This is a genomic window from Citrobacter sp. Cm046 (genome assembly GCF_030333065.1).
Classification (GTDB): Bacteria; Pseudomonadota; Gammaproteobacteria; order Enterobacterales; family Enterobacteriaceae; genus Citrobacter; species Citrobacter murliniae.
The window spans coordinates 114,252-171,006 of record NZ_JAOWGP010000039.1 but is presented as its reverse complement, the minus strand read 5'-3'; the positions used below and the strand labels follow the sequence as shown (position 1 = coordinate 171,006).

Annotated in this window: 55 protein-coding genes and 2 tRNA genes (2 of these 57 only partly in view); 35 read left to right on the top strand and 22 right to left on the bottom strand. The window is 51.6% G+C overall.

Annotated elements, in window-relative coordinates:
• From nanR to nanQ, 6 genes are all read left to right on the top strand, one after another.
• A protein-coding gene (nanR, locus tag OGX98_RS12000) for a transcriptional regulator NanR (protein ID WP_045448125.1) crosses the window boundary here: on the top strand, positions 1 to 418 show its 3' portion. It extends 374 nt beyond the left edge of the window; the window shows 418 of its 792 coding nt (coding positions 375-792); its start codon lies off the left edge, out of view; it ends in the stop codon at positions 416 to 418.
• A gap of 134 nt (positions 419 to 552) precedes the next feature.
• Entirely contained in the window at positions 553 to 1,446 is an 894-nt protein-coding gene (nanA, locus tag OGX98_RS11995; RefSeq protein ID WP_048220474.1) for an N-acetylneuraminate lyase, read from the top strand.
• 110 nt (positions 1,447 to 1,556) lie between these two features.
• Positions 1,557 to 3,047 (top strand): sialic acid transporter NanT, encoded by a 1,491-nt coding sequence (gene nanT, locus OGX98_RS11990; RefSeq protein WP_045448119.1) that lies wholly within the window; start codon positions 1,557 to 1,559, stop codon positions 3,045 to 3,047.
• 47 nt (positions 3,048 to 3,094) lie between these two features.
• Positions 3,095 to 3,784, top strand: coding sequence for an N-acetylmannosamine-6-phosphate 2-epimerase (locus OGX98_RS11985; protein ID WP_286595330.1), 690 nt, complete (start codon positions 3,095 to 3,097; stop codon positions 3,782 to 3,784).
• Positions 3,781 to 4,650, top strand: a complete 870-nt coding sequence (nanK, locus tag OGX98_RS11980; protein WP_284097012.1) for an N-acetylmannosamine kinase — start codon at positions 3,781 to 3,783, stop codon at positions 4,648 to 4,650. Before OGX98_RS11985 ends, nanK begins: the two co-directional genes overlap by 4 nt.
• Before the next feature lie 2 nt (positions 4,651 to 4,652).
• Complete coding sequence (nanQ, locus tag OGX98_RS11975) at positions 4,653 to 5,120, top strand: N-acetylneuraminate anomerase (RefSeq protein WP_286595329.1); 468 nt, start codon at positions 4,653 to 4,655, stop codon at positions 5,118 to 5,120.
• 64 nt (positions 5,121 to 5,184) lie between these two features.
• Here nanQ and OGX98_RS11970 read toward each other — a convergent pair whose 3' ends face one another.
• The 4 genes from OGX98_RS11970 to gltB all read right to left on the bottom strand — a co-directional run bounded on the left by OGX98_RS11970 (position 5,185) and on the right by gltB (position 13,847).
• Positions 5,185 to 6,465, bottom strand: coding sequence for a cytosine deaminase (locus OGX98_RS11970; RefSeq protein WP_200041789.1), 1,281 nt, complete (start codon positions 6,463 to 6,465; stop codon positions 5,185 to 5,187).
• Positions 6,455 to 7,705 carry a cytosine permease gene (codB, locus tag OGX98_RS11965; protein WP_045448109.1) on the bottom strand — a complete coding sequence of 417 codons (1,251 nt, stop codon included), beginning with the start codon at positions 7,703 to 7,705 and terminating at the stop codon, positions 6,455 to 6,457. Before codB ends, OGX98_RS11970 begins: the two co-directional genes overlap by 11 nt.
• A 250-nt stretch (positions 7,706 to 7,955) precedes the next feature.
• Entirely contained in the window at positions 7,956 to 9,374 is a 1,419-nt protein-coding gene (gene gltD, locus OGX98_RS11960; protein ID WP_048220478.1) for a glutamate synthase subunit GltD, read from the bottom strand.
• Positions 9,375 to 9,386: 12 nt separating this feature from the next.
• On the bottom strand, positions 9,387 to 13,847 hold the full coding sequence (gene gltB / locus OGX98_RS11955; protein WP_144243087.1) for a glutamate synthase large subunit: 4,461 nt from the start codon (positions 13,845 to 13,847) through the stop codon (positions 9,387 to 9,389).
• Positions 13,848 to 14,531: 684 nt separating this feature from the next.
• Between gltB and mnmL the strand changes: the two genes are divergently transcribed.
• The 4 genes from mnmL (at position 14,532) to mtgA (ending at position 19,491) form a co-directional block, all read left to right on the top strand.
• Complete coding sequence (gene mnmL, locus OGX98_RS11950) at positions 14,532 to 15,461, top strand: tRNA modification radical SAM protein MnmL/YtqA (protein WP_144243086.1); 930 nt, start codon at positions 14,532 to 14,534, stop codon at positions 15,459 to 15,461.
• Between the two features lie 94 nt (positions 15,462 to 15,555).
• Positions 15,556 to 17,892 carry an aerobic respiration two-component sensor histidine kinase ArcB gene (gene arcB / locus OGX98_RS11945; protein ID WP_045448104.1) on the top strand — a complete coding sequence of 779 codons (2,337 nt, stop codon included), beginning with the start codon at positions 15,556 to 15,558 and terminating at the stop codon, positions 17,890 to 17,892.
• Between the two features lie 229 nt (positions 17,893 to 18,121).
• On the top strand, positions 18,122 to 18,775 hold the full coding sequence (gene elbB / locus OGX98_RS11940; RefSeq protein ID WP_045448101.1) for an isoprenoid biosynthesis glyoxalase ElbB: 654 nt from the start codon (positions 18,122 to 18,124) through the stop codon (positions 18,773 to 18,775).
• Positions 18,772 to 19,491, top strand: a complete 720-nt coding sequence (mtgA, locus tag OGX98_RS11935; protein WP_200010084.1) for a monofunctional biosynthetic peptidoglycan transglycosylase — start codon at positions 18,772 to 18,774, stop codon at positions 19,489 to 19,491. Before elbB ends, mtgA begins: the two co-directional genes overlap by 4 nt.
• A 47-nt stretch (positions 19,492 to 19,538) precedes the next feature.
• On the opposite strand, the gene npr is transcribed toward mtgA, so the two are convergent.
• The 11 genes from npr to OGX98_RS11880 form a co-directional block, all read right to left on the bottom strand.
• Positions 19,539 to 19,811: a PTS phosphocarrier protein NPr gene (npr, locus tag OGX98_RS11930; protein ID WP_045448095.1), complete on the bottom strand. Its 273-nt coding sequence runs from the start codon at positions 19,809 to 19,811 to the stop codon at positions 19,539 to 19,541.
• The gene (gene rapZ, locus OGX98_RS11925) at positions 19,808 to 20,662 is read right to left on the bottom strand and encodes an RNase adapter RapZ (protein ID WP_003025085.1); all 855 of its coding nucleotides are present in this window, start codon (positions 20,660 to 20,662) and stop codon (positions 19,808 to 19,810) included. Before rapZ ends, npr begins: the two co-directional genes overlap by 4 nt.
• A gap of 45 nt (positions 20,663 to 20,707) precedes the next feature.
• Positions 20,708 to 21,199, bottom strand: coding sequence for a PTS IIA-like nitrogen regulatory protein PtsN (gene ptsN / locus OGX98_RS11920; protein WP_045448092.1), 492 nt, complete (start codon positions 21,197 to 21,199; stop codon positions 20,708 to 20,710).
• Positions 21,200 to 21,282: 83 nt separating this feature from the next.
• Entirely contained in the window at positions 21,283 to 21,570 is a 288-nt protein-coding gene (gene hpf, locus OGX98_RS11915) for a ribosome hibernation promoting factor (RefSeq protein WP_005121327.1), read from the bottom strand.
• A 22-nt stretch (positions 21,571 to 21,592) separates the two neighbouring features.
• Positions 21,593 to 23,026 carry an RNA polymerase factor sigma-54 gene (rpoN, locus tag OGX98_RS11910; RefSeq protein ID WP_045448089.1) on the bottom strand — a complete coding sequence of 478 codons (1,434 nt, stop codon included), beginning with the start codon at positions 23,024 to 23,026 and terminating at the stop codon, positions 21,593 to 21,595.
• 46 nt (positions 23,027 to 23,072) lie between these two features.
• Entirely contained in the window at positions 23,073 to 23,798 is a 726-nt protein-coding gene (lptB, locus tag OGX98_RS11905) for an LPS export ABC transporter ATP-binding protein (RefSeq protein ID WP_040234138.1), read from the bottom strand.
• A 6-nt stretch (positions 23,799 to 23,804) separates the two neighbouring features.
• Entirely contained in the window at positions 23,805 to 24,359 is a 555-nt protein-coding gene (gene lptA / locus OGX98_RS11900) for a lipopolysaccharide ABC transporter substrate-binding protein LptA (protein ID WP_045448086.1), read from the bottom strand.
• On the bottom strand, positions 24,328 to 24,903 hold the full coding sequence (gene lptC / locus OGX98_RS11895) for an LPS export ABC transporter periplasmic protein LptC (RefSeq protein WP_045448083.1): 576 nt from the start codon (positions 24,901 to 24,903) through the stop codon (positions 24,328 to 24,330). The genes lptA and lptC overlap by 32 nt, the downstream gene beginning before the upstream one ends.
• The gene (gene kdsC, locus OGX98_RS11890; protein WP_045448081.1) at positions 24,900 to 25,466 is read right to left on the bottom strand and encodes a 3-deoxy-manno-octulosonate-8-phosphatase KdsC; all 567 of its coding nucleotides are present in this window, start codon (positions 25,464 to 25,466) and stop codon (positions 24,900 to 24,902) included. Before kdsC ends, lptC begins: the two co-directional genes overlap by 4 nt.
• A 19-nt stretch (positions 25,467 to 25,485) precedes the next feature.
• Positions 25,486 to 26,472: an arabinose-5-phosphate isomerase KdsD gene (kdsD, locus tag OGX98_RS11885; RefSeq protein WP_045448079.1), complete on the bottom strand. Its 987-nt coding sequence runs from the start codon at positions 26,470 to 26,472 to the stop codon at positions 25,486 to 25,488.
• Positions 26,473 to 26,485: 13 nt separating this feature from the next.
• Positions 26,486 to 27,463: a calcium/sodium antiporter gene (locus OGX98_RS11880; protein WP_045448076.1), complete on the bottom strand. Its 978-nt coding sequence runs from the start codon at positions 27,461 to 27,463 to the stop codon at positions 26,486 to 26,488.
• A gap of 214 nt (positions 27,464 to 27,677) precedes the next feature.
• Between OGX98_RS11880 and mlaF the strand changes: the two genes are divergently transcribed.
• From mlaF to murA, 7 genes are all read left to right on the top strand, one after another.
• A complete protein-coding gene (gene mlaF, locus OGX98_RS11875; protein WP_045448073.1) occupies positions 27,678 to 28,490 on the top strand; it encodes a phospholipid ABC transporter ATP-binding protein MlaF in 813 nt (270 codons plus the stop codon).
• Between the two features lie 7 nt (positions 28,491 to 28,497).
• Positions 28,498 to 29,280: a lipid asymmetry maintenance ABC transporter permease subunit MlaE gene (mlaE, locus tag OGX98_RS11870; RefSeq protein WP_045448070.1), complete on the top strand. Its 783-nt coding sequence runs from the start codon at positions 28,498 to 28,500 to the stop codon at positions 29,278 to 29,280.
• A gap of 4 nt (positions 29,281 to 29,284) precedes the next feature.
• The gene (gene mlaD / locus OGX98_RS11865) at positions 29,285 to 29,842 is read left to right on the top strand and encodes an outer membrane lipid asymmetry maintenance protein MlaD (protein WP_045449803.1); all 558 of its coding nucleotides are present in this window, start codon (positions 29,285 to 29,287) and stop codon (positions 29,840 to 29,842) included.
• An 18-nt stretch (positions 29,843 to 29,860) separates the two neighbouring features.
• Positions 29,861 to 30,496: a phospholipid-binding protein MlaC gene (gene mlaC, locus OGX98_RS11860; protein ID WP_045448067.1), complete on the top strand. Its 636-nt coding sequence runs from the start codon at positions 29,861 to 29,863 to the stop codon at positions 30,494 to 30,496.
• Positions 30,496 to 30,792 carry a lipid asymmetry maintenance protein MlaB gene (mlaB, locus tag OGX98_RS11855; protein WP_048220482.1) on the top strand — a complete coding sequence of 99 codons (297 nt, stop codon included), beginning with the start codon at positions 30,496 to 30,498 and terminating at the stop codon, positions 30,790 to 30,792. Before mlaC ends, mlaB begins: the two co-directional genes overlap by 1 nt.
• Before the next feature lie 199 nt (positions 30,793 to 30,991).
• Positions 30,992 to 31,246, top strand: a complete 255-nt coding sequence (gene ibaG, locus OGX98_RS11850) for a BolA family iron metabolism protein IbaG (RefSeq protein ID WP_003025040.1) — start codon at positions 30,992 to 30,994, stop codon at positions 31,244 to 31,246.
• Positions 31,247 to 31,299: 53 nt separating this feature from the next.
• On the top strand, positions 31,300 to 32,559 hold the full coding sequence (gene murA / locus OGX98_RS11845; protein ID WP_286595328.1) for a UDP-N-acetylglucosamine 1-carboxyvinyltransferase: 1,260 nt from the start codon (positions 31,300 to 31,302) through the stop codon (positions 32,557 to 32,559).
• A gap of 53 nt (positions 32,560 to 32,612) precedes the next feature.
• Here murA and sfsB read toward each other — a convergent pair whose 3' ends face one another.
• Entirely contained in the window at positions 32,613 to 32,897 is a 285-nt protein-coding gene (sfsB, locus tag OGX98_RS11840) for a DNA-binding transcriptional regulator SfsB (RefSeq protein WP_045448058.1), read from the bottom strand.
• Between the two features lie 231 nt (positions 32,898 to 33,128).
• A complete protein-coding gene (gene ispB, locus OGX98_RS11835; RefSeq protein WP_045448055.1) occupies positions 33,129 to 34,100 on the bottom strand; it encodes an octaprenyl diphosphate synthase in 972 nt (323 codons plus the stop codon).
• A gap of 258 nt (positions 34,101 to 34,358) precedes the next feature.
• Between ispB and rplU the strand changes: the two genes are divergently transcribed.
• The 4 genes from rplU (at position 34,359) to cgtA (ending at position 37,227) form a co-directional block, all read left to right on the top strand.
• Positions 34,359 to 34,670, top strand: coding sequence for a 50S ribosomal protein L21 (gene rplU / locus OGX98_RS11830; protein WP_003025032.1), 312 nt, complete (start codon positions 34,359 to 34,361; stop codon positions 34,668 to 34,670).
• A gap of 19 nt (positions 34,671 to 34,689) precedes the next feature.
• A complete protein-coding gene (gene rpmA, locus OGX98_RS11825) occupies positions 34,690 to 34,947 on the top strand; it encodes a 50S ribosomal protein L27 (protein WP_003025030.1) in 258 nt (85 codons plus the stop codon).
• A 126-nt stretch (positions 34,948 to 35,073) separates the two neighbouring features.
• A complete protein-coding gene (locus OGX98_RS11820; RefSeq protein WP_286595326.1) occupies positions 35,074 to 36,039 on the top strand; it encodes a DMT family transporter in 966 nt (321 codons plus the stop codon).
• Positions 36,040 to 36,054: 15 nt separating this feature from the next.
• A complete protein-coding gene (cgtA, locus tag OGX98_RS11815; RefSeq protein WP_045448051.1) occupies positions 36,055 to 37,227 on the top strand; it encodes an Obg family GTPase CgtA in 1,173 nt (390 codons plus the stop codon).
• A gap of 98 nt (positions 37,228 to 37,325) precedes the next feature.
• Here the strand turns inward: cgtA and dacB are convergent, their stop codons facing one another.
• Complete coding sequence (gene dacB / locus OGX98_RS11810) at positions 37,326 to 38,762, bottom strand: serine-type D-Ala-D-Ala carboxypeptidase (protein ID WP_225761415.1); 1,437 nt, start codon at positions 38,760 to 38,762, stop codon at positions 37,326 to 37,328.
• 248 nt (positions 38,763 to 39,010) lie between these two features.
• On the opposite strand from dacB, the gene greA reads away from it, so the two are divergent.
• Positions 39,011 to 39,487: a transcription elongation factor GreA gene (greA, locus tag OGX98_RS11805; RefSeq protein ID WP_045448047.1), complete on the top strand. Its 477-nt coding sequence runs from the start codon at positions 39,011 to 39,013 to the stop codon at positions 39,485 to 39,487.
• A 155-nt stretch (positions 39,488 to 39,642) separates the two neighbouring features.
• Here the strand turns inward: greA and yhbY are convergent, their stop codons facing one another.
• On the bottom strand, positions 39,643 to 39,936 hold the full coding sequence (yhbY, locus tag OGX98_RS11800; protein WP_003025016.1) for a ribosome assembly RNA-binding protein YhbY: 294 nt from the start codon (positions 39,934 to 39,936) through the stop codon (positions 39,643 to 39,645).
• A 125-nt stretch (positions 39,937 to 40,061) separates the two neighbouring features.
• Here yhbY and rlmE point away from each other — a divergent pair, with 125 nt between their 5' ends.
• From rlmE to glmM, 4 genes are all read left to right on the top strand, one after another.
• A complete protein-coding gene (gene rlmE / locus OGX98_RS11795; protein ID WP_004106110.1) occupies positions 40,062 to 40,691 on the top strand; it encodes a 23S rRNA (uridine(2552)-2'-O)-methyltransferase RlmE in 630 nt (209 codons plus the stop codon).
• A gap of 99 nt (positions 40,692 to 40,790) precedes the next feature.
• On the top strand, positions 40,791 to 42,722 hold the full coding sequence (gene ftsH, locus OGX98_RS11790; RefSeq protein WP_045448044.1) for an ATP-dependent zinc metalloprotease FtsH: 1,932 nt from the start codon (positions 40,791 to 40,793) through the stop codon (positions 42,720 to 42,722).
• A 98-nt stretch (positions 42,723 to 42,820) separates the two neighbouring features.
• The gene (folP, locus tag OGX98_RS11785; RefSeq protein WP_045448041.1) at positions 42,821 to 43,669 is read left to right on the top strand and encodes a dihydropteroate synthase; all 849 of its coding nucleotides are present in this window, start codon (positions 42,821 to 42,823) and stop codon (positions 43,667 to 43,669) included.
• On the top strand, positions 43,662 to 44,999 hold the full coding sequence (gene glmM / locus OGX98_RS11780; protein ID WP_048220486.1) for a phosphoglucosamine mutase: 1,338 nt from the start codon (positions 43,662 to 43,664) through the stop codon (positions 44,997 to 44,999). The genes folP and glmM overlap by 8 nt, the downstream gene beginning before the upstream one ends.
• Before the next feature lie 51 nt (positions 45,000 to 45,050).
• Here the strand turns inward: glmM and dcuC are convergent, their stop codons facing one another.
• Positions 45,051 to 46,517, bottom strand: coding sequence for a C4-dicarboxylate transporter DcuC (dcuC, locus tag OGX98_RS11775; RefSeq protein WP_286595324.1), 1,467 nt, complete (start codon positions 46,515 to 46,517; stop codon positions 45,051 to 45,053).
• Between the two features lie 10 nt (positions 46,518 to 46,527).
• On the bottom strand, positions 46,528 to 47,661 hold the full coding sequence (gene iadA, locus OGX98_RS11770) for a beta-aspartyl-peptidase (RefSeq protein ID WP_286595323.1): 1,134 nt from the start codon (positions 47,659 to 47,661) through the stop codon (positions 46,528 to 46,530).
• A 151-nt stretch (positions 47,662 to 47,812) separates the two neighbouring features.
• On the opposite strand from iadA, the gene OGX98_RS11765 reads away from it, so the two are divergent.
• From OGX98_RS11765 to OGX98_RS11755, 3 genes are all read left to right on the top strand, one after another.
• Positions 47,813 to 48,706 (top strand): LysR family transcriptional regulator, encoded by an 894-nt coding sequence (locus OGX98_RS11765; protein ID WP_286595322.1) that lies wholly within the window; start codon positions 47,813 to 47,815, stop codon positions 48,704 to 48,706.
• Positions 48,707 to 48,875: 169 nt separating this feature from the next.
• Positions 48,876 to 49,208: a preprotein translocase subunit SecG gene (gene secG / locus OGX98_RS11760; RefSeq protein ID WP_133087022.1), complete on the top strand. Its 333-nt coding sequence runs from the start codon at positions 48,876 to 48,878 to the stop codon at positions 49,206 to 49,208.
• A 9-nt stretch (positions 49,209 to 49,217) separates the two neighbouring features.
• Positions 49,218 to 49,304, top strand: a tRNA-Leu gene (locus tag OGX98_RS11755).
• Between the two features lie 177 nt (positions 49,305 to 49,481).
• Here OGX98_RS11755 and argG read toward each other — a convergent pair.
• Complete coding sequence (argG, locus tag OGX98_RS11750; protein WP_286595321.1) at positions 49,482 to 50,825, bottom strand: argininosuccinate synthase; 1,344 nt, start codon at positions 50,823 to 50,825, stop codon at positions 49,482 to 49,484.
• A 345-nt stretch (positions 50,826 to 51,170) separates the two neighbouring features.
• On the opposite strand from argG, the gene OGX98_RS11745 reads away from it, so the two are divergent.
• From OGX98_RS11745 to truB, 6 genes are all read left to right on the top strand, one after another.
• Positions 51,171 to 51,247: transfer RNA gene (locus tag OGX98_RS11745), tRNA-Met, on the top strand.
• Between the two features lie 207 nt (positions 51,248 to 51,454).
• Entirely contained in the window at positions 51,455 to 51,907 is a 453-nt protein-coding gene (gene rimP, locus OGX98_RS11740; protein ID WP_045449801.1) for a ribosome maturation factor RimP, read from the top strand.
• Between the two features lie 28 nt (positions 51,908 to 51,935).
• The gene (gene nusA / locus OGX98_RS11735; protein WP_045448026.1) at positions 51,936 to 53,423 is read left to right on the top strand and encodes a transcription termination factor NusA; all 1,488 of its coding nucleotides are present in this window, start codon (positions 51,936 to 51,938) and stop codon (positions 53,421 to 53,423) included.
• A gap of 24 nt (positions 53,424 to 53,447) precedes the next feature.
• A complete protein-coding gene (gene infB / locus OGX98_RS11730) occupies positions 53,448 to 56,138 on the top strand; it encodes a translation initiation factor IF-2 (RefSeq protein WP_045448023.1) in 2,691 nt (896 codons plus the stop codon).
• A gap of 151 nt (positions 56,139 to 56,289) precedes the next feature.
• Positions 56,290 to 56,694: a 30S ribosome-binding factor RbfA gene (gene rbfA, locus OGX98_RS11725; RefSeq protein ID WP_013364561.1), complete on the top strand. Its 405-nt coding sequence runs from the start codon at positions 56,290 to 56,292 to the stop codon at positions 56,692 to 56,694.
• Positions 56,694 to 56,755, top strand: the start of a protein-coding gene (gene truB / locus OGX98_RS11720) for a tRNA pseudouridine(55) synthase TruB (protein ID WP_286595320.1). It continues 883 nt past the right edge of the window; only the first 62 of its 945 coding nucleotides appear in the window; the start codon lies at positions 56,694 to 56,696; the stop codon falls past the right edge of the window. The genes rbfA and truB overlap by 1 nt, the downstream gene beginning before the upstream one ends.

The following is a 56,755-nucleotide window of genomic DNA, read 5'->3' as shown; positions in this document are numbered from 1 at the left end:
ACAGCTACGGTTGTTCTTTGAATCCAGCCTGGTGCGTTACGCTGCGGAACATGCCACTGACGAGCAAATCGATCGGCTGGCGAAAGCGCTGGAGATCAACAGCCAGTCGCTGGATGACAATACGTTGTTCATTCGTTCGGACGTTGATTTTCACCGAGTACTGGCGGAGATCCCTGGTAATCCTATCTTTATGGCGATCCATGTCGCGCTGCTGGACTGGCTGATTGCGGCTCGTCCGACCGTTGCCGATCAGGAATTGCATGAACACAATAGCGTGAGTTATCAGCAGCATATTGCTATTGTCGAGGCCATTCGCCAGCACAATCCTGATGAAGCTGACCGCGCCTTACAAGAACATCTCAACAGCGTATCCGCCACCTGGCACGCCTTCGGTAAAAATAAAAAATTGCGAAAGTGATCGCGATCCTGACGATCGTTTAGTGAGGCAGATCGCACTATAAGCGTTCTGTATTGTATTGCTGCTTATTTGATCTGGTATAACAGGTATAAAGGTATGCAGTCAGATAACACTAATCATCGACAGAGGTAGTTATGGCAAGAGATTTAAAAGGCGTAATGCCGGCGTTGTTGACTCCGTTCGACAACCAACAGCGACTGGACACTGAGAGTTTGCGTCGTCTGGTGCGCTTCAACATTGAGCAGGGTATTGATGGGCTTTATGTCGGTGGTTCTACCGGTGAAGCCTTTGTACAGAGCCGTGCTGAAAGAGAGCAGGTGCTGGAAATTGTTGCTGAAGAAGCGAAAGGTAAAGTCACTTTAATCGCGCACGTTGGCACAATCAGTACCGAAGAGAGTCAACAACTGGCGAGCGCCGCGCATCGCTACGGCTTTGATGCAGTCTCCGCAGTCACTCCGTTTTACTATCCGTTCAGCTTCGAAGAACATTGCGATCACTATCGCGCAATCATTGATTCCGCTGATGGCTTACCAATGGTGGTGTATAACATTCCAGCACTGAGTGGCGTCAAACTGACGCTGGATCAGATCAACACACTGGTGACGCTGCCGGGTGTTGGCGCACTGAAGCAAACCTCTGGCGATCTCTATCAGATGGAGCAGATCCGTCGTGCGCATCCTGATCTGGTGCTTTACAACGGTTATGACGAAATTTTCGCTTCTGGCCTGCTGGCTGGCGCTGATGGCGGAATCGGCAGTACCTACAACATCATGGGATGGCGTTACCAGGGAATTGTGAAAGCGCTCAAAGAAGGCGACGTCCGGACTGCACAAAAGCTGCAAACCGAGTGCAATAAGGTTATCGATCTGCTCATTAAAGTCGGCGTATTCCGTGGTCTGAAAACGGTCCTGCACTTTATGGACGTGGTCTCCGTACCGCTGTGCCGTAAACCGTTTGCTCCTGTAGATGAAAAATACCTGCCAGAACTGAAAGCATTGGCTAACCAACTGCTGGCGGAAAAGGCGTAACAGCGTATAGCCGGGGGCGCTTCGTTTGCCCGGCCTACATATGTCGATCGTAGGCTGTATAAGGCAACGCCGTCATCCGGCACAACAACAAAAATCGTCGGGAGAGTAAAATGAGTACTTCTACCCAGAGCATCCCGTGGTATCGCCATCTCAACCGTGCGCAATGGCGGGCATTCTCAGCCGCATGGCTGGGATATTTGCTGGATGGTTTTGATTTTGTGTTAATCGCCCTTGTGCTGACGGAAGTACAAGGTGAATTCGGGCTGACGACGGTGCAGGCCGCCAGCCTGATTTCAGCAGCCTTTATTTCTCGCTGGTTTGGTGGACTGATGCTGGGGGCGATGGGCGACCGTTACGGGCGTCGTCTGGCAATGGTCACCAGTATTATTCTCTTCTCTGTGGGAACACTGGCCTGTGGTTTTGCGCCGGGTTACACCACTATGTTTATCGCTCGTCTGGTTATCGGTATGGGGATGGCGGGTGAATATGGCTCCAGCGCGACCTATGTTATTGAAAGCTGGCCTAAACACCTACGCAACAAAGCCAGCGGTTTCCTGATTTCTGGTTTTTCTGTGGGGGCGGTGATAGCCGCTCAGGTTTACAGCCTGGTGGTTCCGGTCTGGGGATGGCGCGCGCTGTTCTTCATTGGCATCGTACCGATTATCTTCGCCCTCTGGTTGCGCAAAAATATTCCGGAAGCTGAAGACTGGAAAGAAAAACACGAAGGCAAAGCGCCAGTGCGCACAATGGTGGACATTCTCTATCGGGGTGAACATCGGGTTATCAATATACTGATGACCCTCGCTGCTGCGACCGCGCTGTGGTTCTGCTTCGCGGGTAACCTGCAAAACGCGGCAATCGTGGCGATCCTCGGGCTGATATGCGCCGTCATCTTCATTAGCTTTATGGTGCAAAGCAGCGGTAAGCGCTGGCCAACGGGCGTGATGTTGATGGTGGTTGTGCTGTTTGCCTTCCTCTATTCGTGGCCGATTCAGGCGCTGTTGCCAACCTATCTTAAAACTGAACTGATGTACGACCCTTCAACGGTTGCCAGGGTGCTGTTCTTTAGCGGCTTTGGCGCGGCGGTTGGCTGTTGCGTCGGCGGCTTTCTTGGTGACTGGCTGGGGACCCGAAAAGCCTATGTCTGTAGTCTGCTGGCATCGCAATTGCTGATTATTCCGGTGTTTGCGATTGGTGGTACAAACGTCTGGGTACTGGGGTTGCTACTGTTTTTCCAGCAAATGCTTGGGCAAGGGATCTCCGGGATCTTACCGAAACTGATTGGCGGTTATTTCGATACCGATCAGCGTGCGGCGGGTTTGGGCTTTACCTATAACGTCGGTGCATTGGGTGGAGCGCTGGCACCGATCATCGGGGCGCTGATTGCACAACGTCTGGATCTGGGGACTGCGCTGGGATCGCTTTCGTTTAGCCTGACCTTTGTGGTGATCCTGCTGATAGGCCTCGATATGCCGTCCCGCGTGCAGCGCTGGCTGCGACCGGAAGCGCTGCGCACGCATGATGCCATTGATGGTAAACCGTTCAGTGGAGCTGTGCCGTTTGGCGGTGATAAAAGTGCTTTCGTGAAATCAAAAGGTTAATCCGTTTGCCCGGTCCTGATCCGGGCAATTTTCGTAAGGGAAGAAGTATGTCGTTACTTGAACAACTGGATAAAAAAATTGCCGCTAACGGCGGACTGATTGTTTCTTGCCAACCTGTTCCTGACAGCCCGCTGGATAAACCTGAGATCGTTGTTGCCATGGCGCTGGCGGCAGAGCAGGCCGGCGCAGTGGCACTGCGTATCGAAGGTGTGGAGAACCTGCGTGCTACTCGCGCAGTGGTTTCGCTGCCGATTATTGGCATTCTTAAACGCGATCTGGATGATTCCCCGGTACGTATTACCGCTTTTTTAGAGGATGTTGATGCGCTGGTGCTGGCTGGCGCGGACATTATTGCCATTGATGGTACCGATCGTGTGCGGCCTGTACCTGTTGCAACGCTGCTGGCACGCATCCATCAGCATCAAAGGCTGGCGATGACAGACTGCTCCTCGCTGGAAGATGGTCTGGCATGCCAAAAACTCGGGGCTGAAATTATCGGTACCACGCTTTCTGGTTATACAACGGCAGAAACACCGGAAGAACCAGACCTGGCACTGGTGAAAGCGTTGAGTGATTCTGGTTGCCGGGTGATTGCTGAAGGGCGTTACAACTCTCCTGCACAGGCTGCTGAAGCGGTGCAACATGGTGCATGGGCCGTCACGGTCGGCTCTGCCATTACCCGACTGGAACACATTTGCCAGTGGTACATCACAGCAATGAAGAAGGCGATGTTATGACTACGCTGGCGATTGATATCGGCGGCACTAAACTGGCTGCCGCGCTGGTGGATAGCGACCTGCAAATCCGCGATCGCCGTGAATTACCTACGCCAGCCAGTAAAACACCGGATGCGCTGCGGGCCGCACTAAAAGCGCTGGTTGAGCCGCTGCAGACGCAGGCAACGCACGTAGCCATTGCCTCGACTGGCATTATCCGTGATGGGGTACTGCTGGCGATTAATCCGTTAAATCTTGGTGGGCTGGTGCACTTTCCACTGGTGCAGACGTTAAATGATCTGACTGGTTTGCCGACGATGGCGGTTAATGATGCACAGGCAGCTGCGTGGGCGGAATATCGCGCTCTTGCTGATGAAATAAGTGATATGGCGTTTATCACCGTTTCGACCGGCGTTGGTGGCGGTGTAGTCAGCAACGGTAAATTACTTACCGGGTCCGGTGGCCTGGCCGGGCACCTGGGGCATACGCTGGCCGATCCGCACGGGCCGCTCTGCGGTTGTGGACGCGTGGGCTGCGTGGAGGCTATTGCCTCAGGTCGCGGGATTGCCGCCGCCGCCCGGGATGATCTCGCCGGATGTGATGCGAAAACTATTTTTGCGCGTGCAGCCCAGAGGCATGAGCAGGCCATGCGGTTGGTTGCGCATTCTGCAGCGGTTGTCGCGCGATTGATAGCCGATGTGAAAGCGACAACTGACTGCCAGTGCGTGGTCATTGGCGGCAGTGTCGGGCTGGCTGAAGGGTATCTGGCGCTGGTGGAGTCTTATCTGGCACAAGCTCCCCTGGCCTATCACGTGAAATTACAGGCGGCACATTACCGCCATGACGCTGGATTACTGGGGGCTGCATTGTTAGCCCAGGGAGAATGATTATGATGTCAGGTGATTTGCGTACGCTACCTTCTGCCGGATTACACCCGGTATTACATGAGGCATTAATGCTGGCCGTTGCGGCAATACCGCAGGAAAAAGCGCCCGGAAGCTATGAGCTGCAGGGTGATGATATTTTTATGAATGTCATGCAGTTCGTCACGCAGCATCCAGAGCAAAAGAAAGCGGAGCTGCATCAGCAATACATTGATATCCAGGTGTTGCTGGAGGGTCAAGAGCGCATTCTGTTTGGTACGACAGATTCTGCTCGTCAGTGTGAGGCGATTCATGTTGAAGAGGATTATCAACTTTGCAGCCAGATTATCGATGAGCAAATGATCACGTTGAAACCCGGGATGTTTGCGATTTTTATGCCGGGCGAGCCTCATAAACCGGGCTGCGCGGTCGAGACTCCTGCGGAAATCAAAAAGGTCGTGATTAAGGTACGTGCCAGCTTATTACATGTTTGACAGGAAACAGTTGTATATGGGGGGCCGCAGTCTGAGCGCCTGCGGCAATATTTGAAACAACAACCTACCGTTTAAACGTTACCGCTTCCGGCTGTGTCAGATGTAACGTTGTCTGGCTTGGTTTCGTCTCGGCAATGACTCGCCCGTGGCGAATTGAATAACGTGCCGGCGTTTGGCGACGAACCGCATCAAACCCGTTTTCAGCAGGTAAAATCACCAGGTTAGCGGAATTTCCCACGCTCAGGCCGTAGTCCTGCAAATGCAGGGTTTTCGCGCTATGGGTAGTGACGAGGTTCAGCCCATCATTAATTTGTCCGTATCCCATCAACTGGCACACGTGTAATCCCATATGCAGCACTTGCAGCATATTCGCGGTTCCCAACGGATACCACGGATCGAAGACATCATCATGACCAAAGCAGACATTGATATCGGCCTCCAGCATCTCTTTGACGCGCGTTACACCACGGCGCTTCGGATAAGTATCAAAACGCCCTTGCAGGTGAATATTCACCAGCGGATTAGCAACGAAGTTAATGCCCGACATTTTCAGCAGGCGGAAAAGGCGGGAAGCATACGCGCCGTTATAGGAGTGCATTGCCGTGGTATGGCTGGCGGTCACGCGCTCTCCTATTCCGTCGCGATGTGCCAGTGCCGCTACGGTTTCAACAAAGCGTGATTGCTCGTCATCAATTTCGTCACAGTGCACATCGATGAGTCGGTCGTACTTTTGCGCCAGGGCGAAAATTTTATGCAACGACTCAACGCCATATTCACGCGTAAACTCAAAGTGGGGGATTGCGCCAATGACGTCGGCCCCCAGACGCACGGCTTCTTCTAACAGCGCTTCACCGTTGGGGTAAGAAAGGATGCCTTCCTGCGGGAACGCAACGATTTGCAGTTCCACCCATGGCGCGACCTCTTGTTTCACCTCCAGCATGGCTTTCAGTGCCGTGAGCGTGGGGTCTGAAACATCAACGTGAGTACGAACATACTGGATGCCATTGGCCATCTGCCACTTCAGGGTCTGCATTGCGCGGGTCTTCACATCTTCGTGAGTGAGCATCGCCTTACGTTCAGCCCAGCGCTCAATACCCTCAAACAACGTACCCGACAGGTTCCAGTTTGGTTCACCTGCGGTTTGCGTGGTGTCCAGATGGATATGCGGCTCAACGAACGGCGGAATGGCCAAACCGCCTTCAGCATCAAGAACTTCACTCTGCGGTAAAGATGCAGCGTCCTGAGGTTCAATACGGCTAAAACGCCCGTTTTCAATGGTGAGTTGCCACAATCCTTCGCGTCCTTGTAAACGCGCCTGACGAATGGTGAGGGTATTATTCTGCATGGCTGACCTCCGGGGATTTAGCAAGGCTGCGATTGAAAAGTGGATTCAGCAGGATGTAGCTGAATACGCCGCCGAGTACGGCGTTGACCGGCACAACACCGGGGATATAGTGTCCGGCGGCAATACCCAGTGCAACGGACAGAATAGCCACCCAGTTTACGGGAATAAACCGCGCGTTGTTGAAATCGGCATACCGGCGATGGTTCAACAGATAATCGGCGATAATCACCCCACCAATAGGGGGGATCGCCGCCGACAGAAAGGTCAGCCAGCCGACAAAGTTATTGTAAAGCCACAGCGCGCACAGTGTACCAATAATGCCGTTTACCACCGAAAGCGTACGGCTGGAAAGACCGGTAATATTGGCAAAACCTAAACCGGATGCGTATAACGCGTTGTCATTAGTCGTCCAGATATTCAGGCCGAGAACCACAATTGCTGGCAGCAGCAGCCCCTGGGCGATCATCACGTCAGAGATATCCGCCTGCCCTACGGCGGCGGCGCCTGCTGCACCGAAGATAAACATTAATGAGTTGCCAAGGAAGAATGCCACCATGGCAATGAGCACCGCGCCTTTGGCATTACGGCCAAAGCGGACGAAGTCGGCGGTCAGTGTACCTGCGCTGACAAACGAGCCTACCACCAGCGCCAGTGCGGTTGAAAAATTCAGCGGCGTTTGCGGCACAATCGTTTTTAAATGATCCAAACCACCTACGTCGCTCACCGCCAGCCAGACCGAGTAGCTGCCAAGAATAACGATAGCGGGTACGGCGATGACAGATAACACCGTCAATGCCGAGATGCCAAAAAAGATGGTCATTGTCATCAACAGGCCGGAAACGGCAATCAGGATATTGACGTCAATTCCCGTCGCTTTGCCAACCGGGATGGCGAACATCGCCACGCCAACGCCAAACCAGCCCACCTGCGTACCGCCCAGTAGCATCGAGGGAAGCCAGGAACCTTTTATACCAAATGAGTAACGTGCGAGGAGGTGGGTGGATAACCCTGTTTTTGCGCCAATGTAACCGAGAAATGCAGTGTAAATACCGAGGAGGAGATTACCGAAGAGAACTGCCAGGAAGAAATCATTATAGGAAAGACCGGTACCGAGTGTGCCTCCGGTCCACATACTTGCTGAAAAGAACGTTAACCCCAACATCACAAACGTCAGTGGAACCACGCCTTTTCGCGCCGCCAGAGGGACGGGGCCCTGGCTATAATTGTTATCTTGCGACACAACGCCTCCTTGAATTTGGACCAAAAAATCCGCCGCATAATATACAGTTTCCAGAATAAAGCAAACGTTTCCGTCTAATTATTACTTTGTTTTCATTCGCGGTATTGATGTGTTGGGGGATTGATTCGGAGAGTTTTTCCCGTTGAAAATCGTGTTGTCATGCTGGCTTGTATGGCAGTGCTTGATGGTATTGCGGCAGGAATTTGGTATCTCATCCACGGATGTAGATGAGATACCAGAAGAAGCTGGATTACACTTCCAGGTAATTCATAATCCCGTCAGCAGCTTTACGGCCTTCGGCTATCGCCGTTACCACCAAATCCGAACCGCGCACGATGTCACCACCGGCGAAGATTTTTGGGTTGCTGGTCTGGAAGGCGTTGTCACTGCGTTCCGGAGCAATAATACGCCCCTGCGAATCGAGTTCGACGCTGTGTTTAGCCAGCCACTCCATGCTGTGCGGGCGGAAACCAAACGCCATAACAACCGCATCAGCAGGAACAACGTGCTCGGAACCCGCGACGATCTCCGCGCGACGGCGACCTTTGGCATCCGGTGCGCCCATCTCAGTACGCGCCATTTTTACGCCGCAGACTTTACCGTTGGCGTTGACTTCAACACCTAATGGCTGGACGTTAAACTGGAATTCCACGCCCTCTTCACGCGCATTTTTTACTTCGCGTTTAGAACCCGGCATGTTTTCTTCGTCGCGACGATAGGCGCAGACAACGTGTGACGCGTTTTGACGAACAGAAGTACGCACACAGTCCATCGCCGTATCACCACCGCCCAGCACAACCACGCGTTTGCCTTCCATGCTGATGTATGGTTCGTCGCTGCTTTCGCCAAAGCCCATCAGTTGCTTGGTATTGGCAATCAGGAACGGCAGGGCGTCAAACACGCCATCGGCGTCTTCGTTTTCCAGTCCGCCGCGCATCGACTGATAGGTGCCAACGCCAAGGAACACGGCGTCGTAATCCTTCAGCAAATCGTCGAGTTGTACGTCGCGACCGACTTCAACGTTGAGTTTGAACTCTATGCCCATGCCGGTGAAAATTTCACGGCGGCGGGTCATGACCTCTTTCTCCAGCTTGAAGGCCGGAATACCGAAGGTTAGCAGGCCGCCGATCTCTGGATGGCGGTCAAACACCACGGCCTTCACGCCGTTACGGGTCAGCACGTCAGCACAGGCCAGACCAGCCGGACCGGCGCCGATAATCGCCACGCGTTTGTCGGTCTGGCGAACGCCAGTCATATCCGGACGCCAGCCCATCTCAAACGCTTTATCGTTGATATAACGTTCAATGTTGCCGATAGTCACCGCGCCAAACTCGTCGTTCAGCGTACAGGAACCCTCGCACAAACGGTCCTGTGGGCAGACACGGCCGCAGACTTCCGGCAGCGTGTTAGTCTGGTGAGACAGCTCCGCTGCTTCAAAAATACGTCCCTCGTTGGCGAGCTTCAGCCAGTTCGGAATGTAGTTATGTACCGGGCATTTCCATTCGCAGTATGGGTTACCGCAGGACAGGCAGCGATCCGCCTGCGCCTTGGCCTGACCTTCGGAAAATGGCTCGTAAATTTCGATAAACTCGATCTTGCGGATCTTCAGCGGTTTCTTCGGCGGATCAACGCGCTGCAGGTCGATAAATTGGTATACGTTCTGACTCATTGCTGCTACCCCTTACTGCGCCTGCACACGCAGCTCAGCTGCGCTACGACTACGGTGACCCAACAGTGCTTTCACATCACTGGATTTTGGTTTAACCAGCGCGAATTTCGCCGAGAATGCCGGCCAGTTGGCCAGGATCTCTTCGCCGTGTGAAGAACCGGTATGCTGTACGTGTTCGGTAATAAGCCCGCGCAGATGCTCTTCATGGATAGCCAGAGAGTCCACACTCAACACTTCGACCAGTTCAGGGTTTACGCGTTTGCGGAATTCGCCGTCTTCGTCCAGCACGTAGGCGAACCCGCCCGTCATACCCGCACCGAAGTTGACGCCTGTTTTCCCAAGAATACAGACGATGCCGCCGGTCATATATTCGCAACCGTTGTCACCAATGCCTTCTACTACGGTAATCGCGCCTGAGTTACGTACGGCGAATCGTTCACCTGCTCGACCCGCGGCGAATAAACGACCACCGGTAGCACCGTACAGACAGGTGTTGCCGATGATACTTGCTTCATGGCTACGGAAGGCAGAACCCACCGGTGGGCGCACAGCCAGCAAGCCACCCGCCATACCTTTACCGACATAGTCATTGGCATCGCCGGTCAGATACAACTCAACGCCACCTGCGTTCCATACACCGAAGCTTTGTCCTGCAGTACCGCTGAAATGCGCTTTGATAGGATCGGAGGCCAGCCCCTGATCGCCGTGCGTTTGTGCGATATAGCCAGACAATGATGCGCCGACAGAACGATCGGTGTTGCGGATATCGAACCAGAAAGTTTTACTCTGGCGATCATCGACAAACGGTTTCGCCTGCTGCAGTAATTGTGCGTTCAGCACGCCGTTATCAAACGGCGGGTTGTTCTCGGTGCAGAACAGCGCTTTACCCGGATGCGGCTCGGCGGTTTCCAGCAGCCGGGACAGCTCCAGTTTCTGCTGTTTGGCGGTGTATCCTTCCAGCTCGGTGAGCAGATCGGTACGGCCAATCAGGTCTACCAGGCGTTTCACGCCCAGTTGCGCCATCAGCTCTCGGGTTTCACGGGCAACAAATTCAAAGTAGTTGGTGACTTTGAACGGCAGACCATGATAGTGATTCTTACGCAGTTTTTCGTCCTGAGTCGCCACGCCAGTTGCGCAGTTGTTCAGGTGGCAAATACGCAGATATTTACAGCCCAGCGCCACCATCGGACCGGTACCGAAGCCGAAGCTTTCCGCTCCCAGAATTGCCGCTTTGATGATATCGACGCCAGTTTTCAGTCCGCCATCAACCTGCAAACGAATCTTATGGCGCAGACCGTTAGCCACCAGTGCCTGTTGGGTTTCAACCAGACCCAGTTCCCACGGACAACCCGCATATTTTACTGACGAGAGTGGGCTGGCTCCGGTGCCGCCGTCATAGCCTGCGATGGTGATGAGATCCGCATACGCTTTTGCCACACCGGTAGCGATGGTGCCGACGCCAGGTTCGGAAACCAGTTTGACGGAGATCATCGCTTTCGGGTTGACCTGTTTCAGGTCGAAAATCAGCTGCGCTAAGTCCTCGATTGAGTAGATATCGTGGTGCGGCGGCGGGGAGATCAACGTCACGCCCGGTACCGAATAACGCAGTTTGGCGATGTACGGAGTCACTTTATCACCCGGCAACTGACCACCTTCACCCGGCTTCGCGCCCTGTGCGACTTTAATCTGAATCACATCGGCGTTAACCAGATACGCCGGGGTAACTCCGAAGCGGCCGGAAGCGACCTGCTTAATGCGTGACACCTTGTTGGTGCCGTAACGCGCCGGATCTTCACCGCCTTCACCGGAGTTAGAGTTGCCGCCGATGCTGTTCATTGCTTCGGCCAACGCTTCGTGCGCTTCCGGACTTAATGCGCCGATAGACATCGCTGCGGTATCAAAGCGTTTAAACAGTTCTGTTGCTGGTTCTACGTCGTTAATGCTTATGGCTTCATCACCAGGCGTGATTGCCAGCAGGTCGCGCAGCGTCGCCGCCGGGCGCTCATTTACCAGTTTTGCATATTCCTGATAGTCGCTATATTCCCCGCTTTGTACCGCCTGTTGCAGAGTACGTACCACGTCTGGGTTGTAAGCGTGGTATTCACCGCCGTGAACGTACTTCAGCAGGCCGCCCTGACTAATCGGTTTACGTGCCAGCCAGGCATGCTTGGAGAGATTCAGCAGATCCTGCTGGAAATCGGCAAATCCAGCACCGCTGATGCGACTGACTACGCCCTGGAAGCAGAGCGCAACGACGTCATCATGCAGACCAACGGCTTCAAACAGCTTAGAGCAGCGGTAAGAGGCGATCGTCGAAATGCCCATTTTGGACATGATTTTGTACAGGCCTTTGTTGATGCCGTTACGGTAGTTCTGCATCACGGTCCGGTAATCTTTGGCTATCGCCTGCGTATCGATCAGACGCCCCAGCGTCTCATACGCGAGGTATGGATAGACCGCCGTCGCGCCAAAGCCCAACAGGACTGCAAAGTGGTGCGGATCGCGTACGCTGGCAGTTTCAACGATGATGTTGGCGTCACAGCGCAGGCTTTGTTCTACCAGACGCGTTTGCACTGCGCCGACCGCCATCGGTGCCGGGACTGGCAAGCGGTTTTTGGCAATGTTACGGTCGGAAAGTACCAGCAGCACCGTGCCGTTACGCACCATCTGCTCGGCCTTGTCGCACAGTGCTTTGACGGTCTCTTCAAGCGTGGTTTCGGTCACGTCAAAGGTTATGTCCAGCGTATCCGCGCGATAGTGTTCCTCTTTCATAGTGGTGAGCTGTTTGAAATCGGAGTACAGCAGGATCGGCGATTTGAAACTCAGACGGTGTGCCTGGCCTTCCGCTTCGCAGAAGACGTTCATCTCACGACCGATGCTGGTGGCTAGTGACATCACATGCGCTTCACGCAGCGGATCGATAGGCGGGTTAGTCACCTGCGCAAACTGCTGGCGGAAGTAGTCATAAATAATGCGTGGCTGACTGGAGAGTACAGCAAACGGGGTATCGTCACCCATTGAGCCAACCGCTTCCTGACCATTTTCACCCAGCACGCGGATGACGGAATCCAGCTCTTCAGCGCTGTAATTAAACTGCTTCTGGTAGCTGGCAAGGGTGTCATCGTCCAGCTCGCGGCTACCGACCTGATCGTCAGCCAGATCTTCAAACGGTACCAGACGGCGGACATTTTTCTCCATCCACTCTTTGTACGGGTGGCGGCTTTTCAGATCGTCATCGGTTTCGGCTGAGTGCAGAATGCGCCCACTGCGGGTATCGATAACCATTAGTTCGCCCGGACCGACGCGGCCTTTCTCGACAACTTCATCCGGCTGATAGTCCCAAATCCCCACTTCAGAGGCGCAGGTGATGAGCTTGTCTTTGGTGATCACGTAGCGTGCCGGGCGCAGGCCGTTACGGTCCAGGTTACATGCGGCAAAGCGGCCGTCAGACATAACAATACCTGCCGGACCATCCCATGGCTCCATGTGCATGGAGTTAAAGTCAAAGAATGCGCGCAGTTCCGGGTCCATGTCAGGGTTGTTCTGCCAGGCTGGTGGCACCAGCAGGCGCATGGCCCGGATAATGTCCATGCCGCCTGCCAGAAGCAGCTCCAGCATGTTATCCATTGAGCTGGAGTCGGAGCCGGTTTCGTTGACGAAAGGAGCGGCATCATGGAGATCAGGGATCAGCGGCGTCTGAAATTTATAGGTACGTGCGCGGGCCCACTGACGGTTACCGGTGATGGTGTTGATCTCACCGTTGTGCGCCAGGTAGCGGAACGGTTGCGCCAGCGGCCAGCGTGGTACGGTGTTGGTGGAGAAGCGCTGATGGAACAGACAGATAGCTGATTCCAGACGCAGGTCCGCCAGGTCCAGGTAAAAGCGCGGCAGGTCCGCCGGCATACACAGACCTTTGTAGATGTTGACCAGGTTAGACAAGCTGCAGACGTAGAAGTCTTTATCTTCCTGGAGGCGTTTTTCGATACGGCGACGCGCGATGAACAGGCGGCGTTCCATATCACGTGGTCGCCAGCCCGCAGGGGCGTTAACAAAAATTTGCTCAATTCGAGGCAGGGAGGAGAGGGCGATTTCACCGAGGACACCTTCGTTGGTGGGCACTTCGCGCCAACCAACAATCGACAAGGTTTCCTGCTGTAATTCTTCTTCAACAATGCGACGAGATGCAGCCGCCAGTTCAGCGTCTTTATTTAAAAAGATCATGCCGACGGCGTAGTTTTTGGCTAAACGCCAGCCGCGCTCCTGAGCAACGATGCGAAAAAAGCGGTCAGGTTTTTGTAACAGCAGGCCGCAACCATCGCCGGTTTTACCATCGGCAAGAATTGCGCCACGGTGCTGCATACGGGCCAGCGCGTGTATGGCGGTACGCACTACCTTGTGGCTAGGTTCGCCTTCTATGTGGGCGATCAGGCCGAAACCACAGTTATCCTTCTCAAGGGATTTATCGTACAACATATCAGTGAACCTCCCCAGGCTCTGCGAGATCCCCATCTGAACCGTTGCGCACGGGCACACCAAGAGCATGGCGACGGGGTTTGCGTGTCATACGCTTACCTCGCATTCGCCCTCTTTATCCTTTTCGCACAGGTCAAACAAGTTTGAGGACTTGCTTCAGAGGGAATCTCAATTACTGCATAAATATGATGAGCAGACTGCTCATCCAGAAAGCTTCCAGCGGATTTCCAAGTTATCGGGAATCCACACACAGGTCAAATGGCAATCTTATTTATACAAAAATGTGCTATAGGAAGATTAACTTTATGAATATATTGAAATTAAAGGCGTTTTTACATTGATTTAACGTGTGTGGAATGGATGGTGAAGTGTGATCTGTCTCACTGTCAGAAAGGCCTGTTATCCCTCGTCCTCCCTTTGTTTATCGTGATGACTGGCATTTTATGCTGGATTTTAGAGTTTTGGCGTCTTAAAGATACTGTTTTTATACAAGAGCTAAAAGAACATAAAAAAAATAGCGGGATATAAGGAAAAATAATTACATTTGGATTGAATGAAATTTCGGTTATTTTGATTTGTTATGCAATAAATAAAGACACGCCAGGGCGATTGATCCAGGTCATCGCCAACGGGGGCTAAAAATGGCAGGCTTTGGCCTCTTTTCAAGGCGCGGTCTATCAGATTATGCAGTTACAGAAATTAGTCAATATGTTTGGTGGGGATCTTTCTCGTCGTTATGGGCAAAAAGTTCATAAACTCACGCTGCACGGTGGGTTTAGCTGCCCAAATCGCGATGGTACCATCGGACGCGGTGGATGTACTTTCTGTAATGTGGCCTCTTTTGCCGATGAGGCCCAACAGCATCATTCCATTGCCGAACAGCTTGAACATCAGGCGCACCTGGTGAATCGCGCTAAGCGCTATCTGGCCTATTTCCAGGCCTATACCAGCACCTTTGCGGAAGTGCAGGTGCTGCGTTCTATGTATCAGCAGGCGGTCAGTCAGGCCAATATTGTTGGTCTGTGCGTTGGGACGCGCCCCGATTGTGTTCCGGAAGCGGTGCTTGATCTGCTTTGCGAATATAACGATCAGGGATATGAGGTGTGGCTGGAGCTGGGGTTGCAAACTGCGCATGATAAAACCCTGCACCGCATCAATCGTGGACATGATTTTTCCTGCTATCAGCGAACCACTCAGTTAGCGCGTGAACGTGGGTTGAAAGTGTGTTCGCACCTTATTGTCGGTCTGCCGGGAGAAGGGCAAATGGAATGTCTGCAAACGCTGGAACGCGTGGTGGATACCGGAGTCGATGGAATTAAGCTGCATCCCCTGCATATCGTGAAGGGCAGCATTATGGCGAAAGCCTGGGAGGCCGGGCGCCTGAGCGGTATTGAGCTGGGTGATTACACAGTGACGGCGGGAGAGATGATTCGCCACACTCCGCCAGAGGTTATCTATCACCGAATTTCTGCCAGCGCCCGTCGCCCGACGTTATTAGCCCCATTATGGTGTGAAAATCGCTGGACCGGGATGGTCGAACTGGATAAGTACCTTAACGAATATGGCGTACAGGGGTCAGCTCTGGGACGGCCCTGGAACCCGCCGGCAGTGTAGCGCGATGAGGGAAACTACGCATTTTTGGCACAATCTTAAACGTCGCGCTGAGAATTGAGTATTATTGTGCCAAGTTGTCGTGAAGGAACCCTCTATGAAGCAAATTCGTATGCTGGCGCAATATTATGTCGACCTGATGATGAAGTTAGGTCTGGTGCGCTTTTCGCTGCTATTGGCGCTGGCTTTGGTCGTGTTGGCAATTGTGGTGCAGATGGCTGTCACCATGGTGCTGCATGGTCAGGTAGAAAGTATTGATGTTATCCGTTCAATCTTTTTTGGTCTGTTAATTACCCCGTGGGCCGTCTATTTCCTGTCAGTGGTAGTGGAACAACTGGAGGAGTCCCGACAGCGCCTGTCACGACTGGTACAGAAGCTGGAAGAGATGCGTGAGCGCGATCTCAAGCTTAATGTACAACTGAAGGACAATATTGCTCAGCTCAATCAGCAGATCGTAGAACGTGAAAAGGCAGAAGCGGAGCGCCAGGAAACGTTTGAGCAGCTTAAGGTGGAAATTAAAGAGCGCGAAGAAGCGCAGATCCAGCTTGAACAACAGTCCTCTTTTCTGCGTTCTTTCCTCGATGCGTCGCCGGATCTGGTTTTTTATCGCAATGAGGATAAAGAATTTTCCGGCTGTAACCGTGCGATGGAATTGCTGACCGGCAAGAGTGAAAAGCAACTGGTAAATTTAAAACCGGCTGACGTTTATTCCCCTGAGGCGGCAGAGAAGGTTATCGAAACTGATGAGAAAGTGTTCCGCCATAATGTTTCGCTCACTTATGAACAATGGCTGGATTATCCGGACGGACGTAAAGCCTGCTTTGAAATTCGTAAAGTGCCTTATTACGACCGAGTTGGTAAGCGACATGGTCTGATGGGCTTTGGGCGCGATATTACCGAGCGTAAGCGTTATCAGGACGCACTTGAGCGTGCCAGTCGCGATAAGACCACCTTCATTTCGACTATCAGCCACGAGCTGAGAACACCACTGAACGGCATTGTCGGTTTAAGCCGGATCCTGCTGGATACAGATCTGACCGCCGAGCAGGAAAAATACCTCAAAACCATCCACGTTTCTGCCGTCACGTTGGGTAATATTTTCAACGATATTATCGACATGGATAAGATGGAACGGCGTAAAGTCCAACTGGATAACCAGCCGATTGATTTCACCAGCTTTATGGCGGATCTGGAAAACCTGTCAGGCCTTCAGGCGCAACAAAAAGGGCTACGCTTTGTCCTGGAACCGACGTTGCCTCTGCCGCATAAGGTCATCACAGACGGGACGCGTTTACGCCAGATCCTGTGGAACCTGATCAGTAATGCCGTGAAATTCACCCAGCAAGGACAGGTCACCGTTCGGGCGCGTTATGACGAAGGAAGTATTCTGCATTTTGAAGTTGAAGATTCCGGGATCGGTATTCCGCAGGATGAGCAGGATAAGATCTTCGCCATGTATTATCAGGTGAAAGACAGCAACGGTGGTAAACCGGCAACAGGTACCGGGATTGGTCTCGCGGTATCCCGCCGTCTGGCGAAGAATATGGGGGGGGATATCACGGTCTCCAGCCAGCCAGGAAAAGGTTCAGTCTTTACGCTAACCGTTCATGCGCCTGCCGTAGCGGAAGAGATTGAAGACGCCTTTGAAGAGGATGATATGCCGTTGCCAGCTCTGAATGTGTTGCTGGTAGAGGATATTGAACTGAATGTGATTGTTGCGCGTTCAGTGCTGGAAAAACTAGGCAACAGCGTGGATGTCGCGATGACCGGGAAAGCTGCGCTGGAAATGTTCAAGCCGGGGGAATACGACCTGGTACTGCTGGATATTCAGTTGCCGGATATGACGGGGCTGGATATCTCCAGAGAGCTTACCCAAAAATACGCGCGTGAAGACCTGCCGCCGCTGGTGGCGCTTACTGCCAACGTACTGAAGGATAAGAAAGAATATCTTGATGCGGGAATGGATGACGTGCTGAGTAAGCCATTATCGGTTCCGGCGTTAACCGCCATGATCAAAAAATACTGGGATACCCGAAACAAAGAGGAGAGCACTGTGACATCTGAAGAAAGCAGTAAATCGCAAGCGCTGTTAGATATTCCTATGTTGGAACAATACCTCGAGCTGGTGGGACCGAAGTTGATTACCGATGGGCTGGCGGTGTTTGAGAAGATGATGCCGGGATATTTGAGCGTCCTGGAGTCCAATCTGACTGCGCGTGATAAAAAAGGCGTTGTTGAAGAAGGCCACAAAATCAAAGGTGCTGCGGGATCGGTTGGCCTGCGACATCTGCAGCAACTGGGACAGCAAATTCAATCACCAGACCTTCCTGCCTGGGAAGATAACGTGGCTGAATGGATTGAAGAGATGAAGCAAGAGTGGCAACACGACGTGGCGGTATTAAGAGCCTGGGTAGCGAGCGTGGAAAAAAAATGACCCCGGCTTAACCGGGGTGCGCGAATACTGCGCCAACACCAGGGAAATCGTGGCTGCGCCGTAAATTATTATCATTGTTTACAAGGGCGCAGCCCTAAATTTCAGGCCGCACGCAGTTAAGATAGCAAATCTTAAATAATTTGTTACATGAATCAGTTAAATGTGTGAAGCGTAGCATTTTAATAAGAATTATTAATATGCTTCAGTCAGTTGCGAAAGGAGTATCTCGATGAAAAAAGTTGGCGTTGTGCTCAGTGGATGTGGTGTATATGACGGTTCAGAGATCCATGAAGCCGTGCTAACCCTTCTGGCGATTGCTCGCAGCGGTGCTCAGGCTATCTGTTTTGCACCGGATAAACAGCAGGTGGATGTCATTAATCATCTGACGGGTGAGCCGATGCAGGAAGCACGCAACGTCCTGATTGAAGCAGCACGTATTGCGCGGGGTGATATCCGTCCTCTGGCCCAGGCTGTTTCTGCTGAACTTGATGCGCTGATTGTTCCTGGTGGGTTTGGCGCGGCGAAGAATCTGAGTAATTTTGCCAGCCAGGGCAGCGAATGTCGGGTTGATAGCGATTTGGCCGCGCTGGCGGTCGCTATGCATCAGTCAGGAAAACCGCTGGGGTTTATGTGTATTGCTCCGGCGATGCTGCCAAAAATCTTTGATTTCCCACTGCGTCTGACAATTGGCACCGATATTGACACCGCGGAAGTGCTGGAAGATATGGGGGGCGAACATGTGCCTTGTCCGGTTGATGATATCGTGGTCGATGAAGACAACAAAATCGTCACTACACCGGCTTATATGCTGGCGCAGGATATAGCCCAGGCCGCAAGCGGTATCGATAAGCTGGTGGCGCGCGTGCTGGTACTGGCTGAATGAGAAAAGGGGTCGCCGTCTTTTTGCGGCGTATTTTTCTGCGGGTGGTTGTTGTCCTCGCCGTTTTTTGGGGCGGCGGCATCGCGCTATTTAGCGTGGTGCCAGTGCCTTTCTCGGCAGTGATGGTCGAGCGGCAGCTTGGAGCATGGTTACAGGGACATTTCAGCTATGTGGCGCATTCAGACTGGGTCAGCATGGACGAGATATCGCCACTGATGGGGCTGGCGGTGATTGCAGCCGAGGACCAAAAATTTCCCGAACACTGGGGATTTGATGTCTCCGCCATAGAGAAAGCGCTGGAGCACAACGAACGTAACGAAAAGCGTATTCGCGGCGCGTCGACGTTGTCGCAGCAGACGGCAAAAAATCTTTTTCTGTGGGATGGGCGTAGCTGGGTGCGTAAAGGTCTGGAGGCTGGTCTGACGCTGGGCATGGAAACAGTCTGGAGCAAGAAACGTATTCTGACGGTCTATCTGAATATTGCTGAGTTTGGCGATGGTGTATTTGGCGTGGAAGCGGCGGCGCAGCGGTATTTCCATAAGCCTGCCAGCCGGTTGAGTCTGTCAGAAGCGGCATTACTGGCGGCGGTATTGCCAAATCCTCTGCGTTTTAAGGCGAATGCACCGTCAGGCTATGTTCGTAGCCGTCAGGCGTGGATCATGCGTCAAATGCGCCAGCTTGGCGGTGAGTCGTTTATGCGGGAAAATAAGCTGTATTAATCGGTGGTGTCGGATGGTGGTGTAAACGCCTTATCCGACCTTCCGGACTACTCTTCGTCAAACCCTGAATTAAACAACGCAATAACCGCTGCAAGGGCTTCAACTTCCTGTGGGCCAGAGGCTTCAATCTCTATCTGACGGCCTTTGGCGGAATCCAGCATTAGCAATGCGATAACGCTGTTTGCTTCGGCTTCCGTTCCTTCATCATTACGTAGCAGTACTTCTGCTTCAAAACCCTGCATTAATTCAAACAGTTTCATTGCGGGCCGGGCATGCATGCCCAGCTTATTCGTGATTTCAACAGTTTGCTTCACGGTCATGATTTACGTTTTTCCAGCGTACGATGGCGTGACTGTACGTTTTTACCGCGTGAGCGGAAGTAGTCTGCCAGTTGCTCTGCAATATACACCGAACGGTGCTTCCCGCCGGTACAGCCGATGGCTACGGTGAGGTAGCTGCGGTTGTTCGTCTCCAGCATGGGTAACCATAGCTCAAGATAGCTGCGAGTCTGGTAGATAAAATTGTGTACTTCTGTGTGTCGATCGAGGAAGGCGGCGACAGGCCTGTCAAGACCGGTCATCGGACGTAGTTTTGGATCCCAGTGTGGGTTAGGCAGGAATCGCACATCAAAGACGTAATCCGCATCTATTGGGATACCGTGTTTGAAACCAAAGGACTCGAATACCATCGTCAGTTCACGTTCACGTTTACCCAACAGTCGGGTACGTAACATTTCCGCCAGTTCGTGCACGGACATTTCCGAGGTATCAACGATCAAGTCTGCGCGGGAACGCAGTGGTTCCAGTAAATCACTTTCTTTATCAATCGCGCTTTCCAGAGATAAGTTTTTGCTGGAGAGCGGGTGCAGACGTCGCGTATCGCTGTAGCGGCGAATCAGCGTGTTACGGTCAGCATCAAGGAACAACAGCTGCGGTGAGAAGCCCTCTGGCAGGTTATTCATCGCCTGTTCGAAAATCTCTGGTGACTCAGGCATGTTGCGCACATCAATGCTGACAGCCGCAGAAATTTGGCGATCGGCAAGCGTTCTAGCCAGATCGGGCAACAACACGACGGGGAGGTTATCCACGCAGTAAAAACCCATATCTTCCAGCGCTCGCAGGGCGACAGATTTTCCCGACCCTGAGCGACCGCTGACGATCATCAGTACCATGTACTGTTTCTCCTCACAACGACAGAAAAAGATGCCATTGGGTTATTATGCCTCATCCTGTTCACCTTCGGTGTCCGTGATGATTTGATACAACTCCTGGTCGCTTTGTGCGGCGCGCAGGCGACGACAGATGGTTTTATCTGCCAGGCGTTTTGCAACCAGTGACAGCGTATGCAAATGCGTTTTGGTTTGATCGGCAGGGACCAGCAGAGCGAAAAGCAGATCAACAGGCTGATTATCAATGGCGTCGAAAGCGATGGGGGTTTCGAGTTGAACAAACACGCCGACCGCACGTAACGTATCTTCTTCCAGCTTACCGTGCGGAATTGCAATACCATTGCCGATGCCGGTACTGCCCATTTTCTCACGCGTCAGAATGGCTTCAAACACCACCTGAGGAGGCAAGCTGAGCTGCTTTGCCGCCAGTTCGCTAATGATTTCCAGTGCGCGTTTCTTACTTTGGCAGTGAACGGCCGCGCGTGTACATTCCTGGTTAAGAACATTGCTCAGTTGTAGAGTCGTATCGTTATTTGTCATAATTTCACCTAAGCGCTAACTGTACAAATGGCCTGTTGTGCTTCACAACAGGCCGTCCTGCACCCGCTAACTGCCCGGACAAGTTAGTGCTGTTTCAGTTTATCTTTATGTTTTGTTAGCTGCCGAGCCAGTTTATCAATTAAACCGTCAATGGCGGCGTACATATCCTGACCTTCCGCGCTGGCATGAATTTCGCCACCGTTCACATGCAGTGTTGCATCCGAGATGTGTGTAACCTTCTCCACTTTCAACACAATATAAACCTGATTAATCCTGTCGAAATATTGCTCAAGTTTGGCGAACTTTGTGGTAACAAAGTCGCGCAGGGCTTCAGTAATTTCGACGTTATTTCCAGTGATGTTGAGCTGCATAGTGTCTTCCTTATCGGTTGGGTCAGACCAGTTGTTTGCGCTGGTTAGACGGCGGAATGGATAAAGACTCTCGGTACTTCGCAACGGTGCGGCGCGCCACCATGATACCCTGTTCTGACAGCATAGAGGTTAACTTGCTGTCACTCAGCGGTTTCGCAGGGTTCTCCGCAGCAATTAATTTCTTCACCAGCGCGCGTATCGCTGTAGAAGAGGCTTCGCCTCCACCTTCAGTATTTACGTGACTGGAGAAGAAATACTTCAATTCAAAAATGCCGCGCGGACTGTGCAGGTATTTTTGCGTGGTCACTCGGGAAATGGTCGATTCGTGCATCTCGACGGCCTGGGCGATATCCGCCAGCACCATCGGTTTCATAAACTCTTCGCCTTGTTCAAAGAAGGCTTGCTGTTGCTCAACAATACAGCGACTGACGCGCAACAGTGTGTCATTACGGCTTTCCAGGCTTTTTATCAGCCACTTCGCATCCTGCAGATTACTACGGATAAACTGGCTGTCTGCATCGTTACGCGCACCGTTACACATGGCGGCGTAGTGCTGGTTGATTTGTAAGCGCGGAATGCTGTCGCTGTTCAGTTCGACGACCCAGCGATCGTTATGCTTACGTACCAGCACATCCGGGATCACGTATTCCGGTTCACCCGTCTGGATCGACTGTCCGGGTCTTGGGTCGAGCGACTGGATAAGATTTACAGCCTCTTTCAGTACATCTTCTTTCAGTCGGGTCACGCGCATCAGCGTGCGGAAGTCGTGATTGGCGAGCAGATCAAGATGATCGCTGATGATCAGGCGAGTTTCTTCCAGCCATGGTGTGGCTTTGTCAAACTGCGAAAGTTGGATCAGTAAGCAGTCACGGAGATCTTTTGCCGCAACACCAACAGGATCAAAACGTTGAACGCGTTTAAGCACGGCCTCGATTTCATCCATACCGATGTCATCATCGCCCATGCTTTCGAGAATTTCGTCCAGAGAAACCGTGAGATACCCTGTATCATCCACCGCGTCTACAATTGACGTCGCAATGGCGCGATCGGTATCCGAAAATGGAGTCAGCTCCACTTGCCACATTAGATAATCTTGTAGCGATTGCGTGGTTTCACCCTGATACACCGGCAGTTCGTCGTCAATGTAATCCCCGCTGGCCCCAGACGGCGTACCCGCGGTGTAAATTTCATCCCAACTGGTGTCTAGCGGTAGCTCTTCCGGCATCTCTTTTTGTTCGAGTGCATCTGCAGTATCTAGAGATTCGCTGTCCTGTTTTTCCTGGGTATCAATTTCGTCGTGAAGATCGGTTTGCTCGAGCAGTGGGTTACTTTCCAGCGCTTGCTGAAGTTCTTGCTGAAGTTCCAGCGTGGACAGCTGCAACAGACGGATAGCCTGTTGAAGCTGAGGCGTCATCGCCAGTTGTTGGCTAAGCCTGAGTTGCAAACCTTGCTTCATGTTCAGAGTTGTTTTCTCCCGCGGTAACGTGAAGTCTTCTACCCTATCAGAGTCTGAAGTCTTCCCCAAGGTATACGCGCTTAACGTGTTCGTCTTGCAGTATTTCGGTAGGCGTACCGTGTGCGATCAGATGCCCCTGGCTCACAATGTAGGCTCGCTCACAGACCGCCAGCGTTTCGCGAACGTTATGGTCGGTAATCAGCACGCCCAGTCCGCTATCTCGCAGGTGTTCAATGATGCGTTTGATATCAATAACGGAAATCGGGTCAACGCCGGCAAAGGGTTCATCCAGCAGGATAAATTTCGGATTTGCAGCCAGCGCACGGGCGATTTCCACACGGCGCCGTTCACCGCCGGACAGCGATTGCCCCAGGCTGTCGCGCAGATGTTCGATATGGAATTCTTCCATCAGTTCGTTGGCGCGATCTTCACGTTGTTCACTGGAAAGATCGTCACGAATTTGCAGCACTGCCATCAGGTTATCAAATACGCTCAGGCGACGAAAAATAGAGGCTTCCTGCGGTAAGTAGCCGATGCCGCGACGTGCGCGCGCATGCAGCGGCAGCAGGCTGATGTCTTCATCATCAATGATGATGTTGCCAGCATCGCGCGGCACAATGCCGACAACCATGTAAAAGGTCGTTGTTTTACCCGCACCGTTAGGGCCGAGCAGACCGACGATCTCCCCGGAGTTGACGGTCAAACTGACATCTTCCACTACGCGGCGGCCTTTGTAGGCTTTTGCAAGATTCTTTGCAGTTAATGTTGCCATAACGAATCAGTTACCTTTTTTCTCTGCCGGAGCCTTGGTTTTGCCTTTATCCTGCAGTTGTGACGGCACCAGTACAGTGGTGACGCGTTTGCCTTTATCACTGAAGGCCTGCATTTTCTGCTCTTTAACCAGATAGGTTATTTTGTCGCCGGAGATATTGCTGTCTACCTGCTCCAGATAAGCTTTGCCAGTCAGCACGACGAAATCTTTTGCCAGTTCATAGTGCATTTGTGACGCGTGGCCGTTAACGGGTTTACCGTTATCCTGCATCTGGTAAAACGTTGCCGGGTTACCATAACCATCGATCACTTCTTTACCGTCTTCACCGCCGGGACGGGTCACGACGACTTTATCGGCATTAATTTTGATGGTGCCCTGGGTCACGACCACATTACCGGTAAACGTTACCACGTTGCCCTGCATATCCAGGGACTGTTGATCCGATTCAATGTGGATCGGTTGCTCGGTATCGCCGGTTACGGCAAATGCCGGAATGCTGGCGGCCAGAAGTGAGCTGGCAAGCACAAGGTTAAGGCTGAGTTTGTTTGTTTTGAATTTCATATGAGGTTCTAACCTTTTCAATCAGCTCGGCGTTCTTGCTGCGTAAGTTGCCGCGCATCTTCAGTCCGCTGGAGTTAAATGTTGTTCCGTACAACGTAACCAGATCATCCGAAGTAACATCTTGCGTCACCAGGTTAATCTGCGCGTTATCGGTAGTAATTCTGCGTAGTTGAGAGTCAGGAACCAGCGCGTTGACTTCAACGTGGCCATACAGATAGAGCATACGATCATTGGTTAATTTGGCTTTATCGGCCTTGATTGACCAGGTCGGTACTTTATCCTTATCAAATGTGGTTAATACTGGTTGAGTAAACCACGAAACAGCCTGATCTGAATAATATTCAACGTGTTGAGCGATCAAGCGATAGCTTAGTGCGCCTTCCGGGCTATATACAACGGTATCGGTATGTTCGCTCTTATAGGTTGGCTCATTGCTATTCACCACTACTTCAGTGGTGTCGTCTTTGTCTGCCAGGTTAATACCAATCAGCACAAGGATAGCCAGCGACAGTAGAATGATAACCCAACGTCTGGTTTTGCTCATATCGATTGCCCTTTGGCCTCATCCAGTTTGCCCTGCGCCAGGAGTAATAAATCGCAGACTTCACGTACAGCGCCGCGCCCCCCGTCGATGTGGGTGACATAGTCGGCACGCGGGATCAGCAAAGGATGTGCATCCGCTACCGCTACGCTTAATCCCACTTTTTCCATCACCGGCCAGTCGATCAGATCGTCGCCAACGTACGCTACATTTTCAGGTGCAATCGCCAGTTTCTTGAGTAGGTCGTCAAAGGCGACCAGTTTGTCAGATTGCCCCTGGTAGAGATGAGCGATCCCCAGAGTGGCACAACGATCTTCTACAAGTTTAGCCTTTCGTCCGGTAATAATGGCAACCTCAATACCTGAAGTGAGCGCACAACGAATTCCGTAGCCATCACGAACGTTAAATGCTTTCAGCTCTTCGCCATTGTTGCCCATATAAATCAGACCGTCAGACAGAACGCCATCCACGTCAAGGATGAGCAGACGAATATTTTCTGCCCTGGTGATGACTTCAGTGCTGACGGGTCCATAACAGGTCGCAAGCGACGCACCTGCTTTACTCATTTCTTTTATCCTTGAATTTCTACACTACGCCTGCACGCAGCAGATCATGCATATGTAACACACCGAGTAACTGGTCGCCATCAGCAACCATTACCGAAGTGATATGGCGGGACTGCATTAAGTTCAGGGCATCAACGGCAAGAATGCCTGGACGCACACGAATGCCTCCAGGTGTCATGACATCAGCAATGCCTAACTGGCGTACATCGACACCCATATCAAAAACACGGCGTAAGTCGCCATCCGTGAAGATGCCGTCAATCTTCATTTTGTCATCGCAGATGACGGTCATACCGAGATTCTTACGAGTGATCTCAAGTAGGGCATCACGCAGGCTGGCGCGCTTGTTCACATGCGGGATCTCGTCGCCCGTATGCATAATATCGTTAACGCGTAATAAAAGCTTACGACCCAATGCGCCACCCGGGTGAGATAACGCAAAATCTTCTGCGGTAAAGCCGCGAGCTTTTAATAATGCAACAGCAAGTGCATCACCCATCACCAGCGTCGCGGTTGTACTACTGGTCGGTGCCAGACCTAACGGGCAGGCCTCCTTAGGCACTTTAACACATAGATGCACATCTGCTGCACGTGCCATGCTGCTTTCCGGACGACCGGTCATGCAGATAAGCGGCACGTGAAGGCGTTTTAGAACCGGGATTAACGCTGCAATCTCATTTGATTCGCCAGAGTTAGAAATGGCGATCACGACGTCTTGCGGCGATACCATACCCAGATCGCCATGCGCGGCTTCGCCAGGATGTACGAAAAATGACGGGGTGCCAGTGCTGGCAAAAGTGGCGGCCATTTTCCGCCCGATATGCCCGGATTTTCCCATCCCCATGACCACAACTTTGCCCGGGCAACTGAATATTTTTTCACATGCGAGGGTAAAATTCTGGTTGATATACTGATCAAGCTCCGCCAGGCCTTCACGTTCAATTGCCAGGACTTCCTTACCTGCTTGCTGAAAGTCAAAACCCGGTTGCAACTCTAAGTGCGACATAATGCGTTTCCAGTTATCCAACGAGAAGTGGCGATAACCAATACAGCATCGCCAGCCATATGATAAAACCGCCAGTCAATAGCGCACCAGCGCCTCGACTTATCTGGCGCGGACGTCGCCAGCAGAGTAATGCAAAAATAACGCTCACCAGCAACATGACGCTATAATCACGGCTGAAGGCCATCGGATTGACCTCGCCCGGTGTGATCAGTGCGGGCAGTCCGAGGACGATTACAATATTAAAAATGTTCGCGCCGATGATATTGCCAACGGCGATATCGTTTTCACCCTTGCGCAGACCTGCGATTGCCGTTGCCAGTTCAGGCAGGCTGGTGCCAATGGCCACCACCGTCAAACCGATAGTGAGTTCGCTCATTGCAAAGTAATTCGCCAGCACAGTGGCGTTATCCACCACCATACGTGTTGCCATCGGCATAATAATTAGCGCAATACCCAACCATAAAAATGCGACGGGCAGTCCGCCTTCGCGAGGCAGCTCCGCCACTTGCTCCCGGGTAAGGCTGTCATTTCCTTGCCGCTCTGCCAGACGCGCGATTTTAACAATGAATAGCAGCCATAGCACGGCAAGAAGCAGCAGAAAAAAACCATCGCTGCGACTTAGTTGCCCGTCATACAGTACGGATGCAGCGAGTATGCTCACCAGCAACATTAGCGGTAATTCCCGACGCAGAACATCAGAATGCACGGTAAAAGGGTGAATCAGTGCTGACAGGCCTAAAATGAGAAGAATGTTGGTGATGTTGGAGCCGATAGCTGTACCGACGGCTAAGTCGAGCTGCCCATTCATCGATGCGGCAACGGAGACAATAATCTCAGGTAATGATGTACCAATGCTGACGACTGTCATCCCAATGATGATCGGGGGAATGCCAAACGTTCGGCATAAAATGGATGCGGCAAACACCATACGGTCGGCACCGTAGACCACCAGAAGTAAACCAATTATTAACAGCGCCGTCGCTAAAAGCATCTAAAGTCCTTTCTTCAGGTATACTCGCCGGTCCACTGAAGGATCTTCTGGAAGCCGTGACGAATTCTTAATTTTGACTTTATGCGGCTAAAAAGTAAAACAAATGCCAGCTTTCGCTAACCAGGGTGGGTAATAATCTGTAAATATGTTGGGTTCAGGGCTAAATTGAGCGCCAAACTCTTCGAACAACGAGGCAATAGTAAAGGATGAATCAATGGGTCAGTCTGTGGCGAATCTAGTCGATATGCGCGATGTCAGCTTTTCCCGAGGCGATCGCTGCATTTTTGATAATATTTCCCTGACGGTGCCGCGCGGAAAGGTAACGGCGATCATGGGGCCATCAGGCATCGGTAAAACAACGCTGTTGCGTTTGATTGGCGGACAGATCCCCCCGGATAACGGCGAGATACTTTTTGATGGCGAGAACGTCCCTGCTATGTCTCGTTCGCGTTTGTACACCGTGCGTAAGCGTATGAGCATGCTGTTTCAGTCAGGTGCGTTGTTTACCGACATGAATGTGTTTGATAACGTCGCCTATCCCCTGCGTGAGCATACAACGTTACCCGCGCCGTTGCTGAGAAGCACGGTGATGATGAAACTGGAGGCTGTCGGCCTGCGCGGTGCGGCAAAATTAATGCCTTCTGAATTATCTGGTGGGATGGCGCGGCGTGCGGCATTAGCACGCGCTATCGCGCTGGAGCCAGACCTCATCATGTTTGATGAACCGTTTGTCGGTCAGGATCCCATTACCATGGGCGTGTTGGTGAAGCTGATTTCAGAGCTGAACAGCGTACTGGGCGTTACCTGTGTAGTGGTGTCTCATGATGTGCCAGAGGTACTGAGTATTGCGGATTACGCCTATATTATGGCGGACAAAAAAATAGTGGCCTACGGTAGTGCTCAGGCACTACAAGAAAATGCCGATCCGCGGGTGCGCCAGTTCCTTGACGGTATTGCCGATGGGCCGGTTCCATTCCGCTACCCGGCGGGCGATTACCACACTGATTTACTCAAAACAGGGAGTTAAGCCACCCATGCTGTTAAATGCGCTGGCATCACTCGGGCATCGAGGGATAAAAACCCTCAGGACGTTCGGGCGCGCCGGATTAATGTTGTTCAATGCGGTAGTCGGCAAGCCGGAGTTTCGCAAACATGCGCCGCTGCTGATCCGTCAGCTCTATAATGTCGGCGTCTTATCGATGCTTATCATTATTGTTTCTGGCGTGTTCATCGGTATGGTGCTGGGGTTGCAGGGATATCTGGTACTGACGACTTACAGCGCGGAAACCAGCCTTGGTATGCTCGTGGCGCTTTCATTGCTGCGCGAGCTGGGGCCGGTCGTTGCGGCGTTGCTTTTCGCCGGACGAGCTGGCTCTGCCTTAACCGCAGAAATCGGCCTGATGCGGGCGACCGAGCAGCTTTCCAGTATGGAAATGATGGCGGTCGATCCACTGCGCCGCGTGATCTCTCCGCGTTTTTGGGCTGGAGTCATTTCGCTGCCGCTGCTGACGATTATTTTTGTCGCAGTGGGTATCTGGGGCGGCTCACTGGTTGGCGTAAGCTGGAAGGGGATTGACGCAGGCTTTTTCTGGTCTGCGATGCAGAATGCCGTCGACTGGCGTCTGGATCTGGTCAACTGTTTGATTAAGAGCGTGGTGTTCGCCATTACGGTCACATGGATTGCATTGTTCAATGGTTATGATGCTATTCCGACCTCTGCCGGCATTAGCCGGGCAACGACACGCACCGTTGTGCACGCATCTCTTGCCGTTTTGGGGCTGGATTTTGTGCTGACCGCATTGATGTTTGGGAATTGAGTTCATGCAAACGAAAAAAAATGAGATTTGGGTCGGGTTATTCCTGCTGGTTGCGCTGCTGGCGGCGTTGTTTGTTTGTCTGAAAGCAGCCAATGTCACCTCCATGCGTACCGAGCCGACTTACACGATTTATGCGACTTTTGATAATATCGGCGGCTTGAGAGAGCGTTCTCCGGTACGGATTGGCGGGGTAGTGGTTGGACGCGTTGCAGACATTTCGTTAGATCCGAAAACGTACCTGCCACGTGTAACGCTGGAAATTGAAGAGCGCTTTAACCATATTCCCGATACCAGTTCACTGAGTATCCGTACCTCCGGCCTGTTAGGTGAGCAGTATCTGGCCCTGAACGTTGGTTTTGAAGATCCTGAGCTGGGAACGTCTATCCTGAAAGATGGCGGTACGATTCAGGACACCAAATCCGCGATGGTGCTGGAAGATATGATTGGTCAGTTCCTTTACAACAGCAACAGTAAAGGTGATGACAATAAGAATTCTGGCGATGCGTCATCTGCGGCAGAAGGCAATAATGAAGCCACTACGCCTGCGGGCGCAACGAAGTAATCTCAGGAGAATCGACGTATGTTTAAACGATTGATGATGGTGGCTATGCTGGTTATTGCCCCACTTAGCGCCGCAAATGCAGCGGATCAGACTAATCCTTACAAACAGATGAATGAGGCGGCGCAGAAAACTTTTGACCGTCTGAAAAACGAGCAACCAAAAATTCGTTCTAATCCGGAATACTTGCGCGTTATCGTCGATCAGGAACTGCTGCCGTACGTTCAGGTAAAATATGCCGGAGCACTGGTACTGGGCCGTTATTACAAAGATGCTACGCCAGCGCAGCGTGACGCGTATTTCACTGCATTTCGTGAGTACCTGAAGCAAGCCTATGGCCAGGCGCTGGCAATGTATCACGGCCAGACCTATCAGATCGCCCCGGAACAACCACTGGGCGATGCGACCATCGTGCCGATCCGCGTGACCATCAACGATCCAAATGGCCGCCCTCCTGTGCGCCTGGATTTCCAGTGGCGTAAAAATTCCCAGACCGGTAACTGGCAGGCATATGACATGATCGCCGAAGGCGTCAGCATGATCACCACGAAACAGAATGAGTGGAGTGACCTGTTACGTACCAAAGGTATCGATGGCCTGACGGCGCAGCTGAAATCTATTTCTCAGCAGAAAATCACTCTGGAAGAGAAAAAATAATGACGCAGTCACTCACCTGGGCGCGTGAAGGTGACAAGCTGGTACTCAAGGGAGAACTGGATCAGGACGTGCTAAATCCGCTCTGGGATGCGCGCGTTGAAGCGATGAAAGGGGTAACCTGCATTGACCTGAGCCAGGTTTCCCGGGTTGATACCGGTGGACTGGCATTATTGCTACACCTGATTGACCAGGGCAAGCAGCAGGGAAATAGCGTTTCGCTCAGCGGTGTTAACGAAAAGGTTTACACACTGGCGCAGCTTTACAATCTGCCCGACGATGTCCTTCCCCGCCTGTAATCAATGCCGGATGGTGGCGTAAGCGCCTATCCGGCCTACATATTCACGTTGATCCTGTAGGCCTGATAAGACCCGTTAGCGTCGCCATGCGGTAATTTTGCGGTCATGATCCACCAGCCAGGCCTTTTGCTTATTTATGACAGCGCAACTTTGCTCTAAGATGTTGGGCTGTTTTCACTATCTGACGAATGAAGATCCCATGGAAAATAATGAAATTCAGAGCGTGCTGATGAATGCACTCTCCCTCCAGGAAGTCCACGTTTCTGGCGATGGCAGTCACTTTCAGGTTATTGCCGTGGGTGAGATGTTTGAAGGCATGAGCCGGGTCAAGAAGCAGCAATCAGTCTATGGCCCGTTGATGGAATACATTGCGGATAACCGCATTCATGCTGTGTCGATCAAAGCATTTACCCCAGCGGAATGGGCGCGCGATCGCAAACTTAACGGTTTTTGAGCTACGGGTGCTGCACCGGTAGCGAATATGAATTCTTAACAGAGAACAGAATAATGGATAAATTCCGTGTTCAGGGGCCAACTAAGCTCCAGGGCGAAGTCACCATTTCAGGCGCTAAAAACGCTGCACTGCCGATCCTGTTTGCGGCGTTGCTGGCAGAAGAACCTGTAGAGATCCAAAACGTCCCAAAACTGAAAGACGTTGACACCTCAATGAAGTTGCTGAGCCAGTTGGGTGCGAAAGTTGAACGCAATGGTTCCGTGCACATTGATGCTCGTGACGTAAACGTCTTCTGCGCGCCATATGACCTGGTTAAAACTATGCGTGCGTCCATCTGGGCGTTGGGGCCGCTGGTAGCCCGCTTTGGTCAGGGCCAGGTTTCACTGCCGGGTGGCTGTACTATTGGTGCGCGTCCGGTTGATCTGCACATTGCTGGCCTTGAGCAATTGGGTGCAACCATCAAGCTGGAAGAGGGGTATGTGAAAGCGTCCGTTGATGGTCGTCTGAAAGGCGCGCACATCGTGATGGACAAAGTTAGCGTCGGTGCGACGGTAACCATCATGTGTGCGGCAACGCTTGCAGAAGGTACCACCATCATCGAAAACGCCGCACGCGAACCGGAAATTGTGGATACCGCTAATTTCCTGATTGCACTGGGCGCGAAGGTAAGTGGTCAGGGTACCGATCGTATTACCATTGAGGGTGTTGAACGCCTTGGTGGCGGCGTGTATCGCGTTCTACCTGACCGTATTGAAACCGGGACCTTCCTGGTTGCAGCGGCGATTTCTCGTGGCAAAATTATCTGCCGTAACGCTCAGCCGGACACGCTGGATGCTGTTCTGGCTAAGCTGCGTGATGCGGGCGCCGATATTGAAGTTGGTGCAGACTGGATTAGTCTCGACATGCACGGTAAGCGTCCGAAAGCGGTTAACGTGCGTACTGCGCCGCATCCGGCATTCCCTACCGATATGCAGGCTCAGTTCACGCTGTTGAACCTGGTTGCGGAAGGGACTGGCTTCATCACGGAAACGGTGTTTGAAAACCGCTTTATGCACGTGCCGGAGCTGAGCCGTATGGGCGCTCACGCGGAAATCGAAAGCAATACCGTTATTTGCCACGGCGTTGAAACACTCTCTGGTGCGCAAGTTATGGCAACAGATTTACGTGCGTCAGCAAGTCTGGTACTTGCTGGATGTATTGCAGAAGGTACGACGGTTGTCGATCGTATTTATCACATCGATCGCGGCTATGAGCGCATCGAAGATAAACTGCGTGCGCTGGGCGCAAACATTGAGCGTGTGAAAGGCGAGTAATCGTTAACGCTTCTTGTCCCCCCATATCTTTGATATGGAGGGGACTGCCCGACTCACTCGAGACTCTTTTTCTCTTTGCGGGTTCTCATCATGCGCGTTCTGTCGATGAATTCATGTGTCTTTGCATCGTGATAACGCGATGGCCAAATAACCCAGGGATCCGTTCCTAGCGCGTTCGCAATAATCACTTCTCCTTTTGGCCATGGTCGTGTTAACGCATTCGCCAGTGTCGATGAGCTTAATCCGTTTTTTCGCGACTCTGCTGCCATTGACGTTCCTTTTTTGCGTAGCCCTGCGATGATGTCTGCCGGATGCCAGTCAATGAGTTTGCTTTCCATAAATCCATCACTCCTTTGGTTAACCACTTACGCTGTCACAAGAATCCTGTCTAAACACTATACGCTCAGAGAATGAATGCTCTAAAATGTTCGTGTAATGTTTGAGAATATTCAGAATATGCCAGGAGGGGCTAGCGTTGGTTCTGCCAGAGGGATAATGCAAAAGGTGTTTATTGGAACTTATAGGATTATCCCGTGCGTGGCACGGGATAATGTATGATTCAGGGGGGATTAACGGTCGCGCTGAACCGCGATATGTGCCAGGCCGATCAGGGCTTCTCTCCACGGCGTATCAGGAAGAACCTGAAGTGCGGCAATGGCCTTATCGGCTTCTTCTTCTGCACGCTGGCGAGTCCACTCCAGTGAACCGCAGGCATTCATAGCTTCAAGAACAGGCTCCAGAAGGTGACGACCATTCCCTTGCTCAATAGCCTGGCGAATCATCAGCGCCTGTTCTGGAGTACCATGACGCATGGCATGTAGCAGCGGAAGTGTAGGTTTACCCTCATTGAGGTCATCCCCGACGTTTTTACCCAACTGTTCGCCATCTGCGCTGTAATCCAGTAAATCGTCAATTAGCTGGAAAGCGGTGCCGAGATAGCGGCCATAATCCTGCAACCCTTTTTCCTGCTCAGCGCTACAACCAGCCAGAATGCCAGAACATTGGGCCGCTGCTTCAAACAGACGCGCAGTCTTGCTGTAGATAACGCGCATATAGTTTTCTTCGGTAATGTCCGGGTCGTTTACGTTCATCAACTGCAGAACTTCACCTTCGGCAATGACGTTTACCGCTTTCGACATAACCTCCAACACCTTCAGTGAACCGAGGCTGGTCATCATTTGAAAGGCGCGAGTATAGATAAAATCGCCGACCAGCACGCTGGCCGCATTACCAAATGCGGCGTTCGCCGTTGCTTTGCCTCGGCGCATATCGGATTCATCCACAACATCGTCATGAAGCAGAGTCGCGGTGTGGATAAACTCGATTAGGGCCGCGATCGTAACGTGTGCATTATCCTGATAGCCAACGGCGCGAGCAGCGAGTACGGCGATCATCGGGCGAATACGTTTTCCGCCACCGCTAACGATGTAGTACCCCAACTGATTGATCAACTGAACGTCGGAATTGAGCTGTTCAAGGATTGTTGCATTGACACCCGCCATATCTTGCGCGGTTAACTCATTGATTTTTTCTAAATTCATCGCAAAAGCCGGGCTTCTCGCCCCGATTACCTCACAGTATGACAAGGTAACGTCGGGTTTAGGGTTAGAAATATATGCTGATTGTACTGAAAAAACGCCGCAGATAAACGTTGCCGTACGTGTTGTGTTTTTTTTCTTCATGTATTGACGGTAGCACTTGTCAAAGGCTCGCGTTTTGCGTAATATTCGCGCCCTATTGTGAATATTTATAGCGCACTCTGAATCATCAAAAAGGTGTGCGCGGAAGCGGAGTTTTTTATGTACGCGGTTTTCCAAAGTGGTGGTAAACAACACCGAGTAAGCGAAGGTCAGACCGTTCGCCTGGAAAAGCTGGACATCGCAACTGGCGAATCTGTTGAGTTCGCAGAAGTTCTGATGATCGCAAACGGTGAAGAAGTCAAAATCGGCGTTCCTTTCGTTGATGGCGGCGTTATCAAAGCTGAAGTTGTTGCTCACGGTCGTGGCGAGAAAGTTAAGATTGTTAAGTTTCGTCGTCGTAAACACTATCGTAAGCAGCAGGGCCATCGTCAGTGGTTCACTGATGTGAAAATCACTGGCATCAGCGCTTAAGTTAAGGGGAGCAGATTAAATGGCACATAAAAAGGCTGGCGGCTCGACTCGTAACGGTCGCGATTCAGAAGCTAAACGTCTGGGCGTAAAACGCTTCGGCGGCGAAACAGTTTTGGCTGGTAGCATCATCGTTCGTCAACGTGGTACTAAATTCCACGCTGGCTCTAACGTTGGTTGCGGCAAAGACCACACTCTGTTTGCTAAAGCAGACGGTAAAGTGAAATTTGAAGTGAAAGGCCCGAAAAACCGTAAATTCATCAGCATTGTTGCTGAATAAGTTTTTCGCGTCCCGGTAACGGATAAAAGCCCCGCAACACGTTGCGGGGCTTTTTACATTCGACGACCGGTAAATATGCTCGTTGTACCGTCGCAATCCGGAACGAGCCCTTGCAGGGAATACGGCATGAAGCAGCAGGCAGGTATTGGTATTCTTTTGGCACTCACTACCGCAGTCTGTTGGGGTGCTTTACCAATAGCGATGAAGCAAGTGCTGGAGGTGATGGAGCCTCCTACCGTGGTGTTCTACCGTTTTTTAATGGCAAGCATTGGCCTTGGAGCTATTCTTGCGGTTAAAAAAAAGCTCCCACCTTTGCGTATTTTTCGTAAAGCGCGTTGGCTGGTACTACTGGCTATCGCCACGGGTGGACTGTTCGGTAACTTCATTCTGTTTAGTTCTTCTTTGCAATATTTGAGCCCAACGGCTTCGCAGGTTATCGGTCAACTGTCACCGGTTGGCATGATGATCGCCAGCGTCTTTATTCTGAAAGAAAAGATGCGTGGTACGCAGGTCATTGGCGCCATTATGCTTATGAGCGGGCTGGTGTTGTTTTTTAATACCAGTCTGATCGAAATTTTCACCAAGCTGACCGATTACACCTGGGGTGTGATTTTTGGTGTCGGCGCGGCGATGGTTTGGGTGAGCTATGGGGTTGCGCAAAAGGTGTTATTGCGTCGCCTGGCTTCACCGCAGATCCTGTTTTTACTGTACACTTTATGTACGATAGCGCTATTGCCCTTGGCTAAACCCGGTGTAATAGCGCAGCTTAGCGACTGGCAGCTTGCCTGTCTGGTGTTCTGCGGCCTGAATACGCTGGTAGGATACGGTGCCCTCGCGGAAGCGATGGCACGCTGGCAGGCGGCGCAGGTGAGCGCCATTATTACGCTCACGCCGCTGTTTACGCTGTTATTTTCAGATTTATTATCACTGGCCTGGCCCGATTTCTTCGCCAGACCGATGCTAAACCTTTTAGGTTATCTCGGTGCGTTTATCGTGGTTGCGGGCGCGATGTATTCCGCCATTGGTCATCGTATTTGGGGCGGTTTACGTAAGCATGAAACGGTGGTTTCGCAACCCCGCTCAGGCGAATGATTTACGGAGAGTAAAATGAAGTTTGTTGATGAAGCATCGATCCTGGTCGTTGCAGGTGATGGCGGTAATGGTTGCGTCAGCTTCCGCCGCGAAAAGTATATCCCGAAAGGCGGCCCGGATGGCGGCGATGGCGGTGATGGTGGTGACGTATGGCTGGAAGCCGACGAAAACCTGAACACGCTGATCGATTATCGCTTTGAAAAATCGTTCCGTGCGGAACGTGGTCAGAATGGCGCGAGCCGTGATTGCACCGGTAAGCGTGGTAAAGACGTCACCATCAAAGTCCCTGTAGGTACGCGCGTTATCGATCAGGGTACGGGCGAAACCATGGGTGACATGACCAAACACGGGCAACGTCTGATGGTCGCGAAAGGCGGCTGGCACGGCCTGGGTAACACCCGTTTTAAATCCTCGGTTAACCGTACTCCACGTCAGAAAACGATGGGTACACCGGGAGATAAGCGCGATCTAATGCTGGAGCTGATGCTGTTAGCGGATGTGGGTATGCTGGGCATGCCAAACGCCGGTAAATCGACGTTTATTCGTGCGGTATCTGCAGCGAAGCCGAAAGTCGCGGATTATCCGTTCACCACCCTGGTTCCTAGCCTGGGTGTTGTGCGTATGGACAACGAAAAGAGCTTTGTGGTTGCCGACATCCCGGGTTTGATTGAAGGGGCTGCTGAAGGCGCAGGTTTGGGGATCCGCTTCCTGAAACATCTGGAACGTTGTCGCGTGCTGCTGCACCTCATCGATATCGATCCAATTGACGGTTCAGATCCGGTAGAAAACGCCCGTATCATTATCGGTGAACTGGAAAAATACAGTCAGGATCTGGCTTCTAAGCCGCGTTGGTTAGTGTTTAACAAAATTGATTTGATGGACAAGACTGAAGCGGAAGAAAAAGCGAAAGCGATCGCGCAAGCGCTGGGTTGGGAAGGTAAATATTATCTGATCTCTGCCGCCAGTCAGTTGGGCGTGAAAGATCTTTGCTGGGATGTGATGACCTTCATCATTGAGAACCCGATTGTTCAGGCTGAAGAAGCGAAACAGCCGGAGAAAGTGGAGTTCATGTGGGACGATTATCACCGTCAGCAGCTCGCAGAGGTCGAAGACGAAGCGGAAGATGACTGGGATGACGACTGGGACGAAGACGACGAAGAAGGCGTTGAGTTCATCTACAAGCGTTAATTTTGTCATCCGATGAATAGCTAACGGGCCGCTTATGCGGCCCGTTTTTTTTCCGTAGGCTGGATAGGGCGTGAGCCGCTATCCGGCAAGAAATGTTCTTAGTTGTTCTGATAAATGTCTTTATACAGCCGACTCTCGAAGCGTACCAAAGGAATACGGCGGTTGCGCTGGTCTGCCGGCTCAACCGCATAGCCAGACAGGTATTGCACAAACGCCATCCGTTGCCCACTTGCCGTGGTAATGAACCCGGCGAGGTTATAAACCCCTTGTAACGAGCCTGTCTTCGCAGAGACTTTGCCATCGACGCCTGCCTGATGCAGACCAGCACGGTATTGCAGAGAGCCATCATGGCCTGCCAGCGGCAGCATCGTGATAAAGTTCAGCTCATTATCATGCTGCGCAATATATTGCAGCACCTGCATCATGGTGGCGGGCGCAATCAGGTTATGACGCGACAGTCCTGAACCATCAGCAATGATGGTGTTGCCAATATCAACACCTGCTTGCTGGCGCAGGATCTGGCGTACGGCATCGGAGCCTGCACGCCAGGTTCCCGGCACATTAAATCGTGCGTGGCCAATCATACGAAAAACGGTGTCGGCAATCATGTTGTCCGATTTTTTCAGCATAATCTTAAGCAGATCGTGCAAAGGTGCTGACTGTTTGCTGGCAACAACAGTGCCAGGCTCGTTGACCAGCGTCTGGCGCAGCAGTGTACCGCTGTAGGTTATACCTGCTTGTTTCAGCTCATCTTTGATAATGGCTCCGGCATAGCTGGCACCATCCTGAATGGCAAACGCGAGAGGCAGAGGTTCGGCGCGCTGAGGCAGACAACCAGTCAGCGTGAAGCGGTTCAGATCGCCAGGAACCACATCCAGTTCACAATATTGGGCTTCCGCAGAACCACGTGCCAGCGTGCGTACCTGACTGAACATGGTGACCGGGTAGTAAGATGCTACGCGAATAAAGGCGAGGTCGTTTGGTTTTTGTGCGCTGTAAAGCGAAACAGAGAAACAGTTACGATCGACAATTGCTGCTGCAGGCGGGGCGCTGAAACACTGCGTCATGTCGTTCCAGGGCCAGCCTGGCGCTTTATCATGGCTGGCAAAAATGGACGTATCAATAAGGACATTTCCGTCAATTTGCGTTACGCCTGCTTTTTTCAGGGTCGCCACCATATTGCGAATATCCTGGCGTTTTAGCGTCGGATCGGCACCAAATCGCGCTACTAAGTCACCTTTCAATATCCCGCCTTCCACACTGCCTTTTGTCTCAAGCGTCGTGGTAAAACGAAAGTCAGGCCCAAGCTGAATCAATGCCGCGAGGGCGGTGATAACTTTTTGGGTACTGGCGGGTAGCGCCATCTGCTGGCTATGGTAATCAATCGCGGGTGCAGGGGCCCCGACCTTCTGTACCATAAGGGCGAGGTTGGCCCCAGCAGGAAGCTGGTTGATGTACTCGTCAACATTCGCAGCCTGAACGCTGAACGCCGCTATAGTGGCAGTCAATCCAATGGTAAATCTGGAAAATCGCATAATCTCGCGCTAACAACCTGGAAACAGGCCGTCATACTACGGCGCAACGCCCCAAAAAGTAAACGATGACCCATAGGGAACTCCAGGGTAAAATGATCATCAAATAGAAAATCGTAGCTGACCTGGAGCTTTGTGCCCCGGGTCGGTATTTTTTTGCTTCTGACTCTGGCATGGCGTATGCCAGGGTGGGCTTAGCAGCCGGGGTGAAGACAAGCGCCCCCTACAGGAATGTTCAAGAGGTATAACAAATGCAAGCTATCCCGATGACCTTACGTGGTGCTGAAAAACTGCGCGAAGAGCTGGATTTTCTGAAATCTGTGCGCCGCCCTGAAATTATCGCCGCTATCGCCGATGCTCGTGAGCACGGTGATCTTAAAGAGAACGCGGAGTATCACGCGGCCCGTGAACAGCAGGGATTCTGCGAAGGGCGCATTAAAGATATCGAAGCTAAGCTGTCCAACGCGCAGGTTATCGATGTCACTAAAATGCCAAACAATGGCCGCGTCGTTTTCGGTGCAACGGTAACAGTGCTGAATCTCGATAACGACGAAGAGCAGACCTGGCGCATCGTGGGCGATGATGAAGCTGATTTTAAACAGAACCTGATTTCTGTGAATTCCCCTATCGCGCGTGGCCTGGTCGGTAAAGAGCAGGATGATGTGGTGGTTATCAAAACGCCGGGCGGTGAAGTGGAATATGAAGTGATTAAGGTAGAATACCTGTAAGAATTACCCAATACTCAAGATGTTGATGTATTGTAAAGAAAGGAAAAAGGCCGCATAGCGGCCTTTTATCAACGAAGAGAGCGTGGCATTTTGCTCTCCTGCTAGCAGAAACTCCCGCGTTTTACACAAACTTCGTGTTCAATTTTGGGATATTCTTAGCGTGGCAGCGAGATTTTACGTTCTTTAGTCGGGCGATACAGTACCAGCGTTTTGCCGATGACCTGTACATTACAGGCGCCGGTTTCGCGTACGATAGCTTCCACGATCAAGGTTTTAGTATCGCGATCTTCCGAGGCGATTTTCACCTTGATAAGTTCATGGTGCTCTAACGCTTGTTCAATCTCGGCCAGTACCCCTTCGGTCAAACCATTATTGCCAAGCATAACTACAGGCTTGAGCGGATGTGCCAGACCTTTCAGGTGCTGTTTTTGTTTAGTACTCAGATTCATCGTATATTTTTGCTTACGTTGGGATTGAAAACGGGTCATTCTACCGCCATCTCCCTTATATCGCCAAATAGCTGTGTAGAAATTTACACCATTGGTTACGATGAACTGCCCGATGGGAAAGTGAAATGACAGGTAAAAAGCGTTCTGCCAGCTCAAGCCGCTGGCTTCAGGAACACTTTAGCGATAAATATGTTCAACAGGCACAGAAAAAGGGGTTACGTTCCCGTGCCTGGTTTAAACTTGATGAAATACAGCAGAGTGACAAGATTTTTAAGCCGGGGATGACGATTGTTGACCTCGGCGCTGCACCCGGTGGCTGGTCGCAATATGCGGTTACGCAGATCGGGAACAGCGGCCGCATTATCGCTTGTGATCTTTTACCTATGGATCCAATCGTTGGTGTGGACTTCCTTCAGGGCGACTTTCGTGATGAATTAGTCCTGAAAGCGTTACTTGAGCGCGTAGGTGACAGTAAAGTACAAGTTGTCATGTCTGATATGGCGCCAAATATGTGTGGAACACCGGCGGTGGATATTCCCCGGGCCATGTATCTGGTAGAGCTGGCGCTTGGAATGGCTCGTGATGTATTAGCGCCAGGTGGTAGTTTTGTAGTGAAGGTGTTCCAGGGCGAAGGTTTCGATGAGTATCTAAGAGAGATTCGCTCCCTGTTTACGAAGGTCAAAGTTCGTAAGCCGGACTCTTCTCGCGCCCGTTCGCGTGAAGTGTACATTGTAGCGACCGGGCGTAAACCATAACCGGTAGATTTCAAACGGAAGTTTGAAAGACGCTGGATATAGAGTATCCTGACGCTGTTTTTAACACAGTTGTAATATGAGGTTAATCCCTTGAGTGACATGGCGAAAAACCTAATACTCTGGCTGGTCATTGCCGTTGTGCTGATGTCAGTATTCCAGAGCTTTGGGCCCAGCGAGTCTAATGGCCGTAAGGTTGATTACTCTACCTTCCTGCAAGAGGTCAATCAGGACCAGGTTCGTGAAGCGCGTATCAACGGACGTGAGATTAACGTTACCAAGAAAGATAGTAACCGTTACACGACCTACATCCCGGTTAACGATCCGAAGCTGCTTGATAACCTGCTGACCAAAAACGTCAAGGTTGTTGGCGAGCCGCCTGAAGAGCCGAGCCTGCTGGCTTCTATCTTCATTTCCTGGTTCCCAATGCTGCTGCTGATTGGTGTCTGGATCTTCTTTATGCGTCAGATGCAGGGCGGTGGTGGCAAAGGCGCCATGTCGTTCGGTAAGAGTAAAGCGCGCATGCTGACGGAAGATCAGATCAAAACCACTTTTGCTGACGTTGCAGGTTGTGACGAAGCGAAAGAAGAGGTGGCTGAACTGGTTGAATACCTGCGCGAACCTAGCCGTTTCCAGAAGTTGGGCGGTAAAATCCCGAAAGGCGTCCTGATGGTCGGTCCTCCGGGTACGGGTAAAACCCTGTTGGCGAAAGCCATCGCGGGTGAAGCAAAGGTTCCATTCTTCACTATTTCCGGTTCTGATTTCGTGGAAATGTTCGTGGGTGTCGGTGCATCTCGTGTGCGTGACATGTTCGAACAGGCCAAGAAAGCTGCACCGTGCATCATCTTCATCGATGAAATCGACGCCGTAGGTCGCCAGCGTGGCGCAGGTCTGGGTGGTGGTCATGATGAACGTGAGCAAACGCTGAACCAGATGCTGGTTGAGATGGATGGTTTCGAAGGTAACGAAGGTATCATCGTTATCGCGGCAACTAACCGTCCGGACGTTCTTGACCCTGCGCTGTTGCGTCCAGGCCGTTTTGACCGTCAGGTTGTTGTTGGTCTGCCGGATGTTCGTGGTCGTGAACAGATCCTGAAAGTGCATATGCGTCGCGTACCGCTGTCTCCGGACATCGATGCGGCAATCATTGCCCGTGGTACTCCTGGCTTCTCCGGTGCAGACCTGGCGAACCTGGTGAACGAAGCGGCACTGTTTGCTGCCCGTGGCAATAAGCGCGTTGTGTCGATGGTTGAATTCGAGAAAGCGAAAGACAAAATCATGATGGGTGCGGAACGTCGCTCCATGGTGATGACGGAAGCGCAGAAAGAATCCACCGCGTATCACGAAGCGGGCCACGCGATTATCGGTCGCCTGGTACCGGAACACGATCCGGTGCATAAAGTGACGATTATTCCGCGCGGTCGTGCGCTGGGTGTTACCTTCTTCCTGCCTGAAGGCGACGCAATCAGCGCCAGCCGTCAGAAACTGGAAAGCCAGATCTCTACGCTGTACGGCGGTCGTCTGGCTGAAGAGATCATCTACGGTGCAGAACATGTTTCTACCGGTGCGTCGAACGACATTAAAGTCGCGACTAACCTGGCGCGTAACATGGTGACGCAGTGGGGCTTCTCTGAAAAACTGGGTCCGTTGCTGTATGCGGAAGAAGAAGGCGAAGTGTTCCTGGGACGTTCTGTTGCGAAAGCAAAACATATGTCCGATGAAACTGCGCGCATCATCGATCAGGAAGTTAAATTGCTGATTGAACGTAACTATGACCGCGCTCGTCGTCTTCTGAACGATAACCTGGATATTCTGCACTCGATGAAAGATGCGCTCATGAAATATGAGACTATCGATGCACCACAGATTGATGACCTGATGGCTCGTCGTGATGTGCGCCCGCCAGCTGGCTGGGAAGAGTCTGGTACTTCTAACAACTCTGGCAACAATGGCACCCCGAGTGCGCCGCGTCCGACTGAAGAGCCGCGTACGCCGAATGCGGGCAACATGTCAGAGCAGTTAGGCGACAAATAAGTTATCGTTGTTGATGACCATGTTTTAATTGAAAACCCTGGGGCTTGCTCCGGGGTTTTTCTTATCTGCTTACTCAAGATTTTACCAGGGATAAAACTATGAAACTCTTTGCTCAGGGTTCTTCACTGGATCTCAGTCATCCCCACGTAATGGGAATTTTAAACGTTACGCCAGACTCCTTTTCCGATGGCGGGGCGCACAATACGCTGGTTGAAGCAGTGAAACACGCAAATCTGATGATTAACGCAGGGGCGACTATCATTGATGTGGGTGGAGAGTCCACTCGTCCAGGGGCCGCAGACGTGAGCGTGGAAGAAGAGCTGGAGCGTGTGATCCCAGTCGTTGAGGCCATTGCTCAACGTTTTGAAGTGTGGATTTCAGTAGATACTTCGAAACCGGAAGTCATTCGCGAATGTGCCAGAGTTGGCGCACATATCATTAATGACATTCGCTCGCTTTCTGAACCGGGGGCGCTGGAAGCGGCGGCGGAAACCGGATTGCCGGTTTGTCTGATGCATATGCAGGGACAGCCGAAAACTATGCAGGAAGCGCCAAAGTATGAAGATGTCTTTGTTGAGGTAAATCGTTACTTTATTGAGCAAATAGCGCGTTGTGAAAGGGCCGGAATCACAAAAGATAAATTGCTGCTCGACCCTGGATTCGGATTCGGTAAAAATCTTGCTCACAACTACACATTACTGGCACGCCTGGCAGAGTTTCATCATTTTAATCTGCCGCTGCTGGTAGGAATGTCACGAAAATCAATGGTTGGCCAGTTGCTCAATGTGGGTCCATCTGAGCGTCTGAGTGGTAGCCTCGCATGCGCGGTGATTGCCGCAATGCAGGGGGCGCAGATTATTCGTGTCCATGACGTCAAAGAAACCGTAGAAGCGATGCGTGTGGTGGAAGCCACATTGTCTGCAAAGGAAAACAAACGCTATGAGTAATCGTAAATATTTTGGCACTGATGGGATCCGCGGCCGCGTAGGTGATGCTCCAATCACCCCTGACTTCGTGCTCAAACTGGGTTGGGCGGCAGGAAAAGTGCTGGCACGTCATGGTTCTCGCAAAATCATTATCGGTAAAGATACGCGTATTTCCGGCTATATGCTGGAGTCCGCGCTGGAAGCGGGCCTGGCTGCTGCTGGTCTGTCTGCCTCTTTCACCGGCCCCATGCCAACACCTGCCGTCGCTTATCTGACTCGCGCTTTCCGCGCTGAAGCCGGAATCGTTATTTCTGCCTCGCACAACCCATTTTATGATAACGGAATTAAATTCTTCTCCACCGATGGGACCAAACTGCCAGATGCGGTTGAAGAGGCTATTGAAGCCGAGATGGAAAAAGCGATTACCTGTGTGGACTCGGCTGAACTGGGTAAAGCGACTCGTATCGTCGATGCTGCCGGTCGTTATATTGAGTTCTGCAAAGGCACATTCCCGAATGAACTGAGTCTGAATGAGTTAAAAATCGTGGTGGATTGCGCTAACGGTGCAACGTATCACATTGCCCCAAATGTACTGCGTGAACTCGGTGCTAACGTGATTGCGATTGGCTGTGAGCCGAATGGCGTTAACATCAATGAAGAAGTTGGTGCTACCGATGTCCGTGCGCTGCAGGCTCGCGTGATAGCTGAAAAAGCCGATTTGGGTATTGCGCTGGACGGTGATGGTGATCGCGTGATCATGGTTGACCATGAAGGTAACAAGGTCGATGGCGATCAAATCATGTATATCATTGCCCGTGAGGCTTTGCGTCAGGGGCAATTGCGTGGCGGTGCTGTCGGTACGCTGATGAGTAACATGGGGCTGGAACTGGCACTGAAACAGCTGGGGATCCCGTTTGCCCGTGCAAAAGTGGGTGACCGCTATGTGCTGGAAAAAATGCAGGAAAAAGGCTGGCGCATCGGGGCTGAAAACTCGGGTCACGTGATCCTGCTGGATAAAACTACCACTGGTGACGGTATTGTGGCGGGTCTGCAGGTGCTGGCAGCGATGGTTCGTAACCATATGAGTCTGCACGACCTGTGCAGTGGAATGAAAATGTTCCCGCAATTGCTGGTTAATGTTCGCTTTACTGCTGGCAGCGGCGATCCGCTGGAAAATGAAAACGTGAAAGCGGTGATGGCAGATGTTGAAGCAGCATTGGGCAGCCGTGGGCGTGTGCTGCTGCGTAAATCAGGCACTGAGCCATTAATACGAGTGATGGTGGAAGGTGAAGATGAAGCGCAGGTAACAGAGTTCGCTCACCGTATTGCGGATGCTGTGAAAGCGGTTTAACGCTTGTAAAGAATCAGCGCCGGAGTCCAGGACAGGACTCCGGCTTTTTTTTTACTGTGCTGAAAGTGCCTGTTTGCGTCGATGTTGCCAGAAGTAGCCCCCGGCCATTATTAGCACAAGAGCAGCCAACCACGGCAGAACCGCCAGCAAATGCCCTGAACGTGCAAATGTCAGCACAATCATTAACAACCATCCTCCCAGCATCGGAATTGCGGTACGTTTAACAATATCCACCGGTGATACGCCAGCGATCCCCGCAATAGCAATGATAACGCCGGCAATCGGCGATAACGTTCGACCAATGCCCGCTGATATCTGAATAGGCAGCATCATCACCGCAATGTCGCTCCCAATATGGCGACTGATATCCGGCACCATCGGTGCGAAAGAGAAAAACGCCGCGTTTCCGGAACCCATTAGTGCCGAAATTGCGAAGGTGATCAGTGTCATCAGCAAGATAATCGAAGCGGCACTGAGACCAAATTCACCGGAGAGTGACAGGAGCGCATCGACTGCGCCAATTGCTTTCAGCCCGGCAGAAAAAACTTCACCAGCGATAATCAGCGTGACGACGGTGGCAAAAACGCTGCCCATGCTGTCGAAAACTTTTTGCACGCCTGCCATTACATCACGCGCTTTTCGGTGGCGGCAATACTCGCAAATCAACGTAATGGCCAGGCTTATCAGTACGGCTGTATCCAGGGTGATTTTTAGTGAACTGAACAGCAGGTCGCTACATAACAACATCAATACCAGCGGTAGCATTGGCAGGAACAGCCATGCTATCGGTGCGTTGGTTTCTTCGGTTGATGTTAATGTTTGCATCTGCTGAGTCACATGGTCCCCACTTTCCCGGCGATCGAAAAAACGCTGAACAACGATATGGAGCAGGGCGATGAAGAGAATAACGGGTACGACGATGGGAAGCTGGTCCTGGACAAAATAGTTCACGACCTCGATACCCGCAGTTTTAGCCGCCAGCACAGAGTTGCCTGAACCGGGCCCAAACTCAACCGCGCAAGTACTGGCGATCACGGCTGCTACCGCAGCACGACTACAACCCAGACGAGTCAGTAATGGGTAAAGCGTTGCCATCAGTAGTAATCCCAGGCCCGTGGCGCTGCTGATAAACAGCGACAGGAATTGCCCCAGCAATAATGCAAGCCCAAGCAGCAGATAAGGGGAGTTCAGACGCTGTAAAGGCCGGGAAGTGACACGAACCAGTACCTGGCTTGCACCAATTGCCGACATATAGGTGGCAAAGCCGCCAATCAGCATAATTTGCAGTCCGAGACCGCCGAGGCGAACGCTCAGGGTATCGCGTATAAACTCAAAGGCATCAAAGGGGCCAAACCCGGTGCTTTTTTTCACCAGACTACTGAGCGTGGTCAGCCCGCTAAAATGTGCGATGAGCAGCAGCACAATCCCGGTCAACAGTAGCACCGATTGTGGGTGATACTTTTTCAGGATCAGGCGTCCGGCAAAAATAATGGCGACTAGCGCCAGCAATAATGACATTTTCACATCCTCACTCAAAATTGCCGTTAACCAGGCATTCACCATCACGCAGTAACGGCTTGCCAGCGGCAAACAGATGCGACAGTGAGAGATCGTTATTGAGTACGCAAATATCGGCCCGTTCTCCAGCGCAAAGCATGCCGCCGGAAATCCCCAACGATCGTGCGACGTTCGCCGTCATCATCGCGACCGCCTGAGATACTGGAATACCGACATCGATCAGGCGAGGAAGCAAATTGAGGTTACCTGCTACCGGGGCTGCACTTAATCCTTCAACAATTCCTTGAGCGTTAAAGCGTGGCACACTGCCGTTGCCGTCAGAGCTAATGGTAATGCGATCGGCTGGAACCTGAGCTTCCAGTGCGTGGAGAATAGCTTCTTCCTGAGGCATAAATCGACTACCGCCAGACGTCACGTCAATATGGCCACCGCGACGCGCGAAATTGGTAGCCTGTTCGAACAACGCCTCTGTTCTTGCAACATGGGTTGGCGAAATATGGTGGATCGGGATCCCTGCATCACAAAGCTCCACAAGTTGCGACATTCCTTCCGGCAGGTTGCCGAGGTGGACATGCAGTAACCCTTTTTTACCTGCCAGCAGTGAGGCGACCCGGATATCGCTGACTATTCTCAACAACTCCTGGAAAGAGGGATATGAGCCACGGTGATCGGCAAGAGCGATTTTCACACCGAGAATTGCCGGGATAAATGCCATATCATCGCGAATGGATTGCGTAATCGTCGGGCTGGGTACCGCATAGGCTCCGGTATGCATAAACGCACGTAGTCCCTCCAGGTTAAGAGACTGCATTTTTGCGTAGAGATCTTTGGGGGAACGAGAGATAGCATCGGTGCCAAGCACACCGACGACCGTTGTAATACCGGCCAGAATCAGATCGCGCAATTTGACGGCAGGTGTTCGGCTGGCAAACCCTGCTTCACCACCACCGCCGGTAAGATGGACGTGCTGATCGATAATACCAGGGATAACCCACTTACCCCGGCAATCGATGACGTCTTTGACGCCATCAAAGAGTGAAATATCTTTTTCTACTGCCACAATACGATCGGCATGTATGAGCAGGGAGCAGAGGCCTAAATCTTCAGGGGAAAATACACGGGCATTGGTCAGTAAAGTAAACATATCAGTCCTGTCAAACGTCAAGGGGAAGGAGACTCGGCAGGTGAAACAGAATATTGTTGTTATGATGTCCACATTAAAGCCATTACTATAACTGTGACTATTTCCGATTTGTTATCGGTGGATACTGTTATGGCATGACGGAGAGTTTGACGTGGATTGTAAGTGGTTAGAAGATTTTCTGGCTTTAAGTCAGCATGGGAATTACTCCCAGGCCGCTACACAGCGGCATATCACTCAACCAGCACTAAGCCGGCGTATTAAGGCGCTGGAGGAGGTGCTGGGTGTCCCGCTGTTCGATCGCACCACGACTCCCGTTACGTTGACCTCCTATGGCGAGCGTTTTGAACCTTATGCCCGGCATGTTCTGAGTACATTGACGGAAGCTCGCCATGAGCTGTCCGCAATGATGCCAGCAACAGATAACACGCTGGTAATGGTCAGTTTGCATACGTTGTCGGTGAATATCCTGCCTGACATGATCAACTATCTGCGACAAAGCGAACCACAATTAAATTTTACGGTAAATGCCTGCATTCAGGGGATTGATAACCACTTTAATGCTTTGATAAACCGCCAAATTGATCTACTGGTAACCTATGATTTGCCCTCGTCGCAGCCGGGGCTGGAGATTGCCGGAGGGTTAAAACGATCCTTGTGGCGGTATGAGCGTTTTATCCCGGTAATTTCTGCACAGCTGGCGGACAGTCTTGATGATCCAGGCGTACAGATCCCTTGGCTATGCTACAGCGACTACACCTTTGTCAGGCGTATTATTGACCCGTTAGAACAGTGTGTGCGACCACGGTTGAAAAAGGTGTTTGAGAGTGGTTTAAGCGAAACGATACGAGAAATGGTGCTGCGCCATATGGGGATGGCATGGTTACCGGAATCGATGGTGGCTGAGGAGTTGGTGAATCAGGATATTATCCACTGTTGGCCAGAGAATTCAGAGCTGATAAGTGAAATCCCGGTTGTTGTCTGGGCTAATCTTGAGGATCAGCGGTCAGTTATGCAGAGATGCTGGGATAAGTTGCTGCGTTTTTGATTGATATGGCGATTTTTTCCGCAGTTGATACAATGCAAACAAATTGCCCTTGCGAAGGTTATTCGCTTTGGTTAGTATTCACACCCGCTTCAGTGGGAAACAGTATAACGGTCCCGCTTTATTGGTCGAAGCATTGGTACGCGGCAACTCCGCAAGGAACAGGTTGATTATGCACGAAGCTCTTTTAGTAGTTTTCCTTATTGTGGCAATTGGCCTGGTTGGCTTGATCATGCTGCAGCAAGGTAAAGGCGCTGATATGGGAGCCTCTTTTGGCGCAGGCGCTTCTGGTACACTGTTTGGTTCAAGTGGTTCTGGTAACTTCATGACCCGAATGACAGCTGTATTGGGAACCTTGTTCTTCATCATCAGTCTGGTGCTGGGTAACATGAACAGCAATAAGACCAATAAAGGAAGTGAGTGGGAAAATCTGAGTGCACCGGCGAAAACCGAGCAAACTCAGCCAACTGCTCCGGCTCAGCCGACCAGCGATATCCCACGCTAAGATTTCAGTGCCGAGGTGGTGGAATTGGTAGACACGCTACCTTGAGGTGGTAGTGCCCAATAGGGCTTACGGGTTCAAGTCCCGTCCTCGGTACCAAATTCCAAAGAAAATGGACGCTAATTAGCGTCCATTTTTGCATTTGAAGTTTGTGTAAACACAGGTTTCCTCTCTAAAGAAGGGCGGTGAAGTCTTTATCCAGCCTGCATGATACTCACTTTAAATTCAGCGCATAAAAAAGCCGCTTGCGCGGCTTTTGTCATTTTTGTAACGCGATTACTTCGCTTTGTTTTCCAGATTCTCTACCTGTGGCAGGCCAGTTGCGGAAGATGCAGTCAGCAAACCAGACTGGGCGTAGCCGAACAGTTTCTCGCGGGTATCGGTGATGTCCAGGTTACGCATGGTCAGTTGTCCAATACGATCGTCCGGTGAGAACACTGAATCACCTTTTTCCATGGTCAGACGTTCTGGTTTGTAGGTCAGATTGTCGGATACAGTATTGAGAATCGAATAATCGTTACCGCAACGCAGCTCCAGCGTCACTTCGCCGGTGATCTGGCTTGCTACCCAACGTTGTAAACCATCACGAAGCATCAGCGCCTGAGAGTCGAACCAGCGGCCCTGATACAGCAGACGGCCAAGCTGGCGACCGTGAGCGTGGTATTGTTCAATGGTATCTTCGTTATGAATACCAGTCAGCAGACGCTCGTAAGCGATATGCAGAAGCGCCATTCCCGGGGCTTCATAGATGCCACGGCTTTTCGCCTCGATAATACGGTTTTCAATTTGATCGCTCATGCCCAAACCGTGACGGCCACCGATGCGGTTGGCTTCCAGCATCATCTCTACGTCGTCGCTGAAGGTTTTGCCGTTCAGTGCAACCGGATGCCCCTGCTCAAAACGGACGGTCACTTCTTCAGCCGGGATCTTCACACTTTCATCCCAGAACTTGACGCCCATAATTGGGTTGACGATTTTGACGCTGGAGTTCAGGAATTCCAGATCTTTCGCTTCGTGGGTCGCGCCGAGCATATTCGAGTCAGTGGAATAGGCTTTTTCGACAGACATTTTGTAGTCGAAACCACAGGCGATCATAAATTCGGACATCTCATGGCGACCGCCGAGTTCGTCGATGAAATCGGTATCCAGCCACGGTTTGTAGATCTGCAGTTCCGCGTTGGTCAACAACCCGTAACGATAGAAACGCTCAATGTCGTTTCCTTTATAGGTGCTGCCGTCGCCCCAGATATTCACACCATCTTCTTTCATGGCGGCTACCAGCATAGTACCGGTCACGGCACGACCCAGTGGAGTGGTGTTGAAGTAGGTCAGTCCACCCGTGGTGTTGTGGAATGCACCACACTGAATTGCGGCGATCCCCTCAGCAACCAACTGCTTACGGCAATCTACCAGGCGAGCATTCTCAGCACCATACTCCATTGCACGGCGAGGAATGGCGTCATAGTCATCCTCATCCGGCTGGCCCAAATTCGCAGTATATGCATATGGGACAGCCCCTTTTTGTCGCATCCACAGCAGTGCTGCACTGGTGTCCAGGCCGCCAGAAAAAGCGATACCAATACGTTGACCTACCGGGAGATGCTTGAGAATCGTCGTCATAAAATAAAACCCTGCTTGATAGACTGGTGAAGAGGTCGGTTTTTTATGTTAATTGCATTTTTATGCAAAATAAGTGAGTTTTCATTTAATCATCTTTTAAGGATGACAGGAAGAGTTTAGTGATAATTTCGTTAAATAACGGCGTAGGCGGCGATTTTATTGCTATTGCTTTTTGTTTATTATGCATCTGTCAGCATTCATCCATTTGCATAGTTGTATCAAGGTTGACATAACGTATAAAGAATCAATATACTGTGCGCAGATTTTACGTCCCGTCCTCGGTACCAAATCCCAGCAGTATTTGCATTTTTTACCCAAAACGAGTAAAATTTGCCACGTTTCAGGCGCGGGGTGGAGCAGCCTGGTAGCTCGTCGGGCTCATAACCCGAAGGTCGTCGGTTCAAATCCGGCCCCCGCAACCACTTTCCCTTAGAGTTCTTTTTCAAATATACTGTGAAGACTTAAGCCTTCGTAGCTGGATTTGAAAAAAATTCTTTCGGAAGGTTCTCCGAACCGCAGGTGCGGTTATAGGGTTCAGTTATCTAAAGCCCCGATTTATCGGGGTTTTTTGTTATCTGACTACAGAATAACTGGGCTTTAGGCCCTTTTTTTATGTCTTGGGGGTGGGCTTGTCCACATTAGAGCAAAAATTAACAGAGATGATTAAAGCGCCAGTTGAAGCCTTGGGGTACGAGCTGGTCGGCATCGAATTTATTCGCGGTCGCACATCCACACTGCGCATCTATATTGATAGTGAAGATGGCATCAATGTTGATGATTGTGCTGATGTGAGCCACCAGGTAAGTGCTGTGATGGATGTCGAAGATCCGATCACTGTAGCTTATAACCTGGAAGTCTCCTCACCGGGTCTCGACCGTCCTATGTTCACGGCTGAACACTACGTGCGTTTCCTGGGTGAAGAAGTCACGCTGGTTCTTCGTATGGCGGTGCAAAACCGTCGTAAATGGCAGGGCGTTATCAAAGCGGTGGATGGTGAAATGATCACTGTCACAGTCGAAGGTAAAGATGAAGTGTTCGCGCTGAGTAATATCCAGAAGGCGAACCTGGTTCCCCACTTTTAACAGTCTGGATTGAGGTGAAAAGCCCGCGATGAACAAAGAAATTTTGGCTGTTGTTGAAGCCGTATCCAACGAAAAAGCGCTGCCACGCGAGAAAATTTTTGAAGCGCTGGAAAGTGCGCTGGCTACAGCAACAAAGAAAAAATATGAACAAGAGATCGACGTTCGCGTAGAGATCGATCGTAAAAGCGGTGACTTCGATACCTTCCGCCGTTGGGTAATTGTGGAAGAAGTCACTCAGCCAACCAAAGAAATTACGCTGGAAGCTGCACGTTACGAAGACGAAAGTCTGAACGTGGGTGAATATGTTGAAGATCAGATTGAATCTGTAACCTTTGACCGTATCACTACCCAGACCGCGAAACAGGTTATCGTGCAGAAAGTACGTGAAGCTGAACGTGCGATGGTTGTTGATCAATTCCGTGAACACGAAGGCGAAATCGTCACCGGTGTGGTGAAGAAAGTAAACCGCGACAACATCTCTCTGGACCTCGGCAGTAACGCTGAAGCTGTGATCCTGCGTGAAGACATGCTGCCGCGTGAAAACTTCCGCCCGGGAGACCGTATTCGTGGCGTTCTGTATTCTGTCCGCCCGGAAGCGCGTGGTGCGCAACTGTTTGTTACGCGTTCCAAGCCGGAAATGCTGATTGAACTGTTCCGCATTGAAGTGCCAGAAATTGGCGAAGAAGTGATCGAAATTAAAGCGGCAGCTCGCGATCCGGGTTCTCGTGCGAAAATCGCGGTGAAAACCAACGATAAGCGCATTGATCCGGTTGGTGCTTGTGTGGGTATGCGCGGTGCGCGTGTTCAGGCGGTTTCTACCGAACTGGGTGGCGAGCGTATCGATATCGTCCTGTGGGATGATAACCCGGCACAGTTCGTGATCAACGCAATGGCGCCAGCAGACGTCGCTTCTATCGTGGTGGATGAAGATAAACACACCATGGATATCGCGGTTGAAGCCGGTAACCTGGCTCAGGCGATTGGACGTAATGGTCAGAACGTCCGCCTGGCTTCACAACTGAGCGGTTGGGAACTCAACGTCATGACCGTTGATGACCTGCAGGCTAAGCATCAGGCTGAAGCGCATGCAGCCATTGATACCTTCACCAAGTATCTCGATATTGATGAAGATTTCGCGACGGTTCTGGTGGAAGAAGGTTTTGCTACGCTGGAAGAGTTGGCCTATGTGCCAATGAAAGAACTGCTGGAAATTGACGGCCTTGATGAGCAGACCGTTGAAGCGCTGCGCGAGCGTGCTAAAAACGCACTGACCACTCTGGCACTGGCCCAGGAAGAAAGCCTCGGTGATAACAAACCGGCTGACGATCTGCTGAATCTGGAAGGATTAGATCGCGAAATGGCATTCAAACTGGCTGCCCGTGGTGTTTGTACGCTGGAAGATCTCGCTGAACAGGGCATTGATGATCTGGCTGATATCGAAGGGTTGACCGACGAAAAAGCCGGTGAGCTGATTATGGCTGCCCGTAATATTTGCTGGTTCGGCGACGAAGCGTAATAAACTGTAGCAGGAAGGAACAGTATGACAGATGTAACCGTAAAAACGCTGGCTGCAGAGATTCAGACCTCCGTGGATCGCCTGGTTCAGCAATTTGCTGATGCTGGTATCCCGAAGTCTGCTGATGATTCTGTGTCCGCACAAGAGAAACAAACCTTACTGGCGCACCTGAACCGTGAAAATGGATCGGCGCCGGATAAGTTAACATTGCAGCGTAAAACGCGCAGTACTCTCAATATTCCTGGTACCGGTGGAAAAAGTAAATCGGTACAAATCGAAGTCCGCAAGACACGCACCTTTGTGAAACGCGATCCGCAAGAGGCTGAACGCCTTGCCGCGGAAGAGCAGGCGCAGCGTGAAGCGGAAGAGCAAGCCCGTCGTGAGGCAGAAGAAGCTGCCAAACGCGAGGCGCAACAAAAAGCCGAACGTGAGGCCGCAGAACAAGCTAAACGTGAAGCCGCTGATAAAGCGAAACGTGAAGCTGCGGAAAAAGACAAAGTGAGCAATCAACAGACCGACGATATGACTAAAACCGCCCAGGCCGAAAAAGCCCGCCGTGAAAATGAAGCCGCTGAACTGAAGCGTAAAGCGGAAGAAGAAGCGCGCCGTAAGCTTGAAGAAGAAGCGCGTCGTGTGGCTGAAGAAGCCCGTCGTATGGCGGAAGAGAATGCCGGTGTTTGGGCAGAGCAAGAGAAAGTGGAAGAAGATAAGAGTGATTATCACGTCACCACTTCTCAGCATGCTCGCCAGGCAGAAGACGAGAACGATCGTGAAGTAGAAGGCGGCCGTGGCCGTACTCGCAGCACGAAAGCAGCGCGTCCGGCGAAAAAAGGCAACAAACACGCTGAATCTAAAGCTGACCGTGAAGAAGCTCGTGCAGCAGTTCGCGGCGGTAAAGGTGGTAAACAGCGTAAAGGTTCTTCTCTGCAGCAGGGCTTCCAGAAGCCGGCTCAGGCTGTTAACCGTGACGTTGTGATTGGCGAAACCATCACTGTTGGCGATCTGGCGAACAAGATGGCGGTTAAAGGCTCTCAGGTTATCAAAGCGATGATGAAGCTGGGCGCAATGGCCACTATTAACCAGGTTATTGACCAGGAAACCGCGCAGCTGGTTGCCGAAGAGATGGGTCACAAAGTTATCCTGCGTCGTGAAAACGAGCTGGAAGAAGCGGTAATGAGCGACCGTGATACAGGTGCTGCAGCTGAAGCTCGCGCACCGGTAGTGACCATCATGGGCCACGTTGACCACGGTAAAACCTCTCTGCTGGACTACATTCGTTCAACGAAAGTGGCCTCAGGCGAAGCGGGCGGCATTACTCAGCATATCGGTGCGTACCACGTTGAAACTGACAACGGTATGATCACCTTCCTGGATACCCCGGGCCACGCCGCGTTTACTTCTATGCGTGCTCGTGGTGCTCAGGCAACGGATATCGTTGTACTGGTTGTCGCTGCAGACGACGGCGTGATGCCGCAGACCATCGAAGCTATCCAGCACGCGAAAGCGGCGCAGGTGCCGGTTGTGGTAGCGGTCAACAAAATCGATAAGCCAGAAGCGGATCCAGATCGCGTTAAAAATGAACTGTCCCAGTACGGTATCATGCCGGAAGAGTGGGGCGGCGAAAGCCAGTTCGTACACGTATCTGCGAAAGCGGGTACCGGTATCGACGAGCTGCTGGATGCAATCCTGCTGCAGGCCGAAGTTCTGGAACTGAAAGCTGTTCGTAAAGGTATGGCGAGCGGTGCGGTTATCGAATCCTTCCTGGATAAAGGTCGTGGTCCGGTAGCAACGGTTCTGGTTCGTGAAGGTACGCTGAACAAAGGCGATATCGTTCTGTGTGGTTTCGAGTATGGCCGCGTTCGTGCAATGCGTAACGAACTGGGTCAGGAAGTACTGGAAGCAGGTCCATCCATTCCGGTGGAAATTCTGGGTCTGTCCGGTGTTCCGGCTGCCGGTGACGAAGTTACCGTCGTACGTGACGAGAAGAAAGCGCGTGAAGTTGCACTGTATCGTCAGGGCAAATTCCGTGAAGTTAAACTGGCTCGTCAGCAGAAATCTAAACTCGAGAACATGTTCGCTAACATGACCGAAGGCGAAGTTCACGAAGTGAACATCGTACTGAAAGCAGACGTTCAGGGTTCTGTAGAAGCGATCTCCGACTCTTTACTGAAACTGTCTACCGACGAAGTAAAAGTGAAGATCATCGGTTCTGGGGTTGGTGGTATCACCGAAACCGACGCAACTCTGGCTGCTGCATCCAACGCGATTCTGGTTGGCTTCAACGTACGTGCTGATGCCTCTGCACGTAAAGTGATTGAATCTGAAAGTCTGGATCTGCGTTACTACTCCGTCATCTATCACCTGATCGACGAAGTGAAAGCAGCGATGAGCGGTATGCTGTCTCCGGAACTGAAACAGCAGATCATCGGTCTGGCTGAAGTCCGTGATGTGTTCAAATCACCGAAATTCGGCGCTATCGCAGGCTGTATGGTTACCGAAGGTGTGGTTAAACGTCACAACCCAATCCGCGTCCTGCGCGACAACGTGGTTATCTATGAAGGCGAGCTGGAATCCCTGCGTCGCTTCAAAGATGATGTCAACGAAGTCCGTAACGGTATGGAATGTGGTATCGGCGTTAAGAACTACAACGACGTACGTACCGGCGATATGATCGAAGTATTCGAAATCATCGAAATCAAACGTACCATCGCATAATCTTCGTCGTCTTTTGGGCTGTTGATGTGTTGGACAGCCCAATCCATAGAAGCTTATTTGAGGTAGGCCGGGTAAGCGAAGCGCCACCCGGCAATGAAATTTAAAAAGGGGCTAATGGCCCCTTTTTTGTCTTTATTCTGGAGAATTTATTATGGCGAAAGAATTTGGTCGCCCGCAGCGCGTGGCCCAGGAGATGCAAAAAGAGATCGCAATCATCCTGCAGCGCGAAATTAAAGATCCGCGTCTGGGTATGATGACAACTGTTTCAGGTGTCGAAATGTCCCGTGACCTGGCGTATGCCAAAGTATTTGTCACCTTCCTGAACGACAAAGATGAAGCGGCTGTTAAAGCCGGAATCAAAGCGTTGCAAGAAGCCTCCGGTTTTATCCGCTCGCTGCTGGGTAAAGCCATGCGCCTGCGTATCGTGCCTGAGCTGACTTTCTTTTACGACAACTCACTGGTCGAAGGGATGCGCATGTCTAACCTGGTGACCAGCGTGGTGAAACATGACGATGAACGTCGTGTGAATCCTGCGGACGACAGCAAGGAGGACTGATGAGTCGTCCTCGTCGTCGTGGTCGCGACATTCATGGTGTTCTATTGCTGGATAAGCCACA

What these genes read in the sequence shown, in the direction of transcription:
- nanA (WP_048220474.1), top strand. Translation starts at nt 553, where the DNA reads ATGGCAAGAGATTTAAAAGGCGTAATGCCGGCGTTGTTGACTCCGTTC.
- nanT (WP_045448119.1), top strand. Translation starts at nt 1,557, where the DNA reads ATGAGTACTTCTACCCAGAGCATCCCGTGGTATCGCCATCTCAACCGT.
- OGX98_RS11985 (WP_286595330.1), top strand. Translation starts at nt 3,095, where the DNA reads ATGTCGTTACTTGAACAACTGGATAAAAAAATTGCCGCTAACGGCGGA.
- nanK (WP_284097012.1), top strand. Translation starts at nt 3,781, where the DNA reads ATGACTACGCTGGCGATTGATATCGGCGGCACTAAACTGGCTGCCGCG.
- nanQ (WP_286595329.1), top strand. Translation starts at nt 4,653, where the DNA reads ATGATGTCAGGTGATTTGCGTACGCTACCTTCTGCCGGATTACACCCG.
- OGX98_RS11970 (WP_200041789.1), bottom strand. Translation starts at nt 6,465, where the DNA reads ATGCAGAATAATACCCTCACCATTCGTCAGGCGCGTTTACAAGGACGC.
- gltD (WP_048220478.1), bottom strand. Translation starts at nt 9,374, where the DNA reads ATGAGTCAGAACGTATACCAATTTATCGACCTGCAGCGCGTTGATCCG.
- gltB (WP_144243087.1), bottom strand. Translation starts at nt 13,847, where the DNA reads ATGTTGTACGATAAATCCCTTGAGAAGGATAACTGTGGTTTCGGCCTG.
- mnmL (WP_144243086.1), top strand. Translation starts at nt 14,532, where the DNA reads ATGCAGTTACAGAAATTAGTCAATATGTTTGGTGGGGATCTTTCTCGT.
- arcB (WP_045448104.1), top strand. Translation starts at nt 15,556, where the DNA reads ATGAAGCAAATTCGTATGCTGGCGCAATATTATGTCGACCTGATGATG.
- elbB (WP_045448101.1), top strand. Translation starts at nt 18,122, where the DNA reads ATGAAAAAAGTTGGCGTTGTGCTCAGTGGATGTGGTGTATATGACGGT.
- mtgA (WP_200010084.1), top strand. Translation starts at nt 18,772, where the DNA reads ATGAGAAAAGGGGTCGCCGTCTTTTTGCGGCGTATTTTTCTGCGGGTG.
- npr (WP_045448095.1), bottom strand. Translation starts at nt 19,811, where the DNA reads ATGACCGTGAAGCAAACTGTTGAAATCACGAATAAGCTGGGCATGCAT.
- rapZ (WP_003025085.1), bottom strand. Translation starts at nt 20,662, where the DNA reads ATGGTACTGATGATCGTCAGCGGTCGCTCAGGGTCGGGAAAATCTGTC.
- ptsN (WP_045448092.1), bottom strand. Translation starts at nt 21,199, where the DNA reads ATGACAAATAACGATACGACTCTACAACTGAGCAATGTTCTTAACCAG.
- hpf (WP_005121327.1), bottom strand. Translation starts at nt 21,570, where the DNA reads ATGCAGCTCAACATCACTGGAAATAACGTCGAAATTACTGAAGCCCTG.
- rpoN (WP_045448089.1), bottom strand. Translation starts at nt 23,026, where the DNA reads ATGAAGCAAGGTTTGCAACTCAGGCTTAGCCAACAACTGGCGATGACG.
- lptB (WP_040234138.1), bottom strand. Translation starts at nt 23,798, where the DNA reads ATGGCAACATTAACTGCAAAGAATCTTGCAAAAGCCTACAAAGGCCGC.
- lptA (WP_045448086.1), bottom strand. Translation starts at nt 24,359, where the DNA reads ATGAAATTCAAAACAAACAAACTCAGCCTTAACCTTGTGCTTGCCAGC.
- lptC (WP_045448083.1), bottom strand. Translation starts at nt 24,903, where the DNA reads ATGAGCAAAACCAGACGTTGGGTTATCATTCTACTGTCGCTGGCTATC.
- kdsC (WP_045448081.1), bottom strand. Translation starts at nt 25,466, where the DNA reads ATGAGTAAAGCAGGTGCGTCGCTTGCGACCTGTTATGGACCCGTCAGC.
- kdsD (WP_045448079.1), bottom strand. Translation starts at nt 26,472, where the DNA reads ATGTCGCACTTAGAGTTGCAACCGGGTTTTGACTTTCAGCAAGCAGGT.
- OGX98_RS11880 (WP_045448076.1), bottom strand. Translation starts at nt 27,463, where the DNA reads ATGCTTTTAGCGACGGCGCTGTTAATAATTGGTTTACTTCTGGTGGTC.
- mlaF (WP_045448073.1), top strand. Translation starts at nt 27,678, where the DNA reads ATGGGTCAGTCTGTGGCGAATCTAGTCGATATGCGCGATGTCAGCTTT.
- mlaE (WP_045448070.1), top strand. Translation starts at nt 28,498, where the DNA reads ATGCTGTTAAATGCGCTGGCATCACTCGGGCATCGAGGGATAAAAACC.
- mlaD (WP_045449803.1), top strand. Translation starts at nt 29,285, where the DNA reads ATGCAAACGAAAAAAAATGAGATTTGGGTCGGGTTATTCCTGCTGGTT.
- mlaC (WP_045448067.1), top strand. Translation starts at nt 29,861, where the DNA reads ATGTTTAAACGATTGATGATGGTGGCTATGCTGGTTATTGCCCCACTT.
- mlaB (WP_048220482.1), top strand. Translation starts at nt 30,496, where the DNA reads ATGACGCAGTCACTCACCTGGGCGCGTGAAGGTGACAAGCTGGTACTC.
- ibaG (WP_003025040.1), top strand. Translation starts at nt 30,992, where the DNA reads ATGGAAAATAATGAAATTCAGAGCGTGCTGATGAATGCACTCTCCCTC.
- murA (WP_286595328.1), top strand. Translation starts at nt 31,300, where the DNA reads ATGGATAAATTCCGTGTTCAGGGGCCAACTAAGCTCCAGGGCGAAGTC.
- sfsB (WP_045448058.1), bottom strand. Translation starts at nt 32,897, where the DNA reads ATGGAAAGCAAACTCATTGACTGGCATCCGGCAGACATCATCGCAGGG.
- ispB (WP_045448055.1), bottom strand. Translation starts at nt 34,100, where the DNA reads ATGAATTTAGAAAAAATCAATGAGTTAACCGCGCAAGATATGGCGGGT.
- rplU (WP_003025032.1), top strand. Translation starts at nt 34,359, where the DNA reads ATGTACGCGGTTTTCCAAAGTGGTGGTAAACAACACCGAGTAAGCGAA.
- rpmA (WP_003025030.1), top strand. Translation starts at nt 34,690, where the DNA reads ATGGCACATAAAAAGGCTGGCGGCTCGACTCGTAACGGTCGCGATTCA.
- OGX98_RS11820 (WP_286595326.1), top strand. Translation starts at nt 35,074, where the DNA reads ATGAAGCAGCAGGCAGGTATTGGTATTCTTTTGGCACTCACTACCGCA.
- cgtA (WP_045448051.1), top strand. Translation starts at nt 36,055, where the DNA reads ATGAAGTTTGTTGATGAAGCATCGATCCTGGTCGTTGCAGGTGATGGC.
- dacB (WP_225761415.1), bottom strand. Translation starts at nt 38,762, where the DNA reads ATGCGATTTTCCAGATTTACCATTGGATTGACTGCCACTATAGCGGCG.
- greA (WP_045448047.1), top strand. Translation starts at nt 39,011, where the DNA reads ATGCAAGCTATCCCGATGACCTTACGTGGTGCTGAAAAACTGCGCGAA.
- yhbY (WP_003025016.1), bottom strand. Translation starts at nt 39,936, where the DNA reads ATGAATCTGAGTACTAAACAAAAACAGCACCTGAAAGGTCTGGCACAT.
- rlmE (WP_004106110.1), top strand. Translation starts at nt 40,062, where the DNA reads ATGACAGGTAAAAAGCGTTCTGCCAGCTCAAGCCGCTGGCTTCAGGAA.
- ftsH (WP_045448044.1), top strand. Translation starts at nt 40,791, where the DNA reads ATGGCGAAAAACCTAATACTCTGGCTGGTCATTGCCGTTGTGCTGATG.
- folP (WP_045448041.1), top strand. Translation starts at nt 42,821, where the DNA reads ATGAAACTCTTTGCTCAGGGTTCTTCACTGGATCTCAGTCATCCCCAC.
- glmM (WP_048220486.1), top strand. Translation starts at nt 43,662, where the DNA reads ATGAGTAATCGTAAATATTTTGGCACTGATGGGATCCGCGGCCGCGTA.
- dcuC (WP_286595324.1), bottom strand. Translation starts at nt 46,517, where the DNA reads ATGTCATTATTGCTGGCGCTAGTCGCCATTATTTTTGCCGGACGCCTG.
- iadA (WP_286595323.1), bottom strand. Translation starts at nt 47,661, where the DNA reads ATGTTTACTTTACTGACCAATGCCCGTGTATTTTCCCCTGAAGATTTA.
- secG (WP_133087022.1), top strand. Translation starts at nt 48,876, where the DNA reads ATGCACGAAGCTCTTTTAGTAGTTTTCCTTATTGTGGCAATTGGCCTG.
- argG (WP_286595321.1), bottom strand. Translation starts at nt 50,825, where the DNA reads ATGACGACGATTCTCAAGCATCTCCCGGTAGGTCAACGTATTGGTATC.
- nusA (WP_045448026.1), top strand. Translation starts at nt 51,936, where the DNA reads ATGAACAAAGAAATTTTGGCTGTTGTTGAAGCCGTATCCAACGAAAAA.
- infB (WP_045448023.1), top strand. Translation starts at nt 53,448, where the DNA reads ATGACAGATGTAACCGTAAAAACGCTGGCTGCAGAGATTCAGACCTCC.
- rbfA (WP_013364561.1), top strand. Translation starts at nt 56,290, where the DNA reads ATGGCGAAAGAATTTGGTCGCCCGCAGCGCGTGGCCCAGGAGATGCAA.